Origin of the sequence: Chlorobium sp. N1 (assembly GCF_004332115.1) — a bacterium.
Classification (GTDB): domain Bacteria; phylum Bacteroidota; class Chlorobiia; order Chlorobiales; family Chlorobiaceae; genus Chlorobium.
The window spans coordinates 1-55,445 of sequence record NZ_SJPA01000008.1; the positions used below are offsets into that span (position 1 = coordinate 1).

The window sequence follows — 55,445 nt, forward strand, 5'->3', positions numbered from 1 at the left end:
GAAGCTGCTGGTAATGAGAGATCAGGGATTCCATCACGAGACTGCGGGTTGGATTGGTGAGGCTTGAGACTACGTCAAGCTATCCATTTCCTCCCGCATTCCCACTAAATTTGACGAAGAGCCAAAAATACAATGAGTGCCCCTACCCATGGACTTCCATACATATCGCATCGAATGGTGAGGTGATTTCTTGCGATAGGGATCTTCGGCACAAAAATGTGCTGGGGAACCTTTTTGCAGAAAGTTTTTCCGATGTATGGAATGGTGAAAAATACCGGCGTTTCAGGAAGGCTATCCTTGCCGCTGATCTGGCGAAAATGGGCGCCTGTCCTTTTTGTGATCTTCCTTATGATAGCAACAAGTTCTCACTTCGCCATCTGGCGCAGGTCGCTGTCGTCAGATTGGGTGTATTTAGCCCGGTGGAATAGTGTGTTAGATCGTTTTTTTGAGCCGGATTCAGCTGGTTGGTCGGTTGATTTCACGCAATGAAGGGTCATGAACGGCATCGGCGGTTTTTTCGAGCTTGAGCTGCCCCATGGCGGGACGCTTCCTCATGATCGTGCTTTGGGGTTGAGTACTGGCCGGGGTTGTTTGACCTTGATGCCTCAGGAGTTGAAACCGGTTATGGTCTTGATCAAGACCTCAACATCTAAAGTATGTCCAATATCCATATCATTTAGCGACTCCATTCCATGAGCCTGAAATATCGCCCTGATATAGATGGCCTTCGTGCCATTGCCGTTCTCGCAGTTCTCTTCTTCCACACTGGCGCTCCTAGATTCTCCGGCGGCTTTGTTGGAGTTGATATCTTCTTAGTCATCTCCGGATTCCTCATCACCACCATCATCCTCAAAGACATACAGGAAGAAACGTTTTCCATTGCACGATTCTACGAACGCCGAATCAGGAGAATCTTTCCTGCCCTTTTTCCTGTCATCGCATTCACCCTTCTCGTTGGCGCATACCTCTTTGACTCCATCGCGTTCAAGGATCTCGGCCAAAGCATCACCGCCACAACCCTTTTCTCATCGAACATATTTTTCTGGCGTGAAGCGGGATATTTTGCTGCGCCTTCATTGCAAAAGCCACTGCTCCATACCGGGTCACTGGCAGTCGAAGAGCAGTTCTACATCTTCTTTCGGCCCTTCGTTGAATTTAGTGGGTCGCTCTTCGGCAAACTACTGCATCGTCAGATTGCCATGTCGAGCTTTCCGCAGTAAAACAGGATTCGGGTTCGGTAGCTTTCGAAGCTGTGGAACCCACGGGCTGAGGCCTTGATCAACTGGATCTTGCTGTTCAGCCCTTCCGAAACCGCATTGGTTATGCGGTGCCGGGTGAAGTTCAGGATGCCGTCAAGATGACGGGCCATCATGTCCTTGACTTTGATTATCGGCTTCAGTTCGGAGCGGTCGACGGCATCGCTCCAGTACTGGAAGAAGTACTCGGCGGCGTCTCTGCTGGTCAATACCCAGAACGCCCTGAACATGTTCTTCAGCGACCATGCGGTGCCGGTTTGCAGCTCGCAGGTCATCAGCTGGTCGAAGTCGGCGCGCTGTTTGTCGCTCATGTTTTCCGGGTTGCGGAGCCAGGCGTACTTCGAGCCGATGAGTGTTTTGTCGCCGGCCGACTTGAGCGCTCTGGACTCTTGACGCCGAACAGCATCGACGGCATCATTGAGATACTTGCTGATGTGGTAACGGTCGTGCACGAGATCTGCCTGGGGAACCTTTTTCCGGACGGCATGGGCAAACGGATTCCACATGTCGACCGAGACTGAAAGCACCTGCTTCCGCTGCTTTGCAGCAAGGCTGGTCAAGAGCTTTACAGTGGCTTTGGTTGTTCTGGTTTCGACCACATCAAGGACTCTGCCGCCGTCCAGGTCGTTCATGATCGTCACGTACTGGTGACCGGCCCTGAAGCTCTTTTCATCAATGCCGAGATGCCGGATGGCTTCAGTGTCCCTGCGCTTCATGCCTCGCGCTACCGCGCGCCGCATGATCTGGTCGACAGAGTGCCAGCTGAGCCTGAGCATGGATGCAACGGCCTGAGTGCTGGCACAGTGCTGCAGGAGCTGGACGACGAAGCCCTCGAACATCAGGGTGTGTCCTGACTGACATACTTGAGCTTGATCACTAAATTCGACGAAGAGCCATGAAATTTGGACTTAATGATTACTTTAGAATGTGGAAAAAAAGAGGAATTCGCCTTCCTCTTTCATATTTTTTTGAAACACATCTTTTTGATATAATTCATCATACCGATACACACATATGGCTCCCAAAAGAAAAATATATTGATACGCCAAAAAATTTTGAAAATGGTACCTTTTATATGAGTAGTTGGAATGGCACTATTAAATTAGCAACAAGCATAGCGATTGATTTATTTTCCTTAAATCCAAAAGATGTTGCATTGGTTGATGTTGGTTGCGGAAAAGGTAAGGTGCTGTGTGTATGGAATAAAATGTTTCCGTACGCAAAAAATATTATCGGCTTAGATTACAGCCCGCATTTAGTTGAGATATGTAAAAGAAATTTGAAGCGAATTTCTGCGTTAAATGTTGAGATTATATGTGGTGATGCTGCCGACATTGAATTGGATTATGACTGTGAGGCTTTTATTTTCTACTTATACAATCCATTTGATTCCAAAATTTTAGATAAATTTCTAAATAAAATTTCAAATAAAAGAGTGGTTATTATCTATAATAACCCAATACACAAAGGTGCTTTAATCGATAAGGGGTTTAACGAGTTTTTTGATAAAGAAAGTTGGCATCCAAATGCAAACTTCGCAATCTTTTCTAATCTTACCCCTCCTTAAACGGCTCCTCGCTGTTTCAAATGGGGGCCCTTCGTCGAATTTAGTGGGTCGCTTTTCGGCAAACTACTGCATCGTCAGATTGCCTTCTTTTATACCCGTGAACCAGGAGTGATGTGCCTCATATAAAGCTTCCGATAAAAAGCGTAGCAGTCGTGCAGGCTGGAAGGTATTCTGCCATTGGAGTCTGGATTGCGGTGACTCTTATAGCCCTGTTTCCTGGAGGCCATGCGACCATGGCCACGTTTCAGTGGGGGGACAAAATTGAGCATTTTTTGGCATTCGGCGTCCTGGCGTTCCTTTTCAGCGTATTCTGGGCTGTCTCCCGTGGCCGGCTGGCCTTATTGCTTCTGGTATACGGCTGTGGCATTGAACTGTTCCAGATGTACATTCCGGGTCATTTGGCCAGTTTTTTTGATATCCTTGCAGATCTCGTTGGGATTGGTTCGGGGTTGCTCGCCCTCGCTATCCTGGAGCGGATGACGATGGCTGCAGGGATAAAGCAGACCGATTGAGCCCTCTGTGGCAAACGGCTATCGAAAGGCGGAACTTCAGTGGCAGGGGTTCCGCCTTTTTTATTTCTGCATCTGGCGGATGCGGCTGAAGAGGCTGGTATGCGGATGCTTGACCAGGTCGTCCTGGTGTTCGGGGAGGGTGACGTGCTTTGCGACGATTTCAAGCATTTTGTCGTCGAGGTGCTCTGCGATCTCGAGCATGCGCGTGAGGTGGCGGCGGAGTTCCGAGATAATGAACTTCTCTGCGTGGTGCTTTTTCATTTTCGTGAGGATCTCTGCCATCATGGGTGCATCGATGTGGCGCGAGACCTCGGTGAAGTACTCCGCAGGCAGGTCGTTGGCGTAGCCGGTCGCCTGCTCGACACCCATCTTGAGACAGACCCCGGCGGCGATTCTGGGCTTGATGTGCTCGACCATGAGCGGGATGACGACGAAGTGCGGGATGTACTTGACAATCATGCTGATGGCCTCGTACAGCTCGTCGAACCCGTCGGTACTGGAGGCGACGACCTCCTTCGCCCAGGAAAGCACGGCTTCCTGCTGATGGCTTTCCATAAGACGGATGGTTTCGGGTACGGGGATACCGGCCCACAGGGGGGCGTCTTCGATGGCTGCCATGTCGGGGATGTCGTTCGGTGAGAGATCGAGCTTCGGGGGCCACGGGCCCCTTTTTTCATTGTAAGCAAAAATCCCGGGACCCGAAACCCTCCGCAGCCCCCTTTCCCGGATATCTTCCCGCAAAGGGGGCAAAACCCGCCGCTTTGGCTATATTGCCCCCGCTCCGTCCCGAAGGGGGGCGGCGCGGCAATTTTCTCAAGGGAAGGAACCACATGGTATTACTCACGGTCGAGGGTCTCGAGAAGCACTACGGGCTGAAACACCTCTTCTCCGACGTCTCGTTCGGCATCGACGACGGCGACAAGGTCGGCATCATCGGCGCCAACGGCAGCGGCAAGAGCACGCTCCTCAAGATACTGGCCGGCGCCGAACAGCCCGACAAGGGGCGGGTGATGGTGGCCAACAAAAAGAAGATCTCCTACCTGCCGCAGGACTCGCCCTTCGACCCCGAGGATACGGTGCTCGAGGCGGTGCTGCGTTCGAGCGACCGGCTGATGGACCTCATTCTGCAGTACGAGCTGGTCTGCGAGAAGCTCGAGCACCTGCACGACGAGGACCCTTCGCTGATCGAGAAGATGAGCGAGCTTGCGCACGAGCTCGACACGAGCGGCGCCTGGGAGCTCGAGTCGAACGCCAAAGCGGTGCTCGGCCGCCTCGGCCTCTATGACCTTGGCGCCAAAATGGGGACCCTTTCCGGCGGCCAGCGCAAGCGCGTGGCCCTCGCCCATGCGCTCGTCGTGCCGAGCGACGCGCTCATCCTCGACGAGCCGACCAACCACCTCGACGCCGACAGCGTCGAATGGCTCGAGCAGTACATCAAGCGCTACCAGGGGGCGGTGATCCTCATCACCCACGACCGGTATTTCCTCGACCGGGTGGCGATGCGCATGATCGAGGTGGACAGCAAAAAGGTCTCTACCTATACGGGCGGCTACTCGAGCTACCTGCAGCAGAAGCAGTCGGAGGAGGAGCAGGCGGTGCGCGACGAGCGCAAGCGCCAGGCGCTCGTCAAGCAGGAGCTCGAGTGGATGCGCACCGGCTGCAAAGCCCGCACCACCAAGCAGAAAGCCCGAATGCAGCGGGCCGAAGGGCTGGTCTACGCCCCCCCGAAGGAGAAGGAGCAGGCGCTCTCGATCGATTTCGGCGCGGACCGGCTCGGAGACAAGATCATCGAGTTCCATGACGTTTCGAAAGCCTACGGTGAGAAGATTCTCCTCAGTGATTTCGAGTACAAGATCCGCAAAGGGGACCGCATCGGCATCATCGGCCCGAACGGCTCGGGCAAGACCACCCTCTTCGAGATGATCGCCGGCCGCTCGGAGCCCGACAGCGGCCACATCGACATCGGCAAGACGGTGCGTCTCGGCTACTACGACCAGGAGAGCCGTCACCTCGACGAGTCGAAACGGGTGATCGACTTCATCCGCGAGGACGCCGAGCAGATAAAGACCAAGGACGGCACGGTGGTATCGGCCGCCAAGATGCTCGAGCGCTTCCTCTTCTCCGGCTCGCAGCAGTACAACCCCATCGGCACGCTCTCGGGCGGCGAGCGCCGCCGCCTCTACCTGCTCCATCTTTTGATGTCGGCCCCGAACGTGCTGCTGCTCGACGAGCCGACCAACGACCTCGACATCCCGACCCTCAGGGTGCTCGAGGACTACCTCGACACCTACGAAGGGTGCCTCATCGTCGTGAGCCACGACCGCTACTTCCTCGACCGTACGGTGGAGGACATCTTCGCCTGGGAGGAGGGCGGCACCATCCGCCGCTACCCCGGCAACTACAGTGTCTATCTCGAGCTGAAGGCCATGGAGAAGGCCGAGCGGGAAAAAGCTCCCCCGAAAAAGGAGCCGGTGCGCCAGAACGCCGCCCCCGTGCAGGAGCCGAAAGGGAGGAAGCTCAACAGCCGGGAGAAGAAGGAGCTCGAGCGGCTCGAAGCGTCCATCGCCTCGGCCGAGGAGCGCCAGGCGGAGATCGCCGGCGAGCTTGCCTCAGCCGGAAACGATTTCGGGGCGGTCCAGAAGCTCAGCGCGGAGCTGGAGGCGCTGCAGCGGCAGGTCGAGCTCGACATGTCGCGCTGGACGGAACTGGCCGAGCTTCTCTGAACGCGGGACGAGGGGCGGCCTACCGCTCCGGCCGGAAATCCGGGTCGCCGCACTGCCATAACCCGAAGCTGAGTACGTCGGCCAGCGTTTCGAACGCTTTGGATTTGGTGTTGCCCATGCCGTGGCCGGCCTCGCCGTCGGCGAAAAAGAGTACCGGCTTTCCGGAGACTGTCGCCTGCTGGAGCCGCGCGGCGAACTTCGCCGGCTGCCACGCGCTGACCCTCGGGTCGTTCATTCCTGCGGTAACGAGCGCGGCCGGATACCGTTCCCCGTCGCGGATGTTGAGATAGGGGTCCATGGCGATGAGGGCGCGGCGCTCCCGGGGATCCTTCGCTGTGCCGAATTCCGGCACGTTGACCGGTCCGTTCGGCGTCTCTTCACCCCGCAGCGGGTTCATGGCCCCGACCTGGGGGATGACCGCCCCGAAGAGGTCCGGCCGCTCGACCATCGCCATGCCTACCATGATCCCTCCGGCGCTCGCTCCGTTGAGCACGATCCTTTCAGGTTTCGTGTAGCCCTTTTCCACGAGATATTCCGCGCAGGCGATGGCGTCTTTCCAGGTGTTCGGCTTGTGCTCCTTCATGCCGTCCGTGTGCCAGCGGTCGCCGAGCTCACCGCCCCCGCGCACGTGCGCCACGGCAATGACTCCGCCCCTCGTGGTCCAGAGCAGCATGGAGGGGCTGAAGAAGGGGGAGAGCGTCTTGCCGTAGGCACCGTAGCCGTAGAGCAGCACCGGGTTGCCGGAGTCCCGCTTCAGCCCTCTCTGGTAGACGAGCGAGAGCGGCACCAAGGTGCCGTCGTATGAGGGCGCCATCACCTCTTCGACCACCAGGTTCCGGTACTCGGGGTAGCTGGCGGGTGAGGAGATGGTCTCTCTTTGGAAGCGGCCGCTCTCCGGCAGGTAGCGGAAGCGGCTGTAGTCCCGGCTCCAGCCGGCGATGGTGACCCAGATGTCGCCGAATCGGGGCCCCTTGCTCGAGATGTAGGCCGATCCGGCAGGGAAGGGGAGCTGGAGGCGGCGCTCTTCTCCGGTGGAGAGGTCCCTGCGGTACATCCGGGCTTCCACTCCGTGCAGGGAACGCGTGAAGTAGAGGCTGCCGCTCGTGAGGGCGAAGGAGGTGAGCAGCGCTTCAGGATCTTCCCGGACGACGGTTTCGGCGCGGCTGAAGTCGGGCCTCTCGAGCGAAGTCTTCATCACCCTGAAGCGCGGTGCGCCCTTCGGGGTGAAGTAGTAGAGCTCGGTCGCCGTGGTGGCGAAGTCGTGGATGTCGTCGGAGGGGCGGATGAGCGGTTTCCAGTCGATGCGGCCTTCGAGCAGTGCTTTGGCCGGGGCGGTGTAGACCCTGAGGCGGCGGTCGACGTTGGAGACGAAGGCGAAGAGCCGCCCGCTCTCCCGGTCGTAGGAGACGTCGGGAATGTCGGCGCCGTCGATGTTGAGTTCGGGATACTTCGCCCCGGAAAAGATCTCGATGTCCGTCTCCGGGTCGGTTCCCACGCGGTGCAGGAAGACCTGGCTGTCGTACTGGGGGTTCTGTCCGGGTCTCGTGACGGGCCGCAGCCGGTTGTAGATGAAATGTTCGCCGTCTTCGGTCCATGAGGGGGAGGCGAAGCGGCACCGGTCGATCGTTTCCGCATAGAGCCTCTTCTGCTCGACATCCATCACGAGGATGCGGTCGTCTTCGGTTCCGTTGGCCGATACGGAGATCGTCACCTTCCAGCCGTCGAGTGAGGGGGAGATGCGGCTGACGACGTGGCGGCGGCCGTCATCCCCGTCGAGCGAGGCGGGGTCGAAGAGAAGATGCTCCTTTCCGCGGAACCCCTGCCGTACGTAGAGTTTGCCGGTCTCGTCGCCGGGCGTCTCCTTGAGGTAGAAGTAGCGGTCGGTATCGGTGACGGAGAGGCTGTAGGCCTTCTCCTTCCGCCGCCGGTCGAACGCTTCCATTTTTTTTATCAGCTTCCTGCGCCCGGGAAGGGCGCCAAGCGCCGTTCGGGCACGCCGAGACTCTCCTTCGACCCACTGCAGCACTGCGGGATCGCTGAAATCCTCGAGCGGACGGAACGGGTCGGAGAGGAGGACGCCCGAGAGCGTTTCGGTATGCGGGCGGGACGGCGCTGCGGGCTCTTCGGCCCCGAGGGATCCGAAGGAGAGCGAACTGGCCAGAAACGGTACGAGGAGGAGTGCCGGGGATCGGGTCATTGAGGTGATGCGGTCTTGTGTGGCTGCCGGGTAATGAAAGCGGCCTGGCAGCGATGGGCTGCCGGCCGCCTGTATGGTTTTCCTGCAACGGATGGTATCGTCCTGCTGAAAGCAATATAACAATCCCTGGAGGCCTTTCCGTTCACCTATCTCCAGCGGGGACGGTCGTCGTCCCTCCGGCGGTCCCGGTCGGACCGGTTCCTCTCGTCCGGCCTGTCGCGGCGTTCCCAGCTCTGCGCCCGGCGGTACTCCTGGTCGCGGTGGTGGCGGATGTCCTCGTGGCGGTATCGGGTGATGCGTCCGGGGACCCTGCCCTGGCGGACGATGACCCATGGGCCGCCGTAGTTGGATGAACGGTACCACTCGCCGTCGTCATGGATGTAGTAGCGGTCCCGGTAGTAGATGATGTCGTAGGGGGCGCCGACCGAGACGTAGAAGCCGAGGGAGGGCGTGTAGAGGAAGCGCGGGCGGGAGTCGACGACGAAACGCCGCGGGCCGTGACGCTCGACCACGACGGGCGCCGGGGAACTGACGATGACGGGGGCGCCGAGGTTGATGTTGACGTTCACTTTTGCCTGTGCGTCCTGGTAGAGGGCCGCCGTCGAGAGAACGGCTGCCGCCGCGGCGATTTTCAGTCCTGTGTTCATAGGGCCTTTCCTTTTCTTCATGGGTTTCTTCATCCTGTCGTCATGGCTGCCGCCCGGAGAAGGCATGGAGGGCTGATGCTTCGGGGGAACGCGGTTCCGCTTCAGCGTGCGCTCTCTCCTCCGGCGCTCCTGTATATGACGCGGATTTTTTCCAGAGCTTGCACCATGTCGGAGGGAAGCGGTGCTGAAAAGGAAAGGGGGGCGCCCGTCGTGGGCTGGAGGAAGGAAAGGGTTTCGGCGTGGAGGGCCTGGCGGGGGAGCAGTTCGAGCAGGTTGCGCACGAAGCTTTCGCTCCGGGGGATGTCGAGCGTGCGTACGCCGGCACCGCCGTATGTGGCGTCGCCGAGGATCTGGTGGCCGAGGTGCTGCATGTGGGCGCGGATCTGGTGGGTGCGGCCGGTGTGCAGGGTGAGCGATACCCGGCTGAACCAGTGCAGGTCCTCGGTGACCCGGTAGTCGGTGATGGCGGTTTTGCCCTCTTCTCCCTCGTAGGGGAAGTTCGCCATGACCTTGCGGTCGCGGCGCGAGCGGCCGATGTTGGTTCGGACGGTGCCTTCCGGAGGGTCGGGCACGCCCCAGACGATGGCGGTGTAGAGCTTGGATACCTTCCGTTCGGCGAACTGCCGTGCCAGGCGGTGCAGCGAGAGCTGGTTCTTGGCGATGATGATGAGTCCCGAGGTGTCCTTGTCGAGGCGGTGGACGATGCCGGGGCGCAGCTCTTCCCGCTCGAGTCCCTCGGCGTCGCTGCCGAGGTGGTGAAGGATGGCGTTGGCGAGCGTGCCGGTCCAGTTGCCGAAGGCGGGGTGGACCACCATGCCGGGCTCCTTGTCGATCACCATGAGATCCTCATCCTCGTAGACGATCCGGATCGGGATGTCCTCCGGAGCGAGCTCCGGCGCCGGGGGACGGAGGAAGGTCATTTCTATCGAGTCGAGGGACTTGACCCGGTAGTTGGATTTCACTGTTTTGCCGTTGACGAGTACGCGGCCCTCCTCGATCGCCTCCTGCACCTTGTTGCGCGTGGCGTTCTCGACCTGGCGCGTGAGGTACTGGTCGATGCGCATGGGGCACTGCACCTTGCTGACCTGCAGGGTGATCCTCTTCGGCTCGAGGGCCGCATCCTCCCCGTCTGGGGATTGGTTTTTTACCGGGTGATTTTGCATTTTGGTGGACATAATACTAAAACCCCGACAATACTCCATCGTCTTCCCGCCATGAACACTACCACTGCAGAGACTTTCGATCTTGCCGTCATCGGTTCCGGGCCGGGCGGTTACGAGGCGGCGCTCCTCGGTGCCAAAGCGGGCATGAAGGTCGCCCTCGTCGAAAAGGGCGCGCTCGGCGGCGTCTGCGTCAACTGGGGATGCATCCCGACGAAAGCCCTGCTGCGCAGCGCAGAGGCCTACGACCTGGCCAGGAAAGGTCCCTCGTTCGGCGTCCTCTCTGAGCCCTCCTTCGATCTTGCCGCTGCCGTCAGGCGTAGTCGCACCGTGGTGTTGAAGATGTCGAAGGGGATCGAATACCTCCTCCGGAAGGCCGGCGTCGAGGTGGTGCAGGGCGAGGGGCGTTTCAAGGGGCCCGACGAGCTCGAAATCCGCCGTGAGGGGGGGGACGCGAGGGTGCTCCGGCCCCGCAGCGTCATCATCGCCACCGGCGGGAAAATGCGCACCATTGCCGGTCTCGAGCCGGACGGACGCCTGCTCATCACGAGCCGCGAGGCGCTTGCCCTGAAGGAACTGCCGGAGTCCCTCATCGTGCTCGGCGGCGGAGCGATCGGCGTCGAGCTCGCATGGTTCTATGCCACGCTGGGGACGAAGGTCACCATCGTCGAGATGATGGAGCGGCTCATGCCGCTGGAGGACGAGGAGATCTCGGAAGCACTCAAGCGCTCCTTCCAGAAGGCCGGCATCAGGGTCGCCACCGGCTCGAAACTCGAGGATGTCAGGCGGGAGGGGGAGAAGGTGACGGCCCGGCTCCTGGTGCCGGGCGAGGTGCCCGAAACGCTCGAGGCGGACCATCTGCTGCTGGCCGTCGGCGTCGGAGGCAATACCGACGGGCTGGGGCTCGAGGCGGCCGGCGTCAGGGTCGAGCGCGGGTTCGTGGTGACGGACGGCCGGTGCCGTACCAATGTGGAGCACATCTACGCCGTCGGCGACGTGCGTGGCGGCATGCTGCTCGCCCACAAGGCCTCGGCCGAGGCGGCCGTGGCGGTCGAGGCCATCCGCGGCGGCTCCCCCGGCCCGGTCGAGGACGCCATGATCCCCCGCTGCGTCTACGCCGAGCCCTCCATCGCGAGCATCGGCCTGAGCGAGCGCCAGGCCCTGGAGGCCGGCAGGTTGGTTTCGGTCGGCCGCGCCATGTTCGCCGCCTCCGGCAAGGCCAACGCCTACGGCGCCCTCGAAGGCCTTGTCAAGCTGGTCTTCGAGGCCGATGGCGGGCCGCTGCTCGGCGCGCACCTCATCGGCCACGGCTCGGTCGAGCTCATCGGCGAGCTTTCGCTGGCAACATCCCTCGGCGTGACGGCGCGGCAGCTTTCTGCGGTCATCCATGCCCATCCGACCCTCTCCGAGTCGATACGCGAGGCGGCGCAGGCGGCGATGGGGGAGTAGGGCGGAAAGAGAGGCGGGCTGAAGAGCAAAAGGATTTTCGATTGTCGGGCTAAAAGCATAAATTCAAGGTTTATTATCGCAACTCTTTAACCAACAGTAAGCCTTTTCCGGTGAATGAGTTCTCGAGTTCACGGGGCGGGGTCACAACCAAACGATCAATTATGACTCAGACTGAAACAGCTGCCAAGAAAACCGCTGCCAGGAAACCGGTCGCCAGGAAAGCCGCCGCAAAGCCGGCCGCCACGAAATCCGCTGCCGCAAAAGCCGCCGCGGCTCCGGCCAAGAAGAAGTCCGGTCTCGCTTTTCCCTTCACCGCCATCGTCGGCCAGGAGGAGATGAAGCTCAGTCTGATCCTCAACATCATCGATCCCCGCATCGGCGGCGTCCTCGTCATGGGCCACCGGGGTACCGGCAAGAGCACCACGGTCCGTGCGCTTGCCGAGGTGCTTCCGCTCATCGACCGCGTCAAGGACGATATCTACAACCGTACCCCCGAGCAGTATGCCGAGTACGAGGCTGCCGGCAAGAAGGGCGTCAAAATAGATCCGAAGACGCTGAAGACCGAGAAGATCGGCGTGCCGGTCGTCGACCTTCCGCTCGGCGCCACCGAAGACCGCGTCTGCGGTACCATCGATATCGAACAGGCTCTCACCAGCGGCGTCAAGGCTTTCGAGCCCGGCCTGCTCGCCCAGTCCAACCGCGGTTTCCTCTACATCGATGAGGTCAACCTCCTCGACGACCACCTCGTCGATGTCCTGCTCGACGTTGCCGCCAGCGGCCGCAATGTCGTCGAGCGCGAGGGCATCAGCATCCGCCACCCCGCTCGCTTCGTGCTTGTCGGCTCCGGCAACCCCGAGGAAGGCGAGCTCCGCCCGCAGCTCCTCGACCGTTTCGGTCTCCACGCCCGCATCATCACCATCTTCGACGTCGCCAAGCGCGTCGACATCGTCAAGCGCCGCCGCGAGTTCGACGAGGATCCTGAGGCGTTCATGGCGAAGTGGGACCGGGATCAGCAGAAGCTCCAGAAGAAGATCGTTACCGCCCAGAAGCTCCTTCCCCAGGTCAGCATGGATGACGATGTCCTTACCGACATCGCACGCCTCTGCATGAACCTCGGCATCGACGGCCACCGCGGCGAGCTTACCATCACCCGTACGGCCCATGCCTTCGCCGCACTCCAGGGCGCCAAGAAGGTCACCATGGATCATGTGCGTGAAATCGCCGGCCTCTGCCTCCGCCACCGTCTCCGCAAGGATCCGCTCGAGACCCTCGACGCCGGAGAGAAGATCGAGCGCGAGCTCGCCAAAGTCCTTGGAGAAGCAGAAGCCTAAGCCATATAAATGATAGCTTTTACCGATATTGTAGGAATGGATCTGGCCAAGAAGGCGCTCATGCTCTTGGCCGTCGATCCCGCCCTAGGGGGAGTCGTCATCCCCTCAGCCGTTGGTTCCGGCAAGTCCACCCTTGCCCGTGCCTTCGCCGGCATCCTTCCTGAAGGAACCCCGTTCGTCGAGCTTCCGCTCAACGTCACCGAGGACCGCCTCATCGGCGGCGTCGATCTCGAGGCCACCCTCTCCAGCGGCCAGCGCGTCGTCCAGCACGGCGTGCTTACCAAGGCCAACGGCGGCGTGCTCTACGTCGACTCGCTCAGCCTGCTCGACAGCTCGGCGGTTTCGCACATCATGGACGCCATGTCGCGCGGCAAGGTACTCGTCGAGCGCGAAGGCCTCAGCGAGGTCCATCCGGCCGATTTCATGCTGGTCGGCACCTACGACCCCTCGGACGGAGACGTCCGCATGGGTCTCGTCGACCGGATCGGCATGATCGTTCCCTTCACGGCCCAGAACGATTTCCGGGCCCGTAAGAAGATCGTCGACATCGTCACCGGAAAGCGCGACGCCGAAGATACCCGGGACGAGCTCCGCATGCTCACCGGCTTCATCGAGGCGGCACGCACGCAGCTGCCGCAGGTCTCCATGACCACCGAGCAGATGCAGGCGATCATCCAGACCGCCCTCAGCCTCGGCGTCGAGGGCAACCGCGCCGACATCTTCGCCGTTCGCGCGGCGATGGCCAGCGCGGCGCTCGAACAGCGCAGCGACGTGGACGAGGAGGACATGAAGCTTGCCATCAAGCTCGTGCTCATCCCCCGCGCCACCCGCATGCCGGAGCGCGAGGAGCCGGCCGAGGAGATGGGTCCGGAGGAGGAGCCTCCGCCGCAGGAAGAGGATGTTCCGGAGGACGAGGAGCAGCAGCCCGACAGCTCCAGCGACGCGGAGAACGAAGAGGAGCCTGAAGAGACCCCCGACATGATCGAGGAGCTCATGATGGAGGCCATCGAGACCGAGCTGCCGGACAACATCATGAACATCTCGCTCGCTTCGAAAAAGAAGAGCACCTCCGGCAGCCGCGGAGAGGCCCTCAACAGCAAGCGCGGACGGTTCGTGCGTTCCCAGCCCGGAGAGATCCGCGACGGCAAGGTGGCGCTCATCCCGACGCTCATCTCCGCCGCGCCCTGGCAGGAGGCCCGCCGCCAGGAGCGCCTTCGCAAGGTGCCCGGCAGCGTGCCGAAGGGGCTCATCATCAGCAAGGACGACGTGAAGGTCAAGCGGTTCCGCGACAAGAGCGGCACGCTCTTCATCTTCATGGTCGACGCTTCGGGCTCGATGGCGCTCAACCGCATGCGCCAGGCCAAGGGCGCGGTGGCCAGCCTGCTCCAGAACGCTTACGTGCACCGAGACCAGGTGGCCCTCATCTCGTTCCGCGGCAAGCAGGCCCAGGTGCTGCTTCCCCCTTCGCAGAGCGTGGACCGCGCAAAGCGCGAACTCGACGTGCTGCCGACCGGCGGCGGAACCCCGCTTGCATCGGCGCTGTTCATGGGTCTTGAGACCGCCAAGCAGGCGCGCTCGAAGGGCATCTCGCAGATCATGTTCGTGCTCATCACCGACGGCAGGGGCAACATCGGCCTGCAGGCCGCGTTCAACCCCGACGCCCTGAAACCCTCCAAGGAGGATCTCGAGAAAGAGGTCGAGGCGCTCTCTGCATCCGTCAGCGCCGACGGCATCGCTTCCGTCGTCATCGACACCCAGATGAACTACCTCTCCCGCGGCGAGGCTCCCAAGCTCGCCCAGAAGCTTGGAGGCCGCTATCTCTACCTTCCCAACGCGAAGGCCGAGCAGATCGTCGACGCCGCACTCAGTTTCTGATTCCCGCCCTGTTTTCCCCCATTCCGTCCCGGCATGTTCCGGGGCGGGATATTTCTTGATTATCCCCTTCTTTTCTACATTATAAGATGCGGCCCGCCTCGGCGGTCGACCTCCATTATCTGTAAAAAGCTAGGGATATCATGGCACAACTCCGTAAAATCGTGGCCGTTGTCGGCCTTGAGCAGTACAACGCGGGCCTCTGGAAGAAAATCAAGCATCTTCTCGAGGGCGAGGTGGAGCTGACCCAGCTCAGCGACGTCGATCTTGAAAAGCAGACCCCGGAGGCCGCAACGGCCATACGCGAGGCGGACTGCGCGTTCATGAGCATGATCCAGTTCAAGGAGCAGGTCGACTGGTTCCGCCAAGAGCTTGAGGCCGGCACTCCCGGCAAGACCGTCTTCGTCTTCGAGTCGATGCCCGAGGCCATGTCGCTGACGAAGGTCGGCAGCTACGAGGTGGGGGAGGGCAAGGCCGGCATGCCGGACGTCGTCAAGAAGGTGGCCAAGATGCTCGTAAAGGGACGCGACGAGGACGCCCTCTACGGCTACATGAAGCTGATGAAGCTGATGCGCACCATCCTGCCGCTCGTGCCGAGCAAGGCGAAGGACTTCAAGAACTGGCTCCTGGTCTATTCATACTGGATGCAGCCGACCCCCGAGAACATCGCCAACATGTTCCGGCTCATCCTCAAGGAGTATTTCGACGCGCCGGTGACGGTCGGCGCCATCGTCGACGTTCCGAACATGGGCCTCTACCATCCCGATGCCCCGGCCTTCTTCAAGGACGTGAAGAGCTACAAGAGCTGGATGAAGAAGCGCGGCGTCAATCTCGACCGTGGCCAGTCGGTAGGGCTGCTCTTCTTCCGCAAGCATCTTCTCCAGGAGAAGACCTACATCGACAACACCATCCGCGTGCTCGAAAAGCGCGGGCTGCATCTCTATCCCGCATTCGTGATGGGCGTCGAGGGGCACGTGCTCGTGCGCGACTGGCTCCTGAAGGAGAAGATCGACCTGCTCATCAACATGATGGGATTCGGGCTCGTCGGCGGACCGGCCGGCTCCACCAAGCCGGGAACGGCGGCCGATGCGCGCCACGAGATCATGTCGAAACTCGATACCCCCTATATCGTGGCCCAGCCGCTCCTGACCCAGGACTTCGAGTCCTGGAAGGACTACGGCGTCTCTCCCATGCAGACCACCTTCACCTACTCCATTCCGGAGATGGACGGCGCCATCTGCCCGGTCGTCCTCGGCGCCCTCCGGGACGGCAAGGTCGAGACCGTACCGGACCGGCTCGAAAGGCTCGCGACGCTGGCCACCCAGTGGCTGCGGCTGCGCGCCACGGCCAATAGGGACAAGAAGCTCGCCTTCATCGTCTACGACTATCCTCCCGGCCTCGGCAAGAAGGCGAGCGCCGCACTGCTCGACGTTCCAAAAAGCCTGCTCGGCATCCTCCAGCGCCTGAAGAAGGAGGGGTACGATGTCGGACAGCTGCCCGCAACCCCGGAAGAGCTGTTCCGGGCGATCGACCACGCCACCGACTACCAGCTGATGACGTCGGATGCCTCCGCCCTCACCATCGGCCGCGAGCAGTTCAGCACGCTTACCACCTCGCGCGAGCGCGAGCGCATCGAGGAGCGCTGGCAGGGCTTCCCGGGAGAGATCGTGCCGATGGGCACCGAGAGCCTCTTCATGGGCGGCATCCGATTCGGCAACATCTTCATCGGCGTACAGCCCCGCATCGGCGTGCAGGGCGATCCCATGCGCCTCCTCTTCGACAAGGACAATACCCCGCACCACCAGTACATCGCCTTCTACCGCTGGATCAGCCGCGAGTTCCAGGCCCACGCCATGGTGCATGTCGGCATGCACGGTTCGGTGGAGTGGATGCCGGGGCTCCAGACCGGCCTGACCGGAGAGTGCTGGCCCGATGCCCTCTGCGGAGAGGTGCCCCATGTCTACATTTACCCGCTCAACAACCCGAGCGAATCGAGCATCGCCAAGCGCCGGGGCCTGGCCACCATGGTCTCCCACGTCGTGCCGCCGCTTTCGCGCGCCGGCCTCTACAAGGAGCTGCCGGCCCTCAAGGACCTGCTCAGCGACTACCGTGAGCGCAACCCTGCCGGCAAGCTCGAAGGCGAGGACCGGGCCGGCATCGAGGAGGCCATCATCCAGAAGGCCGAGCTGCTCAACCTCACCGACGACTGTCCGCGCCGCGACGGCGAGGCGTTCCCCGACTTCGTCAGCCGCCTCTACATCTATATCAGCGAACTCGAGAACCGGCTGATTTCGAGCTCCCTGCATGTCTTCGGCGAGGCAAGCCCGCTCGAATCGCAGGTCACCACTGTCACCGAAACCCTCAAGAACCGCAACGAGAACGGCCGTTCGCTTCCCTCGATCATGCTCGGGCGCAGCGGCTCGAAGAACGGCTTCTCGACCTACGAGGAGGTCGCCGTCCGCTCCCGCAAGGGCGAGGATTCCGCCATCCGCGTTCGCGAGGAGGTCGAGGAGCGGTGCCGTGAGCTGGTCCGGAAGGTCGTCTTCGACGGAGGGCGCGCCGCCACCGTCTTCAGCGAGCTTACCGGCGGCTCGAAGCTCGAGGGGGAGGAGCTCCCCTTCGTGCAGAAGCTCGCCGAGGAGGGCGTCCTGCTCCTTGGCGCCCTGCGCGACAACACCGGCGAAATGGAGTCCCTCGTGAAGGTTCTCGGCGGCCGCTACATCGAGTCCGGGCCCGGCGGGGACCTCGTGCGCGACGGCATCAACGTCCTGCCGTCCGGACGCAACATCCACGCCATCGATCCCTGGCGCATCCCCTCGGAGCTCGCCTTCAAGCGCGGCACCCTGATTGCCGACAGCATCGTCCAGAAGCATCTCGAGGAGAACGACGGCCAGTATCCCGAAACCATCGCCCAGGTGCTCTGGGGCCTCGACACGATCAAGACCAAGGGCGAGGCCGTTGCGGTCTGCATCCGGCTCATGGGCGGCGAGCCCTCCTACGACGGCACCGGCAAGATCAGCCACTACAGCCTCGTGCCGCTCGAGAAACTGGGCCGGCCCCGCATCGACGTGCTGATGCAGCTCAGCCCGATCTTCCGCGACGCCTTCGGGCTGCTCATGGACCAGCTCGACCGGCTCGTCAAGGAGGCCGCCAGGGCGGAAGAACCCCTGGAGATGAACTTCATCAGGAAGCACGTGGACGAGGCCCTGGCCGGCGGTGCGGAGTTCGACAGCGCCACCTCGCGCCAGTTCACCCAGTCCCCGGGCTCCTACGGCACCTACGTCGACGACATGATCGAGGATTCCGCCTGGGAATCGGAGGATGATCTCGACGACCTCTTCATCCGCCGCAACAGCAGCGCTTACGGCGGCGGGCGCAAGGGCGAGAAGGAAACGGAGATCCTCAAGAACCTGCTCGGTTCGGTCGACCGGGTCGTCCACCAGGTCGACTCCACCGAGTTCGGCATCTCCGACATCGACCACTACTTCTCATCGTCGGGTTCGCTGCAGCTGGCCGCCAAGCGCCGCAACACGCGCACCGGCCAGAACATCAAGCTCAACTACGTCGAGTCCTTCACCTCCGACATCAAGGTCGACGATGCCGACAAGTCGCTGCGGGTGGAGTACCGCTCGAAGCTGCTCAACCCGAAATGGTTCGAGGGAATGCTCAAGCACGGCCACAGCGGCGCCACCGAGATCAGCAACCGCGTCACCTACATGCTCGGCTGGGACGCCGTCACCAAGAGCGTCGACGACTGGGTCTACAAGAAGACCGCCGAGACCTACGCTCTCGATCCCGAGATGCGCGAGCGGCTCGCCAAGGTCAACCCGCAGGCCATCAAGAACATCGTCGGCCGCATGCTCGAGGCCCACGGCCGCGGCATGTGGTCCGCCGACCAGTCGACCATCGACGAGCTGCAGGAGATCTACGCCGATCTCGAGGACCGGCTCGAGGGGATGGCCGACGACTGAGTGCGTCGCCCTGTCGATAGAACAGGAAAAGGGCCCCGGCGGGGCCCTTTTCTGCGTCTGGAGTGAACGACTGTTGGTTCTCGGATCAGGTGGCCGTCGAGTAGTTCGGGGCCTCCTTGGTGATCTTGACGTCGTGCGGATGGCTCTCGCGCAGGCCGGCCGAGGTGATGCGCACGAACTGCGTCTTCGTCTTCAGGTCCTCGATGCTCCCGACCCCGCAGTATCCCATGGCGGATTTCAGGCCGCCGATCAGCTGGTAGACCACCTCGTCGAGTCTCCCCTTCGAGGGGATGCGGCCTTCGATGCCTTCCGGGACGTATTTCTTCGATTCGCTCGAGGCGTCCTGGAAGTAGCGGTCGCTGCTGCCTTCGGGTTCCGACATGGCGCCGAGCGAGCCCATGCCGCGGTAGGTCTTGAAACGGCGTCCTTCGTAGAGGATGGTTTCGCCGGGGCTCTCGTCGGTGCCGGCGAAGATGCTGCCCATCATGACGGCATCGGCGCCTGCGGCAAGCGCCTTGGCGATGTCGCCGCTGTACTTGATGCCGCCGTCGGCGATGATTGGCGTGCCGGTCTTGGCCGCTTCCTCGGCGCAGTTGATGATGGCCGTCAGCTGCGGCATGCCGACGCCGGCGACGATCCGGGTCGTGCAGATGCTTCCCGGCCCGATGCCGACCTTCACGGCGTCGGCGCCCGCCGCGACGAGGTCGCGCACGGCGGCTGCGGTGGCCACGTTGCCGGCGATCACCTGGAGCTCGGGATAGGCCTTCTTGATCATGGTTACCGTATCGAGCACCGCCTGGCTGTGGCCGTGGGCCGTATCGACGGCGACGACGTCCACGCCGGCTTCGACAAGGGCGTTGACCCGGTCGATCGTGTTGGCGCGGATGCCGACGGCAGCGCCGACGCGCAGGTGCCCCTGCAGGTCCTTGCAGGCGTCGGGGAACTGCTTGCGGGTCTGGATGTCCTTGAAGGTGATGAGTCCCTTGAGGTTGCCCTCCTCGTCGGTGATGAGGAGCTTTTCGATCTTGTTGGTGAGCAGCGTCTTTTCGGCGTCCTCGAGGCTCACGTCCTCACGGGCGGTGATGAGGTTGGTGCTCGTCATGATGCTGGCGATCTTTGCGTCCGCAGCCGGTTGCATGCGCAGGTCGCGGTTGGTGACGATGCCTTTCAGTTTCATTTCCGTGGAGTGTCCCGCTATCGGCCGTTCGACGACCGGGATGCCGGAGATGCTGTGGCGGAGCATGAGGTCGATGGCGTCCTGCATGGTCGCGTCTTCATAGAGCGTGAAGGGGTTGCGGATGATGCCGCTCTCGAAGCGTTTGACCTTTGCGACCTCGCGGGCCTGCTGTTCGATCGAGAGGTTCTTGTGGACGATGCCGATGCCGCCGGAGCGGGCCAGCGCGATGGCCAGGCCGGCTTCGGTGACCGTATCCATGGCGGCGCTCACCATCGGGATCTTCAGCGAGATGGTCTTGGTGAGCCGCGAGGAGACAACGGTCTCTTTCGGCAGGACGTTGGAGTAGGCGGGTATGAGCAGTACGTCGTCGAAGGTCAGTGCTTCCTGCAGGATCTTTGGCATGGGGTACGGGTTGGTTGGATTCGGCGGAAATTGATCCGGCAATTTACGAAAAGTGCCGTTAGAATGGCAATCCGGGTGAAAAAAACACCTGCCGGGGCGGGTTTGGCGGCGGAAGCGGAAGGAAGCCTTTTGAAAAAATAAAATAGAGTGTAAATTAGAGGCCTTTCGCAAGGAACGGAGAGGTCGCATAGTGGTCTAGTGCGCTCGCCTGGAAAGCGGGTAGGGTGTAACAGCCCTCGAGGGTTCGAATCCCTCCCTCTCCGCCAGCCGAACCCCCGGAGAAATCCGCTGGCTTTTTTTCGGGGAATGGCTATCTTCAGTACCTGTTCTTACATATACCAAGTTGGAGGATTAGCCTAATTGGTAAGGCAGCAGTCTTGAAAACTGCCGGGTTCACGCCCATGGGGGTTCGAGTCCCTCATCCTCCGCCGAAAAAAATATTGGAGAGGTGGCCGAGTGGCTGAAGGCACCGGTTTGCTAAACCGACGTAGTCCGTAAAGGGCTACCGAGGGTTCGAATCCCTCCCTCTCCGCAGAAAGGAAAGCTCCCGGAACATCCACGGGGGCTTTTTCTGTTTCCGGGCGTCTCACGCCCAAGAACCCTGAAGATCTTTGTGCCATGCAGAACCCCTGGCTGGAAATACCCCTTTCGGACTACGAGGCGCATATGGACCTGCCGGCGGTCGACCAGGCCTCCATGACGGCCTCCGAACTCTCCTGCGCGCTCTCCCTTTTCACGCCCGCTTCGCTCGCGGTCATAGGCTGCGCCGGCGGCAACGGCTTCGACGCCATTCCCCCCTCGGTCCGCCGCGTGGTCGGCGTGGACATCAACCCCCGCTATGCGGCTTCGGCCGGGGAGCGTTACGCAGGACAGGTAGCGGGCCTCGAGTTCCATGTGGCGGACATCCAGCGCGACCCACTTCAGTTCGAGCCGGTCGACCTTCTTTTCGCCTCGCTGGTGTTCGAGTACGTCGCAATCGGCGATGCGCTCGTGAACCTCGCACGGGTATGCCGCCCGGGCGGCCGCATGGTCACCCTGCTCCAGCAGCCTTCCCCCACGCTCTCTTCGCTTACCCCGTCACCCTACGACTCCATCAGGCTTCTCAGCCCGCTGATGCGCCTCGTTCCGCCCGCCGAACTTGCCGGAGAGGCGGCTTCGGCAGGGTTCGGGCTGGTGTTTGAGAAGAGCCTGACGATACGGTCGGGAAAGTCGTTCGTCGTCCAGCACTACTGCCGGGACGAGGATGCTCGTTCAGCAGCTATGTGCCGATGAAATCCCTGTGGCGCAGGTGCCTGTACCCGTATTCGAGGAGGAGGGCTGCGCCGAATGTCGCCAGCGTTGCATAGAACGAGGCGCGATCCGAACTGTACTGGTAGGCCAGAAGAGCTGCGAAGACGGCCAGGAGGCAGGCCGTGAAGAGTGCGATGAGCGTCTTGCTGCCGCCGACCTCGCCTGCCAGCCGGTAGTGGGAGAGGAGCACGAAGAGGTAGATGAGGGTGTAGACCGAACTGGTGATGGAGGCGATGGCGCCCATATCGAAGAGAAGGGCAAAAAGAAGGGCGATGCCTGCGGTGAAGTAGAGCCCCTCGTTCGAGCCGAACCAGGCCTTGCGTTCGAACACCTCCGGAAGTTCCCCCTCCTTGGCCAGCGAGTAGGCGATGTTGGCACCTCCGTAGAGCGTGGCGTTGAGTGCGGAGGCGATGGAGAAGAGTGCTCCCACCGAGAGCAGCACGAATCCGTATTTGCCGAGAAAGGGTTCTGCGGCGATGGCCAGGGCGTTCTCGCTGGCCGCGATGATCGCCTTCACCGGCAGGTTTCCGATGGCGACCGCCGAGACGAGGACGTAGATGGCGATAACGAGCAGGATGCTGCCGTAGATCGCCCGGGGCACGTTCTTTTCAGGCCGCTCGATGTTCTCCGAGGCGTTGGTGACGAGCCCGAAGCCCATGTAGGAGAGGAAAAAGACAACGGCTCCCGAGAGCATCGCCTTTGTCCCGGCCGCTCCAGTGGCGGGGGCGATGAGCTCCGGCTTTACCGACCCGAGCCCGGTGGCGACGAAGATGAGGAGAATGGTGAGCTTGACCAGCACGATCGAGAACTCGAGACGCCCCACCGCCTTGCTGCCGAAGCTGTCGAGCGCGGTGAAGGCGAGCATGAGAACGATTTCGGTGAGGGCGAGCGGCATGCCGCCCGGGGACAGGTGCATGAGGGGGAGAAAGTAGCCGGCGAAGCCCTTGACGAAAAGGGCGATGGAGACGACGTAGCTGAGCCACATCAGGACAGCCAGCGCGCCCGTTACGGTCGTGTCTCCGAAGGCTTTCAGGATGAAGGAGATCGGCCCGGCGTTCGAGATGATCCGGCTGCCGAGCCTCGCATACGAGTAGGCGACCATCAGCGCCAGCAGCCCCGAGAGCAGGAAGGCTTCAGGCAGGTTTCTTCCGGCGATTTCGGCCCCGAGGCCGAAGATGGTGAAAATACTTGCGCCGATCATGGTGCCGACGGCCATGGCGACGGTTTCGGCGAGTGAAAGCTTTTTGTTTCCGGTCTGCATACGGGTAAGTTACGAAAACAGCGGGACAGCCTTCGCCATGCATCTCTTTTTCCGAAATCTCCCTATCGGCACCGTCGGCCTTCTCGAAGAGGACGGGCTGCTCCGCCGTCTCTTTTTCGAAGGGCAGCCGCGCTTTCCCGACGCCGTGCTTTCCATGACTCCGCTCCTTCGCCTCGCTTTCGAAGAGCTCGAGGCCTGCTTCCAGGGCGAGCTTGCGGCCTTCAGCGTTCCCCTCGCGCCGCCCGCCACTGCCTTCGACGGCGCGGTGCGCAGCGCACTGCTTGCGATTCCCCGTGGAGAAACCGCCACCTACGGCGTGCTTGCCCGGGCCATCGGGAAGCCGGGAGCAGCCCGGGCCGTCGGTTCGGCCTGCCGGCGCAACCCGCTGCCGCTTTTCATTCCATGCCACCGGGTCGTCCCCGCCTCGGGTATGCCGGGTGAATACAGCGGAGGGCGCGACCTTAAGGCGCGCCTGCTCCGGCTCGAGCGCTATGCGGGATGCTGATGCTGCTTGAAACGGAGCGCCCGTTGACTACGCCAGTATTCGCGGTGGGGTTCAAAATGTGCAAATCTTGCCGCAGATTGTCTAAGACTTTTGAGGCGCCGGGGTTGTATGTTTACCCCATGCCGTTGCATGCAATCCGCAAATCCCCAGATGCCTGTTGAAACCAGATCATGACATCCCGGTCAGCCGGCTGGAGAACAGCTTTTTCGAGATCGTCCGCCTCGACGACCTCGACCCTTCGATGAAGCGCCCGAACCACCGTCACGACTTTTTCGAGATCCTCTGGTTCACTTCGAGCGGGGAGTCGCCGCATTTCATCGATTTCGAGCCCTATCCGGCCGAAGCCGGCCTGCTCTACCTGCTCGCTCCCGGCCAGGTGCATGCGTATGAGGGGCTTGCCGGCAGCGGCTATGCCATCGTGTTCACCTTTGAGCTCTTCAGCAGCATACAGAACCCTCGGCTCCGGCTTATGTTCAACCCGTTCATGAATCGTGGCATTCCTTCCGGAGCCCTTGAGGCGGCCGTCCTCCGCCAGCTTGCCGAACTGATGGTGCAGGAGTCCGGAGGGAGAAAAGACTTTTTCATTATTCTATCGTATCTTGAAGCGTTTCTGCGACATATCGCACGCATGCCGAGCGAGGCATCGTTCGTTCTGACGAAAGCGGGTGAGCGCATGGGCAAGCTGTTCGAACTCATCGAGGGCGGTTTCCGTACCGAGCGGCGTTCCGGTTTCTACGCATCGGCGCTCGGCATCACCCCGAAACGGCTCAATGAGATCCTTAACGAGCGATTCGGCCTCACCCTCACCAGGATTCTCCACCGCCGGCTGATCCTCGAGGCGAAACGGGAGGTGGCTTACGGGCGCAAGAGTTTCAAGCAGATCGCCTTCGAGCTCGGCTTCAGCGACCAGGCCTATTTCAGTCGCTTCTTCAAGATGCGCACCGGCATGATGCCGGCTGATTTCAGGCGCAGGATGACCCGTTTTCCCGGAAGTGCCGTCGGGCTTGAGCAGTGAGGCCGTGAGGGCTGAAGCGCAATGTAAATCAAATACTGGCTGAACACCACCATGAGATTCCTTTCCAAGAGCCCCCTGGCTCCCGTGATCCTTTCAGTCGCGCTGCTTTGTTCCGGCTGCACCGAGAACCCCTCCGGCCCCGCCGTCCCGGAACTGCCGGTCCTTACCCTCAAGCGCTCCGACGCCACGGTGGAGCGTTCCTACGCTACCGTGCTCGAAGGTCGGGTGAACGTCGAGATCCGACCGAGGGTCGACGGGACCCTCGAGAAGATTTTCGTCGACGAGGGGGCCTTCGTCAAGGCGGGCCAGCCGCTCTTCGCCCTCGACGACCGAAGCTACCGGCAGGTCTTCAACGCGGCTGCAGCAGCGCGCGACGCCGCCAGGATCGACGTGGACCGGCTGGTTCCGCTGGTCGAGAACAAGGTTGTCTCCGAGGTCCAGCTCGCAGCCGCACGCGCCCGGTTGAGGGCCGCAGAGGCTTCTGCGGAGGCGGCCCGCGTCGATCTCGGCTATACCGTCCTCAAAGCTCCGGTCAGCGGCTACGTCGGGACCATCCCCTACCGGATCGGCAGCCTGGTCTCGAAGAACCAGGCAGAGCGGCTCACCACACTGAGCGACGTCAGCCGCATCCATGCCTATTTCAGCATGAGCGAGTCGGACTTCCTTCGCTTCCGTAACACCTATCCCGGCAAGAGTATCGAGGAGAAGCTCCGCTCGGTTCCTCCGGTAGAGCTGCGGCTTTCCGACGGCAGCGGATTTTCCGAAACGGGGCGGCTCGAGACCGTCAGCGGCATGTTCGATTCCGAAACCGGTGCCATCAGGCTCAGGGCCTCGTTCCCGAACCCCCGGGGCATGCTCCGCTCTGGCAACACGGGCAGGGTGGTGCTGCCTTCCCGGTACCATGACGTGATCCTCGTGCCGCAGGCAGCCACCGTCGAGCTGCAGGACAAGATCCTTCTGGCGTTCATCGACGGTGAAGGCAGGCTCAAGCGCCGTCCGATCGAGGTGGCCGCCAGAAGCGGGACCGACTACGTGGTGACCTCCGGGCTGCAGGAGGGGGAGCGGATCGTGACGGCCGGTTTCGGGCGCCTGCCGGACGGAACGCCCGTCAAGCCAGTGGGCCCGGCTCCCGCGGACGGCAAGGAGAATCAGTAACGATGGCCGCAAAGGGATCCTCTCATGTTTGAACGTTTCATTACGCGCCCGGTTCTGGCGACCGTCATCTCGGTGATCCTTGTGATCCTCGGTCTTGTCGGCATGCTCCAGCTCTCTGTGACGCGCTTTCCCGACATCGCCCCTCCGAGCGTGACCGTCACGGCCAGCTACCCCGGCGCAAGCGCAGAAACCATCGGCCGTTCGGTCGCCCCTCCCCTCGAAGAGGCAATCAACGGCGTCGAGAACATGACCTACATGACCTCGACCTCGGCCAACGACGGTTCGCTCTCGATCAACGTCTTCTTCAAGCAGGGGACCGACGCCGACCAGGCCGCCGTGAACGTGCAGAACCGGGTGGCGCAGGCGACCAGCCGCCTTCCGGCGGAGGTCAACGAGATCGGCGTCTCGACCCTCAAGCGCCAGAACAGCCAGATCATGCTGGTCAACCTCTCCAGCGCCAGTCCCGAGTACGACCAGACCTTCCTGCAGAACTATGCGAAGATCAACATCGTCGACGACCTGGCTCGCGTACCCGGCGTCGGACAGGTGTCGGTGTACGGCAACATGGACTACTCGATGCGGCTCTGGCTGCGTCCCGAGAAGATGGCCGCCTACCGTGTCAGTCCCCAGGAGGTGCTCGCGGCCATCAGGAACCAGAACCTCGAGGCAGCTCCCGGCTCGTTCGGTGAGCAGGGCGGACTGGCGATGCAGTACACCATGAAATACCCGGGCAAGTTCGCCTATCCGGACCAGTACGGGAGCATCGTCATCAGGGCCAATCCCGACGGAACATTTCTCAGGCTCCGGGACATCGCCCGCATCGAGTTCGGCGCATACAGCTACAAGGTGCGGGTCAAGGCCAACGGGGAGGCCGGCATCGTGCTTGCCGTCTACCAGGCGCCGGGTTCCAACGCAAACGAGGTCGAAACCCGGCTGCGGGAGGTGCTGAAAAAGGCCGAGCCTTCGCTTCCCGCCGGCCTTTCGATCTCCATTCCCTTCAGCTCCAAGAAGGTGGTCGACGAGTCGATCCGGCAGGTGCAGCATACCCTCGTCGAGGCCTTCCTCCTGGTCTTCCTCGTGGTCTTCCTCTTCCTCCAGGACTTCCGCTCGACCCTCATTCCCGCCATCGCCGTGCCGGTCGCCATCCTCGGCACGTTCTTCTTCATGAACCTTTTCGGCTTCTCCATCAACGTGCTGACCCTGTTCGGCCTGGTACTCGCCATCGGCATCGTCGTCGACGACGCCATCGTGGTGGTCGAGGCGGTGCATGCCAAGATGGAAGAGACGCGCTGGCCCTCGACGGCGGCTACGGTATCGGCCATGCGCGAGATCACCACGGCCATCGTCACCATCACGCTCGTCATGGCTTCGGTCTTCCTCCCGGTCGGATTCCTTGAGGGTTCGACCGGTGTGTTCTACCGCCAGTTCGCTTTCACGCTCGCCATCGCCATCCTGATCTCGGCGCTCAACGCGCTGACCCTCAGCCCGGCACTCTGCGCCCTCTTCCTCGGCGACCTGCACCGTGAGGGCTCCGGAAGCGGTGCACACCGGCACGGCGACTTCGGCCGGCGGTTCTTCACCGGTTTCAACAGCGGGTTCAACGCCCTTCGCCGGCGCTACCTCGGCGTGCTCCTCTTCCTGCTCCGCCGCAAAGTCCTCGCCATCTCCGGTCTCGTCCTCGTCACCCTGGTCTCGCTCTGGATGTTCAGGACCACTCCGACCGGCTTCATTCCCGATGAGGACAACGGGTTCGTGATCGTTTCCCTCACCATGCCGCCCGGTGCTTCGCTTGAGCGCACCGAGGAGGTCATGGACCGGGCGGCAGGGATGCTCCGGCCCATGGCGGCCGTCGAGCGGGTCATTTCGGTGGCCGGCATCAATATCCTCTCCCGAAGCTCGTCGCCCTCTTCGGGCCTCATCTTCATGCAGCTCCGGGATCTCCACGACCGCGGTCCGAAGGGCGACATCAAGAGCGTGGTGGGCAGCATTTCCGGCACCCTCTCCACCATCAGGGAGGGTTCGTTCTTCGCCCTTTCCATGCCGACCGTTCCGGGATTCAGCACGGTCGGCGGCCTGGAGTTCGTTCTCCAGGACCGGAGCGGCGGGAGCCTGCAGACGTTCAGCGGCGTTTCCGAGCAGTTCATCGGCGCTCTGATGGAGCGCCCTGAGATCGCCTTCGCCTTCACCACCTTCAACGCATCCTACCCGCAGTACTCGGTCGAGGTCGATGCCGAGCGGGCCAAGCGGGCGGGTGTCGAGGTCCGTGACCTTCTTGCCGTCATGCAGGCCTACTACGGCAGCATGCAGGCTTCCGATTTCAACCGCTTCGGCAAGTACTTCCGGGTCGTGATGCAGGCCGAGCCCGAAGCCCGGCAGGATCCCGGGTCCCTCAACGGCATCTTCGTCAAGAGCGGTTCCGGCAGCATGATTCCTATCAGCTCACTCATCAGGCTGAAGCGCGTCTACGGCCCTGAATCGGTCGATCATTTCAATCTCTTCAACGCGATTCCCGTCAATGCGGTCGTGGCGCCTGGCTTCAGCACCGGTCAGGCCATCAGGGCCGTCGAAGAGGTCTCCGGGACGATGCTTCCGACCGGGTTCACCTACGACTGGAAGGGGCAGAGCCGCGAGGAGCTCGAGTCGAGCGGCGGGCAGATGGCTATTTTCCTTCTCTCGGTCATCTTCGTCTACTTCCTGCTTTCCGCCCTCTATGAGAGCTACCTTCTGCCGCTGGCCGTCATGCTCTCCATCCCTACCGGCCTCTTCGGCGTCTTCATCGGCATCAGGGCGGCCGGCATCGAAAACAACATCTACGTGCAGGTGGCCATCATCATGCTCATCGGCCTGCTTGCCAAGAACGCCATCCTGATCGTTGAGTTCGCCATGCAGCGCAGGATCTCGGGCATGTCGCTCGGTAAGGCGGCCATCCAGGGCGCAAGGGCCCGTCTCCGTCCGATCCTGATGACCTCGCTGGCGTTCGTTGCCGGCCTGCTTCCGCTGCTGTTCGTCACCGGCCCCTCCGCGGCCGGCAACCACTCCATCGGAGCGGCTGCGATCGGAGGCATGTTCATCGGCATGGTGCTCGGCATCCTGGTCGTCCCCGTCCTCTTCGTGCTCTTCCAGCATCTGCAGGAACGCCTGACGGGGCCTGCAGCCGTCATCGTGGAGGCCGGCGACCAGCTTGCGGCGGTTCAGGCGGAAACACAGAATAAGGAGGACGCAGCGTGAAACGAACCGTACAGCTGTTCACGGCCCGCCGCCCGGGGGTCTTCGTGCTGCTTGCTCTCATGCTTCTGGGCGGATGCAGCGCCAGCGGCTCCTTCCACCGCCCGGAGGTCGCAATGCCCGGCGCTTTCCGGGGTTCCGTCGGCTCCGTCTCGCCGTCGGATTCCTCCATCGCACGGCTGCCCTACACCCGATTCTTCAGGGATTCGACGCTTGTGGCCCTCATCGACAGCGCCGTCGGCGGCAACCTTGACCTGCAGACGGCGCTTGCCAATATCGACTATGCGCGCCAGAGCCTGCATGTGGCGCGGCTCGGACTGCTGCCCGAAGCGAGCCTCGGTGCTTCGGCCTCTTCCTCGAGGCCGTCCGATAACGGGCTTTCGGCCGTGACGGCGGGCGACAAGACCCAGGAATCCTTCAGGGCGTCCGCTACGGCATCCTGGGAGCTCGACGTGTGGGGGAAGATCCGCAGCCGCAGGAAATCGGCCCTGGCGGCCTACCTGAAAACCGCGGAAGCCGCCCGAGCCGTGCGGACGCGCCTCGTCGCCGACGTTGCCGACAACTACTACGCGCTGCTGCTTGCCGACCGGCAGCTCGAAACGGCCCGCAGGAACCTCGCCCTCGCCGACACCACGCTCTCGATGATGCGGCTGCAGTATGCCGCCGGGCAGCTCACTTCGCTGGCTGTCCAACAGCAGGATGCCGCACGCCAGGCCGTGAGGCTGAGCGTGCCCCGGTTCGAACGGGAGGTTTCGGTTCGCGAAAACGCCCTATCCGTTCTCTGCGGCCGGATGCCCGGCCCCATCCCCCGCGGTCGGCCGCTCTTCGGGACTCCGATCACCGACGACCTGCCCTCCGGCGTTCCGGCCTCTCTTCTCGAGAACAGGCCTGATGTGAAACAGGCTGAAATGGCGCTTCGCGAGGCCTATCTGGACGTCGGTACGGCGCGCAGCTCGCTCTACCCATCCTTCACCCTTACCGCCGAAGGGGGAGTGGATGCCCTCAGGGCCTCCGACTGGTTCACGACGCCCGGTTCCCTTTTCGGCGTCGTCGGCGCCGGCGTGGTGCAGCCGCTTTTCCAGCAGGGCAGGCTGCAGGCTGCCCTGCGCAAGGCCAAGATCCGCAACCGCCAGGCGGAGTTCATGTTCCGCCAGTCGGTGATCAAGGCTGTCGGCGAGGTCTCCGACGCGCAGGTCGCCCTTCGGAAGCTTCAGGAGCAGGAAGCGCTCGCTTCCCGTCGCGCCAGCACTTTGCGCTCGGCCGTCCGCAACTCCTCCATGCTGTTCCGGAGTGGTCTTGCGACCTATCTCGAGGTGATGCAGGCCGAGAGAAGCTCCCTCGAGGCCGAGCTCGAGCTTGCCTCCATTCGCCGGGAGCACCTCTCGGCCATGGCGGAACTCTATCGCGCGCTCGGCGGCGGATGGCGCTGAGGGTTTTGGGAGCTGAACCATTATTGTGGTTTCTGCGTTCTCCGTTCTAAAGGCCGCTTCGGTGCGGCAGACAACCATAAGGGGGTGAGGATGCATCACTTGGAATACAATGCCACCGTCAGGGGAACGGTACTGGTGAGCGCAGACAGCATGGTGCTTTCCATCGAAGCCGACCAGCCCAGGCGCGGGTTCGATTCGGGGCAGTACGTCCTGCTCGGCCTCTACGGCTCTGAGCCCCGTTCCCTGAACTCCCTGCCGGACAGCCGCCCGCTCGGAACCCGGACGCTCATCCAGCGCCCGTATGCCATCGCGTCCCATTCCGCTGAAACATCCCGGTTCGAGTTCTTCATCACGCAGGTCCGCTCCGGAGAGCTCACGCCGCGGCTCTTCGCCCTCGAGCCCGGCGCCCGTCTTCATCTCGGCGAGGAGATCCGCGGATCCTTCCTCCTCAACGAGACCCCGGACGGCAGCGACATCATCATGATCGCGACCGGAACAGGCATAGCTCCCTACATCAGCTTTCTTCGCACCCATATCGCCGACAGGCCGGAAAGCAAGATGGTCGTCATCCAGGGAGCGTCCCATGAGGAGGACCTCGGCTACTCTTCGGAACTGCGTTTCCTCGAGAAGCGCTATCCCAACTTCTTTTACGTCCCCACCCTCACCGATCCGGATGAACAATGGCAGGGCCGGCGGGTTCGGGTTGAGGACCTCCTGCAGGGAGAGTTGCTCCAGAACGAATTCAACATCACTCCGGATCCCGAGTGGACGCATTTCTTCATCTCCGGCAACCCCGTTATGGTGCGCACCGTCTCGGGGTGGCTGGAGGCGTTCGGATACAGCCGCCACCATCCGGACCGCCAGGGGGAGTACTACATCGAAGAGTACTAGCCCTCCCTGGCTTTCACGTGTTGCCGGACGCTTCATTCTTCGCGATCCGTCTTGTTTCTCTTCGTCGCGTTCTTTTTTCCTACAGCGGTGCAGTATCAGCCGGTTTTCAGAAACGTCAACCAACCGAGATACCCTATCATGTTGAAAGAAGTCGCAGGAGCAGCCGGAGGAGCTCTCCTTTTTTCGCCGCTCGGGATGCCCTTCGTCCTGCACGGGGTCGCAGGCCTCCTGGTCGGCGGTGCCGGACTCTATGTCGCCGATTCCATGCTCAAGCAGATCATGGACGCCTCGCAGAAGCCGTCCGCTCCGGCGGATGCCGCAGGTGCGGTCCGTGAGCAGCTGCGGACGCCGGAGGCGGAAGGCGAGTAGGCGTGCTCCCCGGCCTTCGGCTTGCCGGGGTTGAAAAAGCCCGTGCGTATGCGGTAATTATTACTGAATAGGTTATATTCCTGTTTGGACCCATTACCGCACAACCCTGACGAATTTTCCAGTGAAAGCATCTTCCCTGTTCCTCGCGGCCTCTGCCTCCCTCGCCGTCGCCGCCTGCAGCCCGGCCGAGAAGTCCCCGCAGCCTCAGGCACTGCGCAATGAGCCGGTCACGCCGGTTCCGCCGGCACAGGCCGGGGATCCGAAACTTGTCGAGCTTGGCAAGAAGCTCTATTTCGATCCGCGGCTTTCGAAGTCCGGGTTCATCTCCTGCAACTCATGCCACAATCTCAGCATGGGCGGCAGCGACAATCTGAAGAGCTCCATCGGGCACAACTGGACGAAAGGGCCGATCAATTCACCGACCGTGCTCAATTCCAGCATGAACCTGGCGCAGTTCTGGGACGGACGGGCCAGGGATCTCCAGGAACAGGCCGGCGGGCCGATCGCCAACCCCGGAGAGATGGCCTTCACCCACAAACTGGCCGTCGAGCTGCTCAGCTCCATTCCGGACTACGTCGAGGAGTTCAGGGTGGTGTTCGGCAGCTCCGAGATCGATATCGACCGCATCACCAAAGCCATCGCAGCGTTCGAGGAGACCCTCGTCACCCCCGGGTCCCGTTTCGACCTCTGGCTCAAGGGCGACGAGCGTGCGCTGAGTCCCGAAGAGCTCGAAGGCTACGAGATCTTCAAGTCCAGCGGCTGCACGGCCTGCCACAACGGACCGCTGCTCGGCGGCAACTCCTATCAGAAGATGGGCATCGTCGAGCCCTATTCGGCAAAAAGTCCGGTGGAGGGACGCTCGGCCGTTACGGGAAAGGATGCCGACCGCTTCAGTTTCAAGGTGCCGACCTTGCGCAACGTCGAGCTGACCTATCCCTACTTCCACGACGGCGAGGCCGAAACCCTCTCTGAGGCGGTAGAGGTCATGGGGCGCATCCAGCTCGGCAAGACCTACAGCGAAAGCGACAACCGAAAGATCGTCGCCTTCCTGAAGACCCTGACCGGCAAGCAGCCGGAGATCGTCCTTCCGCTCCTTCCCCCTTCCTCCGACAGCACGCCCCGGCCGACGCCGTTCGAATAACTGCTCATGGCCCGGGAGCGGTCCGGAACGCCTCCTGTTCCGGATCCCTCCGGGCCTGTTTCCTTCCTCTCGATACCGCCCCGCCTCGCGGCTTCCCGCCGGCAATCTTTCGCGCTGCACCGTGTCGACGCAGCTGCTGCGTTATGGAACCCCTGTGTGTCAGAATGGTGCTGGAGTTGCGGGATGGTGTCGCATTCTCTCCGGCGCAGCCCGCCGGGTCGTTTCTGGTACGGGAATTGCAGAATGGGTTATGCGGGCCCCGAACGCACTGCGGGAGCCCGGTGCCGTTGCCCTGATGCCCTGGATGCCGCGGGTGGGGGAGCGGTTTCCTTTCCATCTCTAAACGGACACGCCGGTGCTGAACAATTTCTTTTCACCCAACCGCAGACCTCCGGAAAACGCGCCGCCCGGGTCGGGAGGAGATGGCTGTTCGGGGATGGACGACGATCTCGACTTTGACATTCCCTCCGTCGAGGATCTCCAGAAGGAGGAGTATGCCTCGGATATTCACCGCAACGACAATGACGCATCAATGAACATTCTGGCACAGGGTGCCGTCCTGAAAGGAAACATCAACGTGGACGGCGAACTGAAAATCTACGGCAAGGTGATCGGGGACATCATTTCCTCGTCGGGCGTCTTCATCGGGGAGACCGGGGTGGTCGAGGGCAATGTCAAGTCGGCGGGCATGGAGGTTTCCGGCACGTTCAGGGGCAATGCCGAGGTCTCGGGGGAGTTTCTCGTCTCGTCGACCGGCAGGATATTCGGCGACCTGGTCATCGGTACCCTGAACGTCAACGCCGGAGCCATGATGCGGGGGAAGATACTGATGAACATCCCGGAGCCGGTCGTGCCGGAGATGGTGCCGGTCGACTTCGAGCCGGCCGAAGACGCCATCCCCGAGCATAACGGGCATGCGGCCCGTTCATGAGCCGCATGCGTGTAGGTCCGATGTGAGGGCGCGAGAGCTGCCGTCAGCTCTTTTTCGCCTTTACGGGGACGGCGATGAGCTTTTCGCCAGTCTCGGCGGCCGGTGCGGGGAAGGGGAGGCTCAGCGGAAGGCTGCCTGCGAGCCTGCCGATCTGCTCTCCGAGACCGAACGGGATGCTTTCGGGGAGCTGCCTGGCGGCCAGGCCCAGTGCGCCCTTCAGGCTCTTCAGGAGTTCGCCCATCGGATCCTCGCTTTTCAGCTCTCCGTTCATGATCCTCCCGGCAAGGTTCACGACGCCCGGCACGATTCTCTCCGCGGTGTCCATGCCCATCTCGGCCCCGTAGGCGAAGAGCCCGGCGGGGTTGGAAAAGAGCATGGTGCGCACGGTTTCGGGCCGTGAACGCATGACGACCGTTCCCTCCTTCTCCAGTGTCGCCTGGCAGGCCATCCTGCCGCCTTCTGCGATCTGGCGCTCGGAAAGGAACGCCTTTTCGACGTCGCTGAGCGGCGAGAGGCACTCTGCCCCTTTCTCTACGGTCACGTAGCAGGTCTGGCAGACCCCGTTGCCGGCGCAGACGTAGCCGACGTGGCTGTGGTTCTCCTGTGCGACGTGGATGAGCTTGTCTCCGACGGCGGCCGTGGCGGATTTTTCGTTGATGGTGATGGTCATGGCGGTCTGGGTGTTTGGCTGATGTTCGTTGTAGGGTTCGGGTTCCTGATCCGTTTACGACAGAGGGATTCCGGTGCAAGTTCTTCGGGGCAAATATAGGGCTTTTCCCCTTACACTCTGCATTCGGGGCTTCGTGGGTTCCTGTTGTGTTGAATTGCAGTCTACAGCATCCCTACGGGAACGGCGTCGATTTCCGGGGAGATAGGCGTGTTCAGGGGGGCAAGCGAGATGAGGCATCCGTGCCCGATCGGTTGCTTAATTGCTTTGAGTGCACGGAAGTGGCGTACGGCCTCTTTCCCCGGATTTGCCGATTTTTTGATCTCAATGGGGTGCAGTGTGCCGTCCTGATGGACCAGGAGATCCACCTCGTTGCCGTCCTTGTCTCGGTAGTAGTAGAGCGGGGCATGCTTGCCGTTGTGCCACCAGCTTTTGAGGACTTCGGAGACGACCCAGGTTTCCATGAAGGCTCCCGACATGGCTCCTGATTCGAGCGTGGCGGGGGACGACCATGCCGTCAGCCAGGCTGCAAGCCCGGTATCGAGAAAGTAAAGCTTCGGGGTTTTTATCACCCGCTTGTTGAAATTCGAATGCCATGATTCCAGAGTGTATACGATTCCGGAGTTTTCGAGGATCGACAGCCACCGCTTTCCCGTCGTATGGTTGATGTCGCTGCTTCGGCAAAGATCCTGAATATTGAGCATCTGGCCTGTTCGAGCGGCGCAGGCTCGGAGAAACCTCAGGAATGCGCTTTCGTCCCCGACATTCGCCAGATCCCGCACATCACGCTGCAGATAGGTCTGCACATACGAACTGTAGAACAGGTCATGGTCAACGGGGGTCGCCTGATGGAGTGCCGGGAAGGAGCCGGTCCAGATTTTCCTGTAGAGCTCGTTTAGGAGCAGCGGCCGAACGCCGGTGCGTTGCTTGATGCGTTCCGGCGTGGGAATGAACGGATCTGCAGTCGGATCGCCTTGTAGTTCCCGCTCGGAAAATCCGAGCAGTTTGACTACTCCGACGCGGCCGGCAAGAGACTCCGTAACTCCTTTCATTAGGTGGAACTGCTGCGATCCCGTCAGCCAGAAGCTGCCGGGCCTCTTTTCGCTGTCGACGGCGATCTTGATGAAGGGGAGAAGCTCCGGGGCATACTGGATTTCATCAATGAGGACCGGGGGCTGAAAGCGCTGCAGGAATAGTGCCGGATCCTCTCTTGCAAGGGCTCTGAGCGTCGGATCGTCCAGCGTGGCATAAGCTCGATCTTCTTCGGCAATGTGGCGGAGGAATGTGGTTTTTCCGGTTTGACGAGGTCCGGTCAAGAGCATCACCGGAAACTGGCGGCTTGCCTGCTGGAAAAATCGCTCGAGTGTTCTTTTTTGATAGATCATTCTCGACTTATTTTATGGTTGACTATAAAATAAGTCGAAAACCTTGTTCTCCGCAAAAAACATTGCTCTTTGCTGAACCAAAGAGGCTCCTCGCTATGAGGAGGCACAAACTTTATCATATGGGTCACGAAGCATCCGCTCTATGAGGAGTTTCATCCGGAGTGGGAGTACTACCGCCAGAGCAACCAGGGCGGCAAGGCGTATCGGGAGGCGGAGCTGCTCTACATGTACGGGTTCGAGCGGGAGCCGGACGGGGCCGACATGTACGGAGACCGGCTGGACCAGACGCCGCTCGACAACCACTGCGAGAGCGCCCTGCACACCTATTCGTCCTTCCTCTGGAAAAAGCGCCCGCAGCGAGACCTCGGCCCCATGGCCGACGATCCGGAAACCCTCGCCATGCTCCGCGATGCGGACATGGAAGGGAGGCCGCTCGACGAGTTCATGCGGCGGGTGCAGATCGAAGCGGGCATCTACGGGCACAGCTGGATCGTCATCGACAAGGCACCGGGAGCATACCGGACGCTTGCCGAAGAGCGGGCCGCCGGGGTGCGGCCGTACCTGGTGCATTACGCGCCGCCGAGCGTCCTCGATTGGGAGATCAGGCGCAACGCGTCGGGGGCCCTGGAGACGACCTACCTCAAGGTGCTCGAGGAAGAACAGCTGGGGGAGGGTGAGGTGGTGAGCACCGTCCGGATCTGGACGAAGGAGCGCATGCAGGTGTACCGCTCGGCGAACGGATCCTCGGAAGCGGAAACGGTGATCGATAAAAAGAACCCGCTCGGCATCGTGCCGGCCGTGTGCCATTACGGACGCGGACAGGTGCACCGCGGCGTCGGGGCGAGTGAGATCCGGGACGTGGCCCGGCTGCAGCAGAGCATCTACAACGACCTCTCGGAGCTGGCCCAAACCATCCGCAACACCAACCACGCCACGCTCGTCAAGAACGAGGGGGACGACGCCACCGGGGGCGCCGGCGGGGTGGTGATCATGGCCCGAGAGACGGAGTCGGGCAAGAAGCCCTATCTCCTGCAGCCGCAGATCTTCCAGCTGGACGGCCTCATCAAGAGCGTCGAGAAGAAGGAGGAGATGATCAACCGCATGACGCACCTGGCGCCGGTGCGCAGCGTCAAGGTCCAGGCGCAGAGCGGCGAGGCGATCAAGACGGAGTTCCAGCTGCTCAACGCGCTGCTTGCCGAGATGGCCTCGGGGCTGCAGATGACGGAGTACCGGCTGCTGAAGATCTTCTGCCTGTGGCTCGGGAAGGCGGCCGAGGGGGAGAAGATCATCATTAAGTACCCGGAGAAGTTCGAGCTGCGGGACCGGCAGCAGGACCTGAACCTCCTGAAGGAGGCGGGTGGGCTCACGGTCAACAGCCCGACGTTCCAGCGCGAATTGCAGAAGCTGATTGCAAGCATCACGCTGGAGGATGACGCGCAGCTGGAGGAAATTAATGGGGAGATCGAACAGCAGGATCCGTAGGCCGGAGCCCTTGGTGCGCAGTGATCGGGATAACGACGCAAGGGGGGGCCGGTGTTTTATCAATCAAACTCAAGCGATACGAATTGCCACCCATACTCTGATACTTGGCGCATCCTCCCGGTATAACTATTGCGTATCATCGCCCCGAATGAGTTTTGTGAATCGACGTATGAGTGAACAGTGTACTCCTGCCCTTCCCGAATAACGATTACATCAGTCCCGCCCATCCACGGAAATTTTGCTGTTGATGGAGCTTTCAATCTTCCGCGCACATGATCCTGAAGCATCACGTACGCCGTTGACGAATTATCCTTGCTTTGCCACCTGTTCCGACGGGCCTCATCGGCGGCGGCTCTGTCAATCTCTCGTTGCTTGGCCTCAATCCGGCTTTGCTCATCACGCAGCACTTGACCTTCATAGCCACCATTCGCGAAATACCATATCGTATATGAACCTAAAAACATGGCAATACTCACGCTAAAAATAATCACCTTGCCTTTAAGTGAATTCACCCAGGCTTCCATGTTCTTGAGTTTTTCTTCGACACTTTTCATTTGCTTCTCTCTCTCAGTTATCTTTTTTTTGTTAAGCTCGAAACAATCAAACCCCTTTTTGCTTCAGAATATTAATTACTGGCTTTTAAGTCGGGGACATCAACACCATGGCTCCTCAATTCAAGCGAAACGGATGATATTTCGCGCTTAAGCGCTTCATCACCAATAGCCTCAAGCTCTTCAGCACGAATCTTGCCAGTAGAAAAACATGTCGATGAATCTGGCAATACTCGCGCCAAAGCTATTGCTACAATCGCCAATTTTTTTACAGATTCCGACTTAATATTTTTGCCGCTTAAATACGCAATGACTTGAGACTTGGTTTCAGCGACTTTTTTTGCGGCATAATCATCCGCGAAAGAACATTCTTCGAACATTGGGGTGCCAACAATTGCGCCTCCTGCGACACAAACAAAACTGGCCCTTTCACCCTTCTCAAGAGAAGCTATTCTGGATATGTTATTCTTCTTCTCAAAATGAATCTGTGGCCCTAAGAGTTGATTACTCGCCCGTAGTACGACATAGGGCTTATTCCCCAGCCCACTATTAACACTTAAAACACGTCCTGTCACCAAGAGAGATTTCTTAAAATATTTCTGATCTGCGGAAACTTCATTCTTATCATATTCTGCAGACACTTCACTTGCTAATACGGGAAGTATGCCATCAAAAAGCATTGTATCCCCATCCTCCAAAAAAGCATCTGATTCATTTTTTAATACAGCATCTATTACAGCCTGCTCTCGTGATTGGAGAGGGTAGCCATTTTTGGATGGAATATTACTTTTACCGCCCCCACATGCAACGACACAAAAAACAACAAAAAGTAATACAGCCGTCATTCTGACCACTCTTGTATCTTTATTCATTTTCGCCTCTGGTTATTGATTAATAAAATCTTGGCTCTGCGTGTGGATATGTCTGGCAGGTGTTCTCTACCTCCGAACTCCTTGATGACAAACCCTCACGTAAGAGCGTACTGATGGCTGACTACTTCCCTAATGACGCTCCTTTTCCTAACTCAATCATTGGCGCGCTCTCTGCCATCACTGCATAGCTTGAGGAGGGGGGCATAGCGCACTGAAAATCTGGACTAGGCGTTCCGGGTGGTTTTGAATGGGTGCTGACTGAGCTATAAAGTAATTTATCGTTTTCCCATTAAATTTACACTATTAAATAGAGAGATTAAGGCAGGGTATAGGACAATGGCGGTCTTACGCCACCGCCCGCGGTGCAGCATTTTTTATCGGGGTCGCAATAGATTTCCAGTCCGAACAGTGTTGTGGTAAAAGGCTATTCTACTCCCGTCTTCACGCTGGCAGACGCCGCGCAGCTGGAGGAGATCAACGGGGAGATCGAGAGGGGGGGGGGGCGCTTCTTTGCGTTACGGGGGAAAGTGCGTTGGCAACTCAATTGATTTGAAGGAACAGATGCACCAAGGCCTTGCTGACGGCATTATTTCCGAGAGAAAAAAAACATTGGGCGTGCGGTAGGAAATTTGTAAAATATTCTGGTCAACAACTGAAACAACCGGAAGCGGGCTGTAGTGTATTGAAAACCTGTTTCGCGACATCATCCAAAAATCGCGCAACTAGAACATTGTTAGGTGGCGCAACCAGAACTGGAGGGACGCATGGGATTCTTCAAGCCAACCCCGGAAGAGCAGGCTGAGAAGGCTAGGAAAAAACAAGAGGATGAGAAGCGTCGCGCAGAGGCTGCGTTTGCGGCCTCCCCGGCGGGCCAGGCCCGAGAAGCTATGGCTGCTGGTATGAAAGTTTTTCAGATTGATGTCCCTCTCAGTAAAACCAAGGGCCAAACCGTAGCAATGATCGGCGCGTATGCCCACTCCTCACAGACGTTGAACTACGCCACCGTTATCCAGTCGATTGAGGATGAGGGGTGGCGTCTGGAGCATGCTGGTTACGTGTATCGGGTCACCGGTAGCGAAAGCCGAGACAAGTTCATGGCGAGCGGACAACAAGAGGCTGTAAGCGGTGAGATCGTTGGTATCTACATCTTTCGCGCAAGTGACACCTAACCCATCATTCCACCGGACCGCCTCCGGCTGCCGGTGAATTCAATCGTTAGCTCAACGGCATGTCAGACACCTTCCATGTATTGGCATTGATGGGAGCGAGGAATGAGTAGATGGAGATAATGGATGCGTAGCTTCCTCTCGAAACTGTTCGGAAAGGCAAAGATGACAGCGCCCCAGGAATCCGCTGGACTGGAGATCCTCGCCTCCGATTCCAAGAGAACATCCGGCAGACGGGAGCCGCCTACCGAGCTCGACTGGTCGCAGGCAGAGTACATCCCCCTGCCGCCGTCCCCGCCGACTTGGGAGGTCGATGGGCGTGACGAATTCCACCGCGAGTACAATGACCCTGCGATTGGCCCGGTAATTCAGGCCGGATTTAAGAATCAACACACCAAGGTCGTCAAGCTCGCCGCTGACCTTTCCCCAGAGCAGCGGCAGGGACGAGTCGGAGATGTCATCGCCAAGGCCTACACCAAGCGCATTATTCAGCGGATGAAGTCTGGGCAGCTATCGGCTGCGGCGAAGCAAAGCGTCGAGATGTTCGAAATGGTACCCGATCATGTCCAGGACGTCGATCACCGGCGCTTCAACCGAATCCTTGCCCAGATGAACAAGGAGGGGAAAAAGCACGACTATACCCCCATCGATGCTGCCAGCCCGTCGTCACTGCCACTGTTCACAGTGTCGGATGCTGCTCCTTGGACGCTCGCTGGTGAGCGAAAGCTTCAGGGCGATGAGCGGCTCGAGCCCGCCTTCGACATTGCCGGCATCGATGTGGCGGGCACATGGCTACTCGACCGCTCTGGTTCCAGCGTGGGCCGGCTGGAGGTGAAGAGCGTGATTCGCCGAATCGACCGGTGTGGTCACCTCCTCGGCGAGAAGGCCTTGCGCCATGACGCCTATCGCACGGGGGCTGGAGCCGCTGGTTCCAGCATTGCAATCATGGACTCCAGCGGGGTTCTCCACGTCTACGACGCTGGGCTGAACGTCGTAGCCGAGACCTATCTGCGCGAGGACCCTCGCGTTGTAGACCATTTCCGGACCATCGACACGAACTACTGGGGGGAGTTCAAGTCCCAGGTGCGAGCCGTAGATGTTGCTCCCGAGGGAGACCAGTACCTCTTCACGCTTGCTGATGAGGCATGGTGTTGCACGATCTCTGGTCGTGCGGTGTGGGGTGTCGTGATGCCCCTTAAAGAAGGTTGGAAGCGTGTCGTAGGCCGTAGCGAGCGCTTCGGAGTAGGTCAAGAGGTTGAGGAGGCGCTTCGGCTTTTCGATCTGTCTCTGCCCGTCAATCCCGCAGAAATCAAGAGGAAGTACCGCGCATTGGCGTTTGCCAACCATCCTGACCGCAATCCCGGCAATGCGGCTGCTGCCGAAAAGATGAAGGCGCTGAACAAAGCTTTCGAGGTTTTGACCGGCGTCGATCCGAACACGCTCGGGTTCGAGGAATCCGATGTTACATATTTTGCCCGGTCGGCTCCTGACCACGTTATCGAGGCGGGGGGCCTCCGGCTGGAGGTTATGATAACCGGGGGGACGCCTCAAGATTGGGTCTACGCGGCCAGCTTCGCTGCCGCTAACCGTAGGGCCTACTTGGCAACCTACTCCGGTAAGGTAATCCTAGTCTCACGGGAGGGGCAGCCCGAGGTGGTGTACGACATCGGTACATGCCCGAGCGAGATCGTCGAGGTCGGCCGATATACATACTTCCTCACGCCCACCCGACTTTATGTCGTCGAAGACAAGGTGAAGCTGGCCGCCTTCCTTGACGTCTTTCAGCAGGGACGGCTGCTTGTCTCACAGACTGGGTTTGGGTTGCTCACGAGCAAACGATTCCAGTGGTTCACAGACGCCGGTGTGAAGGTCGGGGAGCTAACAGCGAGGGACCCGATTCGGGCGATTTACGCGGCTGATGGTTGTGCCGTCGTGCAGACCCGACAGCATCGAGTCGAAGTGCGGGGGCTCGCGATGTGAAGCGTCATCAGATCAAAGGCAGTGTGATTTGAGCTAACAAATAAATGCAGGCGAGCGCAAACAGCTGCGCCGCCTGATTTAAGCGTTCGGCGGCAAGAAGGCCAATGGTGGCGAGTTCGGTACCGGCCGGTAATGAAATTTGTATGATGATCCCTCATAACTAAAACAACGGCGAAACAATGGACCTAATCGACAAGATCAACGACCTTGCTTTACGCATTACGCGGCAAAAAGACATGGTCATGACTGAGGAGGCCGCGAAGACAGCCTTCGTCCTTCCGTTCCTTCAGACGTTGGGCTACGACGTCTTTAATCCTGATGAAGTTGTTCCTGAATTCACCGCCGATCATGGTGTAAAGAAGGGCGAGAAAGTCGATTACGCCATCAAGCGAGATGGCCAGATTATGATTCTGATTGAATGCAAGGCCGTCGGAGCCGACCTCGCTGCAAAACACGCCGGACAACTGTTTAGGTATTTCGCGGTTACGGACGCTCGGTTTGGTGTTCTGACTGATGGCGTCAAGTATTTGTTCTTTTCGGACCTGGAGAGTGCCAACAAGATGGACGACAGGCCGTTTTTTGAATTCAATCTTTTGGCCTACACCGAAACGCAGGTTGAAGAACTTAAGAAATTTACACGGAGTGGCTTTGATCTTGAAACCATCATCGGAACGGCTAATAAGCTCAAATTTCATCGCGCTTTGATGTCCGAAATTCGGAAGGAATTTGAAAGCCCGAGCGAGGATCTCGTCAGACACTTCGCCGCAAAGGTCTACCCTGGTCGCTTTACCCAACAAGTTCGGGAGGATTTCACAGGTTTGGTTCATGCTGCCCTTCGGGAGTATGTCCGGGAGCGTGTGAATGATCGGCTCAAATCCGCACTGGACACAGATAAAGGTGAGGCGCCTTCGCCAGCCTCTGGGGAACTCATAGCCGCCGCGCAGGTCGATGATAGCGGCATTGAAACAACTGAAGATGAGCTGTCAGGTCATCGCATCATTCGGGCTATCGCGGCTGAAATTACAGACCCCGAGCGCGTTGCCATCCGGGATGCAAAGAGCTACTGTGCCATCCTCTTCGATGATAACAATCGTCGGCCTATCTGTCGGTTCTACTTTGGCCAGAACCGTATGGCGGTGTCGGTGTTCGCGCCCGCCGGTGAGCAAAAGTTCGACATTTCAAGCGTTAATAAGCTCTACAAGCACAAAGCTGTGATTTTAGACGCTGTCCAGCAGTACCTCTAGGCGTGGTGCGGTTGGCGAGCGAGAACAATACGTTATAGGTGACGTTTGACCCGATGAGTATGAGCGCAAAGAGACTCACAGTAGCGGATCAATTGGCGCAAGGGGGGCTCCAGGTCTCGACGCCGCGCAGCTTGCGGCCTGATCTCCGGCGTGCCGACGGAGTTCTGTTTTGTCTCCTATCTGTCACCTGTCGGTTTTATGGTGTCTGTAAGCCATTATGCGATATTGTTATAGCCGGCAGGGTTTGTTTATTGAACAATTGGTTGGCGCATTAAACAATGCGGGGGGATTCATGCCGTACCTGTTGATGCGTAGGGCCTTGATTTCGTATATTTTTCTTGAATGCTTTTTCCCTGCTCCCGACTTAGGCAAGTCCTCCGGGGGGGGAAATCAATGCGATGCAGATGAGAGGATCAAGAAAAAATCGTGCTACTGCAGGTGCCCTTGGATGCCTCAAGGGAGGGTCGGATTTTGGCTCAAAATTTTCCCTTATATTTCCCTCGGGCTGTTTTTGGGGGGGGGCTGGGCTTTTGGATTCCCGATGAGCCTTTACTGGTGCGGGTGTGGGCAATAGAGGATTCGAACCTCTGACCTCTTGCGTGTGAAGCAAGCGCTCTAACCAACTGAGCTAATTGCCCCGCTTGAAATGCGGTTCGTTAAAGTAATGATTGGAAGTGATTTGTCAAAACGATGGATTCAACTAAATCATAGCAGACAATGGAAATCAACCTGCCTGAACCGAACCTCAAGAATGTCGCCGGAGCCGCAGGCACGGCACTTCTCCTCCCGCTGGGCATGCCGATCGTGCACGGCGTAGCCGGGCTTGCCGTCGCGGGGCTCGGCATCTTCGCTGCCGGTACGGCCGTCACCAAGGTTGCCGGTGCCGTCATGGGCCAGATAGAGCCGCCGTCCCGTCCGATGGAGGAGGGTGAAGGCAGTCTCGAAGACCGGCTGAAATCCCCCGTCTGAGCTTCCTCCTGCGGGAACGCTCGGCGCTCTTCCTCGGTTGAATGCTGTTGAAGTCGTATACCCATATCCGTCAACAGCATTCGGCCGATGCAACCGCTTTCCGTACTGCTCATACCCGTTTTCGCTCTTGTCGTTCTTTTCTCTGCGGGAGGATGCCCTCAGAGCACGCAGTGGCAGGTGGAGCAATCGGCCGATAGAGAAGAGGAGTGCCCCATGCCATACCATCCCCTTACCCCCGACGAAGAGCGCGTCATCGTGCACAAGGGCACTGAAATGCCCTTCAGCGGCAAGTACTACAAAAACAGCGAATCCGGCGTGTACCACTGCCGTCGATGCGACGCTCCGCTCTTCCGTTCCCAGGACAAGTTCGATTCGGGAACCGGGTGGCCGAGCTTCGACGACGCCATTGAGGGCGCCGTTGGCGAGGTTCCCGATGCCGACGGCCGCAGGACCGAAATCGTCTGTTCGAACTGCGGGGCGCATCTCGGCCACGTCTTTACGGGTGAGTCGATGACGCCGAAGAACGTCCGCCACTGCGTCAACTCCCTCTCGCTCGATTTCCAGCCGGCCGCCGTGCCACAGCCTGAGACGGCAAAGGCCGTCTTCGCCGGCGGCTGTTTCTGGGGTGTCGAGCACCAGCTCGCAAAGCTCGACGGCGTGATCTCTGTCGTGTCCGGCTACAGCGGCGGCACGAAGGAGAACCCCACCTACCGTGAGGTGTGCAGCGGAACGACCGGACATGCCGAGGCCGTAGAGGTCAGCTACGATCCGTCGGTGGTGGATTATGAGACCATCGCCAGGCTTTTCTTCGAAATCCACGACCCCACCCAGCTGAACCGGCAGGGGCCCGACGTCGGGAACCAGTACCGCTCGGCGGTCTTCTACAGGGACGAGGAGCAGAAGCGGGTAGCCGAAAAGCTGGTCGCGGAACTCAAGGCCAAAGGCTACGACGTCGTGACCTCGATCGAGAAGGCCGGGCGGTTCTGGGAGGCGGAACCGTACCATCAGGACTATTACGAAAAGAGCGGCCACGAACCCTATTGCCACATCTACCAAAAGCGGTTCTGAGGTCGCTTCCGGTTTTCAGGGTACCGGAACAAAAAAGATGCAGCCGCCTGCTTGACAGGCGGCTTTTTTTGTGGTATGTTATTAGCATATGCCAAAAACCATTGGCGTTTTTCCGTACCTGTAGAGAGCAGTGTTTATGCCACGACCCACAAAATGCCGCAAGATCGGATGCGATCCGGAGTTTCTCGCCTTCAAGCCTGCGGGTATTCCGCTCGAAGAGCTTGAGGAGATCGAAATGTCGCTGGACGAGTTCGAGGCCCTGCGGCTGGCCGATTTCGAGGGGCTCTACCAGGAGTCGGCGGCCAGGCAGATGCACGTCTCCCGCCAGACCTTCGGCAACATCCTTGCCTCGGCCCGACGGAAGGTGGGGGAGATGCTGGTTACGGGAAAAGGGTTAACTATAACAGGAGGAACGATCATGATGACTGAAAAAAGGATCTTCAGGTGCGCTTCGTGCGGCCATGAGTGGAGCATCGAGCACGGCGTGCAGCGCCCTGTCGTCTGCCCTTCATGCAACAGCGAGAACATCCATCGCTCGACGCCCGGAGGCGGGTTCGGCGGAGGCCGGGGCGGCGGCGGGCGATGCCGCGGACTGCGTACCGGCCTGAACCGCTCGGGCGAGGGCCTCGGACAGGGTCTCGGACAGGGCCAGGGGCTCGGTCGCGGAGCCGGTGCGGCCCATGACCACGATCACGACCATCTGCACGGTGCCGGACATCAGGGCTCGGAAGGAGGTGCCGAATGAAAGTTGTCCTTCCACTCGAGGAGAAGAACGGCATGGCTTCCGCGATGTGCGAGCATTTCGGCAGCGCTCCGTTTTTTGCGGTTGCCGATAGCGATACCGATGCGGTCGTCATCATTGCGAACCCGAACAGCGATCACGTCCACGGCCAGTGTACTCCGGCCGACGCTTTCGCAGGGATGGGGGCGGATGCGGTGATCTGCAACGGGATCGGGGCCAGGGCCGCCACGAAAATGCAGATGGTGGGCATCGGCGTCTATCTGGCGGACGGTTCGCCGACGCTTGCCGACGCTCTCGGCCGCTTCAAGGCCGGGGAGCTGGTGAAGGTCACTGCTGAGCAGGCCTGCCAGGGACACGACTGCCACTGAATGGAGGCGTGGGAGCCGGGCCTCTTCTGCCGGCCCGTCGTTTTCAGGCGAGCAGCAAGAGGCTCAGCGCCATCACGGCCATGCCGAGGATGAGGCCGGTGATGGCGACATGGTGCTCGCCGTACTCCTCGGCGGAGGGCAGCAGCTCGTCGAGCGAAATGTAGACCATGATGCCGGCGACCGAGGCCAGTACGATGCCGAAGACGAAGGGCGTGAGGAAGGGCTTGAGTACGGTGTATCCGATCAGCGCTCCGAGCGGCTCGGCCAGGCCGGAAAGGAAGGAGAGGCTGAACGCCCGTTTCCTGCTCTTTGTGGCGAAATAGATCGGCACGGCAACCGCCATCCCCTCGGGGATGTTGTGCAGGGCTATGGTGGCGGCGATGACGGCGCCGAGCTGCTCGTTGGAGAGTGCGCTGAAGAAGACGGCCATCCCTTCGGGAAAGTTGTGCACGGCGATTGCCACCGCCGTGACGATTCCCATTCGGTGCAGTCGCGCGTCGCTCTCACCGGCGCCTTTCATCGGCCCGATCAGCGACATTTCGTGCGGGTTCTCGAATTTCGGAACCAGCTGGTCGACCGCCCAGGTCAAAAGCATGCCGCCGAAAAACGAGATCGTCGCAATCCATGAGCCTGCCTTTCCCGCCATGTCAGCTGCCAGTGCCGCTTCCGACTGCGGCATGATTTCCATGAACGAGACATAGAGCATGATGCCCGCCGAAAATCCCAGCGAGAGGGCCAGGAAGCGCTTGTTCGTATGGCGGACGACGAGCGCCATGGCGCTGCCGATTCCGGTCGAGAGCCCGGCAAGGAGCGTCAGGAGCATGGCTGTCTGGAATCCGTTCATCGTCTCTCTCCCGCGAGCGATTCTCGTTCCATGAGGAGGCATTCGACCTCAGCGGGGGTGCTGCAGACCGTGAAGTAGTCCTCGTAATCGGCTCCGACCATTCCCTCCTGTGCGATTCTCCGGAAGAACCCCAGCAGGGGGTCCCAGAAGCCGTTCATGTTGAGGAGGATGATGGGTTTGCGGTGGTGGCCGAGGTGGCGCCATGTGATGACTTCGACAAGCTCGTCGAGGGTGCCGAAGCCGCCGGGCAGGATCAGGTATGCGTCGCCCCACTCGGCGAGTTTCATCTTCCGTTCGTGCATGCTCTCCACCACCAGGAGTTCGCTCAGTCCGTAGTGCGCCACTTCGCGCTCTTCAAGGAAGCGCGGGATGACGCCACGGACCGTTCCGCCTCCCGCCATCACCGCATCGGCGATGCATCCCATGAGACCCACCTTTCCACCTCCGAACACCAGTCCGATCCCCTCCCTGGCGAACGTTCTTCCAAGAGAGGCGGCAGCATCGAAATACGCTTTCGGTGCGCGGCCGCTCGAGCTGCAGTAGACGGTAACGGATGAGATCATGGCTTCTGGTATCGGAGGGTTATGCTGTCCGGGGACTGGCGGTAGAGATAGGTTTCGGGGGTTTCGATCTTCATGCTCTTCCATTTCGCGGCAGCCCGTTCCCAGAGATCGGTGTCCTCGGCATAGTCGAGCGCGCGGAATCCGCCGACGTCGAGGAACACCTCGCGCCTGGCGAACATCGTTCCTCCCACGATGCAGCCTCTTACGTCGACGAGCTTCCCTGGGTCGCTGCGGTCCCGCACCATGGTTCCTTCCGGGCAGCTGAACCCTCCGCTGAGCATGTCCGGGGCGTCGGGGCCCTCCATCAGCCGGACGCGGCTTTCGAGGTGAAGGGGGAGGTATCGGTCGTCGGAGTCGAGGAAGGTGACGTAACGGCCGAACGAGGCCTGGATCCCGGCGTTGCGCGAGAGCGCGGCTTTGCGGTTGCTGTGTTTCATGTAGCGGATGGCCGGGTGGCGCTCAATCCACGCAGAGAGTGCATCGAAGGTGTCGTCGGTGCTGCCGTCGTCGACGATGATGAGCTCCCAGCCGGTGATGCTCTGCCGGACGACGCTTTCGACGGCTTCTGCAACGAGGCCGGCACGGTTGTAGGTCGCCATCACGACCGAAACCAGGGGCTCGGGCCGGAACCTCATGGCCTCGCAGCCCGTATTGCCAGGGCGGATACCAGCATGCCGGCGACGAGGAAGTTCTGCGCAATTGCGTTGTAGCGAACGTCCATCTCCCGCGGAGTTCTGACAAGGGGGAACTGCAGCAGCAGCTGCGGCAGGATGAGCACGGCCGTCAGTGCCGCAAGGACGGGCTGGCCGAGCCGGAGCACGTAGAGTGCGGCCAGTACCTGGCCGAAGTCGATGAGGACGGCGGCGATAAGCGCGGCGCCGCGTTCGCCGAAGACGACCGGCAGCGTGCGGATGCCGGCCAGCGTGTCGCCGTCGATCGACTTGAAGTCGTTGATGGTCATCGTTCCGGTGCTCGAGAGCGTGAAGAGTCCGGCGACGATGAGGGACGGGGCGAGCGCCGGGAGGGTGAGGGTGCCGCTGTAGGCGATCTCTCCGGCCATCCATGGAATGATGAGGTAGGAGACGGCGACGATGACATTGCCGGCCCAGAGCCTTTTTTTCAGCTTGATGGGATTGGCGCTGTACAGGTGGGCGTTGACGATGCCCACGATGACGTAGAGGCCGATGAGCGGGTGGATCAGCCAACCCGCAGCGACGGAAAGAAGCGACCAGACGGCGATGAGTGCCGTGGCTCCTCCGAGCGAGATCAGCCCTCCCGGGATCGGGCGGTCCGGCTCGTTGATCCCGTCGAGGTCGCGGTCGAAATAGTCGTTGAGCATCTGGCATGTGCCGCTGGCCAGCGGGCCGGTGAGCAGCATGCCGAGGATGAATTTCCTGCCCAGAAGGTCTTCGAAGCCGAACGCTCCGCTTGCAACCGCGCCGCAAAGAAAGCTCCACATGACCGGTATCCAGGTGACCGGCTTGAGGAAGCGGATGACGAGAGCGGCTTTGGCCAGGGGCTGGGATCGGAACATGCTCTCCCGGTGGGGATGGTGAATTAATGGATACTCGGGCGCATTAAAATACTACGAAAATCGGAAACATGGGAACAGGACGGGGGAAAAGTGCGGTTGATATTCCGTACATTTTCATTGGCAACGTCGGTTTCTTCACGCCGACCGCCCTCCCTCAACCCCCAGATACAGGAGCATTGCCCATGGCACGACAGAGCCTTTTCCAGGAGATGAAAAAGACCTTCATGCTGCACGCCATCGCAGCCCATTTCAGCAACGGCCTGATTCCCGTCGCGGTACTCTATCTCCTGCTCACCCTCCAGAGCGGCAGCGTCTTTTTCGAGCGGACGGTCGAACACCTCATCCTCATAACCCTCCTGGCCATCCCCGTCTCGTTCTTCTCCGGCGTGCGCGACTGGAAGACGAAGTACAAGGGAGCGAAGGCTCCGGTTTTCATGAAGAAGCTCCGCCTCTCAGCCGTCCTGTTCGCCCTGGCGGTCGCGGCCGTATCGATACGGCTTTCGCATCCCTCCGTCATGGCTGGCACCGGTCTTTTGCACTGGGCCTATGTCCTGCTGCTGCTTGCCATGCTCCCCGTCGTGACGCTGCTCGGCCATTACGGCGGCAAGCTTTCCGGCCAGTCGCGCAGGAGCGCATGAACGTCCGGCTCGAGCCTCTCGGTGAGGGCGACGGCGGGGAGGTGCTCGACATCTTCAACCACTATACCGACAGCGGCTTCAGCGCCTATACCGACAGCCCGCTTCCGTACAGCTCGGCCGCATCGTTTCTTGCCCCGTCGGCAGGCTATCCCGCCTGCATGGCCAGAACCCCGGATGATGGGTATGCCGTCGGTTTCGGCATGCTCCGCCCCTACAGCCCCCTTCCGGCATTCAGCCGTACCGCAGAGCTTACCTGCTTCATCCGGGACGGATGGACCGGGTGCGGCATCGGCGGAATCCTGCTCGAACGCCTGCTGGCGGAAGCCCGGGCCATGGAAATCTCGACGATCGTCTCCTCCATCTCCTCGCTCAATCCCGGAAGCATCCGCTTCCACTTGAAGCACGGGTTCGTCGAGTGCGGCCGGCTGCAAGGGGTGGGGGAGAAGTTCGCTCGATCGTTCGACGTCGTCTACTGTCAGAAAACGCTCCGCGAGTGAGCCTGCATCCTGATTTCTTTCTGCTCCGATGATCGACATTCAGCAACTTTGGGTGTTTTGCTCGGCTTCCGTCCTGCTTTCGCTCTCCCCGGGCCCCGACAACCTCTTCGTCATGGCCGAGTCGGCTCGGCACGGCTGGCGTTCCGGCGTACTTGTCACCTTCGGTCTCTGCACGGGGCTCCTGTTCCATACGCTCGGCGTCGCCCTGGGCCTTGCCGCCCTCGTCCGCGGTTCCCTCCTCCTCTTCACCCTGCTGAAATGGGCGGGTGTGCTCTATCTTCTCTTTCTCGCCTACAGCGCCCTCAGGGCCACGGGGGAGGATGGGTCCGCTCATGATGCCGCCGCCGCGGCCCCGCCGTTCAGGCTGTATCGGCGCGGGATCGTCATGAATCTTTCCAACCCGAAGGTCTCCCTCTTCTTCCTCGCCTTCCTTCCGCAGTTCGCCGATCCGAATAAGGGGCCGCTTGTCCCGCAGCTGCTTCTGCTCGGCTTTCTTTTTATGGCGGCCGCACTCCTCGTCTTCATCCTCATCAGCCTCATTGCCGGCCATGCCGGCAGCGGCCTTCGCCGTTCAGGGCCTGCCAGGCGCATCCTCCCTCGTCTCTCGGCCTTGGTTTTCCTCGGCCTTGCCGTCCGTCTCTTTTTTGCGGAGCGCTGAGGCTCCATGGCGCTCGTGATGGCCCATACGGTGGCCGGTCACGTTTTTTTTTGTTTTATGTACAGAATATTGTACAATTGGATGTATGGAATAGTGTTTTGAATACAGTACGGGACCGCAGGGTATGGAGAGGATCAATCTTGAAGAGGACATCAGGCCGCTTTCCGAGTTCAGGGCGCATGCGGCTTCGTTCGTCGATCATGTGAAGGAGACGCGCCGGCCGCTCGTGCTCACCCAGCACGGCAAAAGCGCCGTGGTGCTGCTCGACGTCAGGGAGTACCAGTCGCTGCTGGCGCTTGCTTCCGGCAGAGCCGGTTCTGGCGGTGCGGGGGAGTCCTGTTCGGCGTAGCTGAGGGGAACGGTTTTTTTTGCCGGAATGTTTTGATTCGCCGTCCGTTTTTGCGATACTTTCAAATTCTTATTCAATAAGGGAGAGTGCATGATGAAGCGGTTCGGATTGACGGGTGCCCTCGTGGTGCTTATGGCGATGTTCTCGCTGCTTTCCTTCTGTCCTCCCGCCGAGGCGGCACGCCCTGTCGTCATCGATTCCTACATCGTCAAGGATCTCGGCTGTTCCCGGGTCTTCATGGCGAAGGATACCTCCCGGATCATCAGGCCGGCAAGCCTCACCAAGATCCTCACCTGCGTCATCGCCCTCGAGAGCGGCAAGCTCGAACAGGAGGTGCGCATTCCCGCCGAAGCCACCTGGGTCGAACGCACGAAAGCCGGGTTCCGTCCGGGTGACCGGATACGGCTGATCGACCTCGTCAAGGCCTCCATGGTCAGCTCCAGCAACGATGCGGCTTTTGCCATCGCCATCCATCTGAGCGGCAGCGTCCCTGCCTTCGTCAAGGCCATGAACTACCGGGCCCGCATGATCGGCATGAAGAGCTCGACCTTCACGAACCCTGCGGGGTTCGATACCGGCCGGTATCGCGGCAACTACTCGACGGCCGAGGATCTGCTCGCGCTGACGGAGTATGCCATCAGGAATCCGATGTTCAACGAGATCGCCGGTCTGGAGTCGATCGTGGTGCGCGACCATCATTCCGGAAAGTATTTCCTCCTGAGAACCCACAACAAGCTTCTCGGCCGCTATCCTTACGCCGTCGGCATCAAGACAGGGTTCACCAGGAGTGCCGGCAAGTGCCTGATCGCGCGTGCCCGGAAGGACGACCGCGACATGCTGCTGGTGATGCTCAATGCCCGTGGAGACCGCTGGTCGATGGCGGAGGATATGTTCGAAAAGGCGTTCGCCGCTCCGGGCCCGTCGCTGAAACGCTACGCGGAGGCTGCCGGAACGGAGAGCGATAGAGGCAGGTGGACCGATGCCGGGAGGGTCGAGTGATGGTGCGTCACGTCGTCATGTGGCGTCTGAAGGAAGACGCCTGCGGGATGGGCCGAAGGGCCTGTGCGGAAAAACTGGTCCGTGAGCTGGAGGGCCTTCGTGATCTCGTGCCCGGCATCCTGTCGCTAGAGGCCGGTGTGGACCGGAACTGTCCGGGGGATGCCCACGATGTGGTCCTGGTCTCCGATTTCCCCGACTGGGCGGCGCTCGACGCCTACCAGCGCCATCCCGAGCATGAACGGGTGCGGCGGCTCATCGCCGGGGCTGCGGCTTCACGCGCGGTGGTCGATTACGAAATCGGCTGAACGGGGGGGCGAAATACAGGGGCGAGGGTGCTCGTAGAGAGAAGAGGCTTTCGAATGGAAAGAGAAAAGCGGCCCCGAGAGGCCGCTTCCTTCATTACTGGTCCCGGGGAGAACTTATCCCTGGACGATGCACTCTGCAGGGCAGACGGCAACGCAGGCCGGAGCATCGGCGTAGCCGGCGCACTCGGTGCAGGTTGCTGCGTCGATGACGTAGATGTCGTCGCCGGCGGAGATCGCGGTGACCGGGCATTCGGGCTCACAGGCGCCGCAGTAGGTGCATTCTTCGGTAATGTAGAGTGCCATATTGACTTCCTCGCTTAAGAGTTGGTGAAACAGATAAAAAAGAACGATTCATGACAAGTCAGTCAATATAAAATAATTTCCCGCCCCGAAAAAAAACTCGGCTTCTTTTCCTGCTTTCTATTCTCTGTGTAGCGCTTTCTCATACCTTGAAGATGCAGTCGACCGGGCAGACGGCGACGCAGGCCGCTTCGTCGTGGTAGCCGACGCAGTCGACGCAGACATCCTCGTCGATGACATAGATCTCTTCTCCGGGCGTAATTGCGCTTACGGGACATTCTGGTTCGCATGCACCGCAGTAGGTGCACTCTTCTGTGATCCGGTGTGCCATGGTTCCCTCTCCTGTTTGAATTGTTGTCGTTGTCGTTCCGCATTCATCGGCGGAGCTGGCCGCCTTTTCCTCAAACGACCTTCGTTCATCGAGAGTTCCGCACCTGCATGGTCATGAGGCGCCTACCCCTGCCGGAAGAGCATGCGGAAGGTCGCGCCTTCTCCTTCGTGGTGTTCAGCACGAACCGTGATGCCCTGGAGGTCCCCAAGCTTTCTGACGATGGCCAGGCCCAGGCCGGAACCCCCCGATTCGCTGCTTCTTGACTGGTCGATCCGGTAGAAACGCTCGAATACCGCTTCCAGCCGGCTCTCTTCGATGCCTTCTCCCTCGTCCCTCACCGTGCAGAACGGCCTGCCGTCCCGGGTGCCGCTTCTGAGGGTGACGGTGGAGCCCCGGGGAGAGTATTTCAGGGCGTTGGTGAGGAGGTTTTCGAGCATGATTGCGAGCATGTCCGGGTCGGCAAGGCCGATGCAGCCGCCTTCCCGGGCAACGTCGATGGTGATCTCCCTTTCCATGGCGTGCCGGCCCAGGCGCTGCAGCACCCTGGCGATGACGGCGTCGATATCGATGGGTCGGAGTGCTGCTGCCTCACGGGTGGAGTCGTGCCGTGCAAGAAGAAGCAGCTGTTCGATGAGCTGCGTCATGCGCTCCAGCTCATCGAGGCAGGTGCGGATGCGCTCCTCGTAGTGTTCACGCTCCCTCGGCCGCCGTATCAGGACCTCAAGGGTGCCGCGCACGGCCGCCAGCGGGGTCTTGAGTTCGTGCGATGCGTCGGCGGTGAACTGCTTCTCGCGGTCGAAGGCCTCCTGCAGCCGGTCGAGCAGGGCGTTGATGGTGGCCGAGAGCCGGTAGAGCTCGTCGCGGTTCGAGGGCAGGGGGATGCGCCGGTCGAGATGCTCTCTTGTTATGCTTTCCGCGGTGCTGATCGCCTCTTCGACCGGGCGGATGCTGCGGGCGGCAATGGCGCGGGTGAGGGCGAAGAGGGTGATGAGGATGGCCGGAAACGAGAGCAGGAGCACCCGGCGGAGGTCGGCGAGTACCGCGATGGCGTCGCCGAGCGGGCGCGCGACCGTGATCCAGCCGCCCGGTTGGCCCGGGGAGGCATGAAGCGGACGCTGCAGCAGGCGTAGCTCAAGCCCGCCCGCCGTCGTATTGAAGAAGATCGGGCGGGATGCGGTGGTGTCGACCGGCAGGGCGATGAGGCCGAGGTTCGCCGTGCGTCTCAGCGGCGTGCCCTCAGTTGTACTGAGCTGGATGAATTCCGGACGCAGCGGTTCCCGGCGGCGCTCCCGGCGCGTATCATCCTTGTCGTGGCGATCGTCATCGGACGGCTTATCCCTGTGGTGCTCGCCCGGGCGGCCGTAGGCGAGCCGGAGGGCCCTCTGCGAGACGCTCGCAAGCTCATGGTCGTAATGGCTGTAGACGACCCGGTCGATCATGACGTAGAGCGTGGTGAAGACCAGGGCGACGAGCACTGCCGTTGCGGCGGTGTAGTAGATCGCGATGCGGTTCCGCAGGCTCATGGCCGTGTTTCCTCCTTCTTTCCGCCTTCGGGTGTACGGATGACGTAGCCGACGCCGCGCACGGTCTGGATCAGTCCGCTGCACCCCGCGGCTTCGAGCTTGCGGCGGAGGAAGTTGACATAGACGTCGATGACCGAGGTGTCTGCGTCGAAATGGATGTCCCAGACATGTTCGATGATGCGGCTCCTCGTCGAGACCCGGTCGAGGTTCCGGAGGAGGTATTCGAGCAGTGCGAACTCTTTCGGCGTAAGGCTGAGCTCCCGATCGCTGCAGTGCGCGCGGTGCGTTTCCGCATTGAGCCTAAGCGGCCCCGCACTGAGCGCTCGGGCGGACTCCGGGCCGCCGCGCAGCCGGGTCCTGATTCTTGCCAGCAGCTCCTCGAAGGCGAAGGGTTTCTTGACGTAGTCGTCGGCCCCTGCCTCCAGTCCGAAGACGACGTCGCCGGGGGCGTCGCGGGCGGTGAGGAAGATGACCGGCACCGTGACGGACGCCTTGCGAAGCTGTCGGCATACCTCGATGCCGCTCAGTTTGGGCAGCATCCAGTCGATGACGCAGAGGTCGTACTCGTTCGTCATGGCCATGGCCAGCCCCTCTTCCCCGTCGGAGGCGGTGTCGACGGCGAAGTTCTCCTCTTCGAGGCCGTCCTTGAGAAAACGGGCTATGCCGGGTTCGTCTTCAATGATCAGGAGTCGCATGGATCTCAGCTCAGTCCTTGTCGTGGTGTTCGCTTTTTTCGTGCCCGGAGGAGAACATTCCCGCAAGGAGGGTTTCAGGTTCGACACCGTTGCCGGCGGCGATTTCGCCGATGCTCATCGTCGTGGTGAAGTCTTTCATGCCTTTCAGGGCAAGCTCCGCTTCAAGCTCGTCCGGGGTTTTCTTCATGACGAGGGCGAGGGTTTCGAGTGAGGAGGACTCAAGCGCCCTCATGGATGC

53 protein-coding genes and 4 tRNA genes (1 of these 57 running past the window's edge) are annotated in these 55,445 nt (G+C 60.7%); 36 read left to right on the plus strand and 21 right to left on the minus strand.

Annotated features, from left to right (window positions below; genetic code table 11):
• Positions 1-110: 110 nt before the first annotated feature.
• On the plus strand, positions 111-428 hold the full coding sequence (locus tag E0L29_RS09295) for an SPASM domain-containing protein (protein ID WP_242664353.1): 318 nt from the start codon (positions 111-113) through the stop codon (positions 426-428).
• A 264-nt stretch (positions 429-692) separates the two neighbouring features.
• Positions 693-1,220 (plus strand): acyltransferase, encoded by a 528-nt coding sequence (locus E0L29_RS09300; RefSeq protein WP_131358109.1) that lies wholly within the window; start codon positions 693-695, stop codon positions 1,218-1,220.
• Here E0L29_RS09300 and E0L29_RS09305 read toward each other — a convergent pair.
• Positions 1,190-2,158: an ISL3 family transposase gene (locus E0L29_RS09305; RefSeq protein ID WP_347564601.1), complete on the minus strand. Its 969-nt coding sequence runs from the start codon at positions 2,156-2,158 to the stop codon at positions 1,190-1,192. The two genes, E0L29_RS09300 and E0L29_RS09305, sit on opposite strands and share 31 nt — an antisense overlap.
• On the opposite strand from E0L29_RS09305, the gene E0L29_RS09310 reads away from it, so the two are divergent.
• Both E0L29_RS09310 and E0L29_RS09315 read left to right on the plus strand, forming a co-directional pair.
• Positions 2,152-2,823, plus strand: a complete 672-nt coding sequence (locus tag E0L29_RS09310; RefSeq protein WP_131358110.1) for a class I SAM-dependent methyltransferase — start codon at positions 2,152-2,154, stop codon at positions 2,821-2,823. The two genes, E0L29_RS09305 and E0L29_RS09310, sit on opposite strands and share 7 nt — an antisense overlap.
• Positions 2,824-2,936: 113 nt before the next feature.
• Positions 2,937-3,335, plus strand: a complete 399-nt coding sequence (locus tag E0L29_RS09315; RefSeq protein WP_165498876.1) for a VanZ family protein — start codon at positions 2,937-2,939, stop codon at positions 3,333-3,335.
• 60 nt (positions 3,336-3,395) lie between these two features.
• Here the strand turns inward: E0L29_RS09315 and E0L29_RS09320 are convergent, their stop codons facing one another.
• Positions 3,396-3,953, minus strand: a complete 558-nt coding sequence (locus tag E0L29_RS09320; protein WP_131358112.1) for a hypothetical protein — start codon at positions 3,951-3,953, stop codon at positions 3,396-3,398.
• Between the two features lie 212 nt (positions 3,954-4,165).
• Between E0L29_RS09320 and E0L29_RS09325 the strand changes: the two genes are divergently transcribed.
• Positions 4,166-6,058, plus strand: coding sequence for an ABC-F family ATP-binding cassette domain-containing protein (locus E0L29_RS09325; RefSeq protein ID WP_131358114.1), 1,893 nt, complete (start codon positions 4,166-4,168; stop codon positions 6,056-6,058).
• Between the two features lie 19 nt (positions 6,059-6,077).
• Here the strand turns inward: E0L29_RS09325 and E0L29_RS09330 are convergent, their stop codons facing one another.
• From E0L29_RS09330 to E0L29_RS09340, 3 genes are all read right to left on the minus strand, one after another.
• Positions 6,078-8,255: a prolyl oligopeptidase family serine peptidase gene (locus tag E0L29_RS09330; protein WP_131358116.1), complete on the minus strand. Its 2,178-nt coding sequence runs from the start codon at positions 8,253-8,255 to the stop codon at positions 6,078-6,080.
• A gap of 146 nt (positions 8,256-8,401) precedes the next feature.
• Positions 8,402-8,902 (minus strand): hypothetical protein, encoded by a 501-nt coding sequence (locus tag E0L29_RS09335; protein WP_131358118.1) that lies wholly within the window; start codon positions 8,900-8,902, stop codon positions 8,402-8,404.
• A 101-nt stretch (positions 8,903-9,003) separates the two neighbouring features.
• Positions 9,004-10,065 (minus strand): RluA family pseudouridine synthase, encoded by a 1,062-nt coding sequence (locus E0L29_RS09340; protein WP_165498877.1) that lies wholly within the window; start codon positions 10,063-10,065, stop codon positions 9,004-9,006.
• A 51-nt stretch (positions 10,066-10,116) separates the two neighbouring features.
• On the opposite strand from E0L29_RS09340, the gene lpdA reads away from it, so the two are divergent.
• From lpdA to bchH, 4 genes are all read left to right on the plus strand, one after another.
• On the plus strand, positions 10,117-11,511 hold the full coding sequence (gene lpdA / locus E0L29_RS09345) for a dihydrolipoyl dehydrogenase (protein WP_131358120.1): 1,395 nt from the start codon (positions 10,117-10,119) through the stop codon (positions 11,509-11,511).
• A 161-nt stretch (positions 11,512-11,672) separates the two neighbouring features.
• Positions 11,673-12,842: a magnesium chelatase ATPase subunit I gene (gene bchI / locus E0L29_RS09350; protein ID WP_131358122.1), complete on the plus strand. Its 1,170-nt coding sequence runs from the start codon at positions 11,673-11,675 to the stop codon at positions 12,840-12,842.
• Between the two features lie 9 nt (positions 12,843-12,851).
• Positions 12,852-14,717, plus strand: coding sequence for a magnesium chelatase ATPase subunit D (gene bchD, locus E0L29_RS09355; RefSeq protein WP_131358125.1), 1,866 nt, complete (start codon positions 12,852-12,854; stop codon positions 14,715-14,717).
• 140 nt (positions 14,718-14,857) lie between these two features.
• Positions 14,858-18,685, plus strand: a complete 3,828-nt coding sequence (gene bchH, locus E0L29_RS09360; protein WP_131358129.1) for a magnesium chelatase subunit H — start codon at positions 14,858-14,860, stop codon at positions 18,683-18,685.
• A gap of 85 nt (positions 18,686-18,770) precedes the next feature.
• Here the strand turns inward: bchH and guaB are convergent, their stop codons facing one another.
• The gene (gene guaB / locus E0L29_RS09365; protein ID WP_131358131.1) at positions 18,771-20,264 is read right to left on the minus strand and encodes an IMP dehydrogenase; all 1,494 of its coding nucleotides are present in this window, start codon (positions 20,262-20,264) and stop codon (positions 18,771-18,773) included.
• 176 nt (positions 20,265-20,440) lie between these two features.
• Between guaB and E0L29_RS09370 the strand changes: the two genes are divergently transcribed.
• From E0L29_RS09370 to E0L29_RS09385, 4 genes are all read left to right on the plus strand, one after another.
• Positions 20,441-20,530, plus strand: a tRNA-Ser gene (locus E0L29_RS09370).
• Between the two features lie 79 nt (positions 20,531-20,609).
• Positions 20,610-20,692: transfer RNA gene (locus E0L29_RS09375), tRNA-Ser, on the plus strand.
• A gap of 14 nt (positions 20,693-20,706) precedes the next feature.
• Positions 20,707-20,796, plus strand: a tRNA-Ser gene (locus E0L29_RS09380).
• 86 nt (positions 20,797-20,882) lie between these two features.
• Positions 20,883-21,536: a class I SAM-dependent methyltransferase gene (locus E0L29_RS09385; RefSeq protein ID WP_131358134.1), complete on the plus strand. Its 654-nt coding sequence runs from the start codon at positions 20,883-20,885 to the stop codon at positions 21,534-21,536.
• On the opposite strand, the gene E0L29_RS09390 is transcribed toward E0L29_RS09385, so the two are convergent.
• A complete protein-coding gene (locus E0L29_RS09390; protein WP_131358137.1) occupies positions 21,523-22,815 on the minus strand; it encodes an APC family permease in 1,293 nt (430 codons plus the stop codon). The genes E0L29_RS09385 and E0L29_RS09390 overlap by 14 nt on opposite strands.
• 37 nt (positions 22,816-22,852) lie before the next feature.
• On the opposite strand from E0L29_RS09390, the gene E0L29_RS09395 reads away from it, so the two are divergent.
• From E0L29_RS09395 to E0L29_RS09435, 9 genes are all read left to right on the plus strand, one after another.
• The gene (locus E0L29_RS09395; RefSeq protein ID WP_131358140.1) at positions 22,853-23,320 is read left to right on the plus strand and encodes a methylated-DNA--[protein]-cysteine S-methyltransferase; all 468 of its coding nucleotides are present in this window, start codon (positions 22,853-22,855) and stop codon (positions 23,318-23,320) included.
• Between the two features lie 157 nt (positions 23,321-23,477).
• Entirely contained in the window at positions 23,478-24,335 is an 858-nt protein-coding gene (locus tag E0L29_RS09400; protein WP_242664355.1) for a helix-turn-helix domain-containing protein, read from the plus strand.
• Between the two features lie 51 nt (positions 24,336-24,386).
• The gene (locus E0L29_RS09405) at positions 24,387-25,490 is read left to right on the plus strand and encodes an efflux RND transporter periplasmic adaptor subunit (RefSeq protein WP_165498878.1); all 1,104 of its coding nucleotides are present in this window, start codon (positions 24,387-24,389) and stop codon (positions 25,488-25,490) included.
• A 24-nt stretch (positions 25,491-25,514) separates the two neighbouring features.
• On the plus strand, positions 25,515-28,718 hold the full coding sequence (locus tag E0L29_RS09410; protein ID WP_131358149.1) for an efflux RND transporter permease subunit: 3,204 nt from the start codon (positions 25,515-25,517) through the stop codon (positions 28,716-28,718).
• Positions 28,715-30,145 carry an efflux transporter outer membrane subunit gene (locus E0L29_RS09415; protein ID WP_242664356.1) on the plus strand — a complete coding sequence of 477 codons (1,431 nt, stop codon included), beginning with the start codon at positions 28,715-28,717 and terminating at the stop codon, positions 30,143-30,145. Before E0L29_RS09410 ends, E0L29_RS09415 begins: the two co-directional genes overlap by 4 nt.
• 90 nt (positions 30,146-30,235) lie before the next feature.
• Positions 30,236-31,036: a ferredoxin--NADP reductase gene (locus E0L29_RS09420; protein WP_131358152.1), complete on the plus strand. Its 801-nt coding sequence runs from the start codon at positions 30,236-30,238 to the stop codon at positions 31,034-31,036.
• Between the two features lie 138 nt (positions 31,037-31,174).
• The gene (locus tag E0L29_RS09425; protein WP_131358155.1) at positions 31,175-31,405 is read left to right on the plus strand and encodes a hypothetical protein; all 231 of its coding nucleotides are present in this window, start codon (positions 31,175-31,177) and stop codon (positions 31,403-31,405) included.
• 121 nt (positions 31,406-31,526) lie between these two features.
• Positions 31,527-32,546 (plus strand): cytochrome-c peroxidase, encoded by a 1,020-nt coding sequence (locus tag E0L29_RS09430; protein ID WP_131358159.1) that lies wholly within the window; start codon positions 31,527-31,529, stop codon positions 32,544-32,546.
• A 436-nt stretch (positions 32,547-32,982) separates the two neighbouring features.
• Positions 32,983-33,477, plus strand: a complete 495-nt coding sequence (locus E0L29_RS09435; protein WP_131358162.1) for a polymer-forming cytoskeletal protein — start codon at positions 32,983-32,985, stop codon at positions 33,475-33,477.
• Positions 33,478-33,520: 43 nt separating this feature from the next.
• Here E0L29_RS09435 and E0L29_RS09440 read toward each other — a convergent pair whose 3' ends face one another.
• Both E0L29_RS09440 and E0L29_RS09445 read right to left on the minus strand, forming a co-directional pair.
• Positions 33,521-34,147, minus strand: a complete 627-nt coding sequence (locus tag E0L29_RS09440) for a 2Fe-2S iron-sulfur cluster-binding protein (protein ID WP_131358165.1) — start codon at positions 34,145-34,147, stop codon at positions 33,521-33,523.
• Positions 34,148-34,308: 161 nt separating this feature from the next.
• Entirely contained in the window at positions 34,309-35,529 is a 1,221-nt protein-coding gene (locus tag E0L29_RS09445; RefSeq protein WP_131358167.1) for an ATP-binding protein, read from the minus strand.
• Positions 35,530-35,754: 225 nt separating this feature from the next.
• Between E0L29_RS09445 and E0L29_RS09450 the strand changes: the two genes are divergently transcribed.
• Positions 35,755-37,011: a hypothetical protein gene (locus E0L29_RS09450; RefSeq protein WP_131358170.1), complete on the plus strand. Its 1,257-nt coding sequence runs from the start codon at positions 35,755-35,757 to the stop codon at positions 37,009-37,011.
• A gap of 59 nt (positions 37,012-37,070) precedes the next feature.
• On the opposite strand, the gene E0L29_RS09455 is transcribed toward E0L29_RS09450, so the two are convergent.
• Both E0L29_RS09455 and E0L29_RS09460 read right to left on the minus strand, forming a co-directional pair.
• The gene (locus E0L29_RS09455; protein WP_131358173.1) at positions 37,071-37,565 is read right to left on the minus strand and encodes a hypothetical protein; all 495 of its coding nucleotides are present in this window, start codon (positions 37,563-37,565) and stop codon (positions 37,071-37,073) included.
• 71 nt (positions 37,566-37,636) lie between these two features.
• Entirely contained in the window at positions 37,637-38,434 is a 798-nt protein-coding gene (locus E0L29_RS09460) for a hypothetical protein (RefSeq protein WP_131358176.1), read from the minus strand.
• A gap of 764 nt (positions 38,435-39,198) precedes the next feature.
• Here E0L29_RS09460 and E0L29_RS09465 point away from each other — a divergent pair.
• From E0L29_RS09465 to E0L29_RS09475, 3 genes are all read left to right on the plus strand, one after another.
• Entirely contained in the window at positions 39,199-39,603 is a 405-nt protein-coding gene (locus E0L29_RS09465; protein ID WP_131358178.1) for a hypothetical protein, read from the plus strand.
• A gap of 123 nt (positions 39,604-39,726) precedes the next feature.
• Positions 39,727-41,580, plus strand: a complete 1,854-nt coding sequence (locus E0L29_RS11590) for a J domain-containing protein (protein WP_207387782.1) — start codon at positions 39,727-39,729, stop codon at positions 41,578-41,580.
• 179 nt (positions 41,581-41,759) lie between these two features.
• Entirely contained in the window at positions 41,760-42,824 is a 1,065-nt protein-coding gene (locus E0L29_RS09475; RefSeq protein ID WP_131358181.1) for a type I restriction endonuclease, read from the plus strand.
• Positions 42,825-43,388: 564 nt separating this feature from the next.
• On the opposite strand, the gene E0L29_RS09480 is transcribed toward E0L29_RS09475, so the two are convergent.
• A tRNA-Val gene (locus E0L29_RS09480) sits at positions 43,389-43,462 on the minus strand.
• Positions 43,463-43,541: 79 nt separating this feature from the next.
• Here E0L29_RS09480 and E0L29_RS09485 point away from each other — a divergent pair.
• From E0L29_RS09485 to E0L29_RS09500, 4 genes are all read left to right on the plus strand, one after another.
• Entirely contained in the window at positions 43,542-43,793 is a 252-nt protein-coding gene (locus tag E0L29_RS09485; protein ID WP_131358184.1) for a hypothetical protein, read from the plus strand.
• A 213-nt stretch (positions 43,794-44,006) separates the two neighbouring features.
• The gene (locus E0L29_RS09490) at positions 44,007-44,861 is read left to right on the plus strand and encodes a bifunctional methionine sulfoxide reductase B/A protein (RefSeq protein WP_131358186.1); all 855 of its coding nucleotides are present in this window, start codon (positions 44,007-44,009) and stop codon (positions 44,859-44,861) included.
• 136 nt (positions 44,862-44,997) lie between these two features.
• The gene (locus E0L29_RS09495; protein ID WP_131358188.1) at positions 44,998-45,606 is read left to right on the plus strand and encodes a DUF134 domain-containing protein; all 609 of its coding nucleotides are present in this window, start codon (positions 44,998-45,000) and stop codon (positions 45,604-45,606) included.
• Complete coding sequence (locus tag E0L29_RS09500) at positions 45,603-45,971, plus strand: NifB/NifX family molybdenum-iron cluster-binding protein (RefSeq protein ID WP_131358190.1); 369 nt, start codon at positions 45,603-45,605, stop codon at positions 45,969-45,971. The genes E0L29_RS09495 and E0L29_RS09500 overlap by 4 nt, the downstream gene beginning before the upstream one ends.
• A gap of 43 nt (positions 45,972-46,014) precedes the next feature.
• On the opposite strand, the gene zupT is transcribed toward E0L29_RS09500, so the two are convergent.
• Genes zupT through chlG form a run of 4 tightly spaced genes read right to left on the minus strand, consistent with a single transcriptional unit; the run spans position 46,015 to position 48,912 of the window.
• The gene (gene zupT / locus E0L29_RS09505; RefSeq protein ID WP_131358192.1) at positions 46,015-46,815 is read right to left on the minus strand and encodes a zinc transporter ZupT; all 801 of its coding nucleotides are present in this window, start codon (positions 46,813-46,815) and stop codon (positions 46,015-46,017) included.
• Positions 46,812-47,378 (minus strand): TIGR00730 family Rossman fold protein, encoded by a 567-nt coding sequence (locus tag E0L29_RS09510; RefSeq protein ID WP_131358194.1) that lies wholly within the window; start codon positions 47,376-47,378, stop codon positions 46,812-46,814. Before E0L29_RS09510 ends, zupT begins: the two co-directional genes overlap by 4 nt.
• On the minus strand, positions 47,375-48,013 hold the full coding sequence (locus E0L29_RS09515) for a glycosyltransferase family A protein (RefSeq protein ID WP_131358196.1): 639 nt from the start codon (positions 48,011-48,013) through the stop codon (positions 47,375-47,377). Before E0L29_RS09515 ends, E0L29_RS09510 begins: the two co-directional genes overlap by 4 nt.
• Entirely contained in the window at positions 48,010-48,912 is a 903-nt protein-coding gene (gene chlG / locus E0L29_RS09520) for a chlorophyll synthase ChlG (protein ID WP_131358198.1), read from the minus strand. The genes E0L29_RS09515 and chlG overlap by 4 nt, the downstream gene beginning before the upstream one ends.
• A gap of 182 nt (positions 48,913-49,094) precedes the next feature.
• Between chlG and E0L29_RS09525 the strand changes: the two genes are divergently transcribed.
• The 6 genes from E0L29_RS09525 to E0L29_RS09550 all read left to right on the plus strand — a co-directional run bounded on the left by E0L29_RS09525 (position 49,095) and on the right by E0L29_RS09550 (position 52,358).
• On the plus strand, positions 49,095-49,550 hold the full coding sequence (locus tag E0L29_RS09525; protein WP_131358200.1) for a hypothetical protein: 456 nt from the start codon (positions 49,095-49,097) through the stop codon (positions 49,548-49,550).
• On the plus strand, positions 49,547-50,047 hold the full coding sequence (locus E0L29_RS09530; RefSeq protein ID WP_131358202.1) for a GNAT family N-acetyltransferase: 501 nt from the start codon (positions 49,547-49,549) through the stop codon (positions 50,045-50,047). The genes E0L29_RS09525 and E0L29_RS09530 overlap by 4 nt, the downstream gene beginning before the upstream one ends.
• 28 nt (positions 50,048-50,075) lie before the next feature.
• Complete coding sequence (locus E0L29_RS09535; RefSeq protein ID WP_131358204.1) at positions 50,076-50,705, plus strand: LysE family translocator; 630 nt, start codon at positions 50,076-50,078, stop codon at positions 50,703-50,705.
• Positions 50,706-50,829: 124 nt separating this feature from the next.
• Positions 50,830-51,054, plus strand: coding sequence for a type II toxin-antitoxin system Phd/YefM family antitoxin (locus E0L29_RS09540; RefSeq protein ID WP_131358206.1), 225 nt, complete (start codon positions 50,830-50,832; stop codon positions 51,052-51,054).
• Positions 51,055-51,144: 90 nt separating this feature from the next.
• Positions 51,145-52,053: a D-alanyl-D-alanine carboxypeptidase gene (locus E0L29_RS09545; protein ID WP_242664357.1), complete on the plus strand. Its 909-nt coding sequence runs from the start codon at positions 51,145-51,147 to the stop codon at positions 52,051-52,053.
• Positions 52,053-52,358, plus strand: a complete 306-nt coding sequence (locus E0L29_RS09550) for a Dabb family protein (protein WP_131358208.1) — start codon at positions 52,053-52,055, stop codon at positions 52,356-52,358. The genes E0L29_RS09545 and E0L29_RS09550 overlap by 1 nt, the downstream gene beginning before the upstream one ends.
• Before the next feature lie 114 nt (positions 52,359-52,472).
• Here the strand turns inward: E0L29_RS09550 and E0L29_RS09555 are convergent, their stop codons facing one another.
• From E0L29_RS09555 to E0L29_RS09575, 5 genes are all read right to left on the minus strand, one after another.
• The gene (locus E0L29_RS09555; RefSeq protein ID WP_011889989.1) at positions 52,473-52,661 is read right to left on the minus strand and encodes a 4Fe-4S binding protein; all 189 of its coding nucleotides are present in this window, start codon (positions 52,659-52,661) and stop codon (positions 52,473-52,475) included.
• Positions 52,662-52,800: 139 nt separating this feature from the next.
• Positions 52,801-52,989, minus strand: a complete 189-nt coding sequence (locus E0L29_RS09560; protein WP_131358210.1) for a 4Fe-4S binding protein — start codon at positions 52,987-52,989, stop codon at positions 52,801-52,803.
• Positions 52,990-53,111: 122 nt separating this feature from the next.
• Entirely contained in the window at positions 53,112-54,512 is a 1,401-nt protein-coding gene (locus E0L29_RS09565; protein WP_131358212.1) for an ATP-binding protein, read from the minus strand.
• Positions 54,509-55,207 carry a response regulator transcription factor gene (locus E0L29_RS09570; RefSeq protein WP_131358214.1) on the minus strand — a complete coding sequence of 233 codons (699 nt, stop codon included), beginning with the start codon at positions 55,205-55,207 and terminating at the stop codon, positions 54,509-54,511. Before E0L29_RS09570 ends, E0L29_RS09565 begins: the two co-directional genes overlap by 4 nt.
• A gap of 10 nt (positions 55,208-55,217) precedes the next feature.
• Positions 55,218-55,445, minus strand: partial view of a DUF4405 domain-containing protein gene (locus tag E0L29_RS09575; protein ID WP_131358216.1) — the end only. Its footprint extends 312 nt past the window's final position; only the last 228 of its 540 coding nucleotides appear in the window; the start codon falls outside the window, past its right edge — the gene reads right to left on this strand; its stop codon occupies positions 55,218-55,220.

Excerpts from the sequence above, each read along its gene's own strand:
- E0L29_RS11590 (WP_207387782.1), top strand. The coding sequence starts at position 39,727 with ATGCGTAGCTTCCTCTCGAAACTGTTCGGAAAGGCAAAGATGACAGCG.
- lpdA (WP_131358120.1), top strand. The coding sequence starts at position 10,117 with ATGAACACTACCACTGCAGAGACTTTCGATCTTGCCGTCATCGGTTCC.
- guaB (WP_131358131.1), bottom strand. The coding sequence starts at position 20,264 with ATGCCAAAGATCCTGCAGGAAGCACTGACCTTCGACGACGTACTGCTC.
- E0L29_RS09485 (WP_131358184.1), top strand. The coding sequence starts at position 43,542 with ATGGAAATCAACCTGCCTGAACCGAACCTCAAGAATGTCGCCGGAGCC.
- E0L29_RS09405 (WP_165498878.1), top strand. The coding sequence starts at position 24,387 with ATGAGATTCCTTTCCAAGAGCCCCCTGGCTCCCGTGATCCTTTCAGTC.
- E0L29_RS09475 (WP_131358181.1), top strand. The coding sequence starts at position 41,760 with ATGGACCTAATCGACAAGATCAACGACCTTGCTTTACGCATTACGCGG.
- E0L29_RS09560 (WP_131358210.1), bottom strand. The coding sequence starts at position 52,989 with ATGGCACACCGGATCACAGAAGAGTGCACCTACTGCGGTGCATGCGAA.
- E0L29_RS09340 (WP_165498877.1), bottom strand. The coding sequence starts at position 10,065 with ATGCAAAATCACCCGGTAAAAAACCAATCCCCAGACGGGGAGGATGCG.
- E0L29_RS09510 (WP_131358194.1), bottom strand. The coding sequence starts at position 47,378 with ATGATCTCATCCGTTACCGTCTACTGCAGCTCGAGCGGCCGCGCACCG.
- E0L29_RS09390 (WP_131358137.1), bottom strand. The coding sequence starts at position 22,815 with ATGCAGACCGGAAACAAAAAGCTTTCACTCGCCGAAACCGTCGCCATG.
- E0L29_RS09410 (WP_131358149.1), top strand. The coding sequence starts at position 25,515 with ATGTTTGAACGTTTCATTACGCGCCCGGTTCTGGCGACCGTCATCTCG.
- E0L29_RS09535 (WP_131358204.1), top strand. The coding sequence starts at position 50,076 with ATGATCGACATTCAGCAACTTTGGGTGTTTTGCTCGGCTTCCGTCCTG.
- chlG (WP_131358198.1), bottom strand. The coding sequence starts at position 48,912 with ATGTTCCGATCCCAGCCCCTGGCCAAAGCCGCTCTCGTCATCCGCTTC.
- E0L29_RS09550 (WP_131358208.1), top strand. The coding sequence starts at position 52,053 with ATGGTGCGTCACGTCGTCATGTGGCGTCTGAAGGAAGACGCCTGCGGG.
- E0L29_RS09570 (WP_131358214.1), bottom strand. The coding sequence starts at position 55,207 with ATGCGACTCCTGATCATTGAAGACGAACCCGGCATAGCCCGTTTTCTC.
- E0L29_RS09300 (WP_131358109.1), top strand. The coding sequence starts at position 693 with ATGAGCCTGAAATATCGCCCTGATATAGATGGCCTTCGTGCCATTGCC.
- E0L29_RS09440 (WP_131358165.1), bottom strand. The coding sequence starts at position 34,147 with ATGACCATCACCATCAACGAAAAATCCGCCACGGCCGCCGTCGGAGAC.
- bchI (WP_131358122.1), top strand. The coding sequence starts at position 11,673 with ATGACTCAGACTGAAACAGCTGCCAAGAAAACCGCTGCCAGGAAACCG.
- E0L29_RS09385 (WP_131358134.1), top strand. The coding sequence starts at position 20,883 with ATGCAGAACCCCTGGCTGGAAATACCCCTTTCGGACTACGAGGCGCAT.
- E0L29_RS09310 (WP_131358110.1), top strand. The coding sequence starts at position 2,152 with ATGAAATTTGGACTTAATGATTACTTTAGAATGTGGAAAAAAAGAGGA.
- E0L29_RS09455 (WP_131358173.1), bottom strand. The coding sequence starts at position 37,565 with ATGAAAAGTGTCGAAGAAAAACTCAAGAACATGGAAGCCTGGGTGAAT.
- E0L29_RS09565 (WP_131358212.1), bottom strand. The coding sequence starts at position 54,512 with ATGAGCCTGCGGAACCGCATCGCGATCTACTACACCGCCGCAACGGCA.
- E0L29_RS09540 (WP_131358206.1), top strand. The coding sequence starts at position 50,830 with ATGGAGAGGATCAATCTTGAAGAGGACATCAGGCCGCTTTCCGAGTTC.
- E0L29_RS09515 (WP_131358196.1), bottom strand. The coding sequence starts at position 48,013 with ATGAGGTTCCGGCCCGAGCCCCTGGTTTCGGTCGTGATGGCGACCTAC.
- E0L29_RS09460 (WP_131358176.1), bottom strand. The coding sequence starts at position 38,434 with ATGAATAAAGATACAAGAGTGGTCAGAATGACGGCTGTATTACTTTTT.
- E0L29_RS09530 (WP_131358202.1), top strand. The coding sequence starts at position 49,547 with ATGAACGTCCGGCTCGAGCCTCTCGGTGAGGGCGACGGCGGGGAGGTG.
- E0L29_RS09435 (WP_131358162.1), top strand. The coding sequence starts at position 32,983 with ATGGACGACGATCTCGACTTTGACATTCCCTCCGTCGAGGATCTCCAG.
- zupT (WP_131358192.1), bottom strand. The coding sequence starts at position 46,815 with ATGAACGGATTCCAGACAGCCATGCTCCTGACGCTCCTTGCCGGGCTC.
- E0L29_RS09545 (WP_242664357.1), top strand. The coding sequence starts at position 51,145 with ATGATGAAGCGGTTCGGATTGACGGGTGCCCTCGTGGTGCTTATGGCG.
- E0L29_RS09420 (WP_131358152.1), top strand. The coding sequence starts at position 30,236 with ATGCATCACTTGGAATACAATGCCACCGTCAGGGGAACGGTACTGGTG.
- E0L29_RS09320 (WP_131358112.1), bottom strand. The coding sequence starts at position 3,953 with ATGGCAGCCATCGAAGACGCCCCCCTGTGGGCCGGTATCCCCGTACCC.
- bchH (WP_131358129.1), top strand. The coding sequence starts at position 14,858 with ATGGCACAACTCCGTAAAATCGTGGCCGTTGTCGGCCTTGAGCAGTAC.
- E0L29_RS09445 (WP_131358167.1), bottom strand. The coding sequence starts at position 35,529 with ATGATCTATCAAAAAAGAACACTCGAGCGATTTTTCCAGCAGGCAAGC.
- E0L29_RS09555 (WP_011889989.1), bottom strand. The coding sequence starts at position 52,661 with ATGGCACTCTACATTACCGAAGAATGCACCTACTGCGGCGCCTGTGAG.
- E0L29_RS09500 (WP_131358190.1), top strand. The coding sequence starts at position 45,603 with ATGAAAGTTGTCCTTCCACTCGAGGAGAAGAACGGCATGGCTTCCGCG.
- E0L29_RS09330 (WP_131358116.1), bottom strand. The coding sequence starts at position 8,255 with ATGACCCGATCCCCGGCACTCCTCCTCGTACCGTTTCTGGCCAGTTCG.
- bchD (WP_131358125.1), top strand. The coding sequence starts at position 12,852 with ATGATAGCTTTTACCGATATTGTAGGAATGGATCTGGCCAAGAAGGCG.
- E0L29_RS09490 (WP_131358186.1), top strand. The coding sequence starts at position 44,007 with ATGCCATACCATCCCCTTACCCCCGACGAAGAGCGCGTCATCGTGCAC.
- E0L29_RS09450 (WP_131358170.1), top strand. The coding sequence starts at position 35,755 with ATGTACGGGTTCGAGCGGGAGCCGGACGGGGCCGACATGTACGGAGAC.
- E0L29_RS09495 (WP_131358188.1), top strand. The coding sequence starts at position 44,998 with ATGCCACGACCCACAAAATGCCGCAAGATCGGATGCGATCCGGAGTTT.
- E0L29_RS09525 (WP_131358200.1), top strand. The coding sequence starts at position 49,095 with ATGGCACGACAGAGCCTTTTCCAGGAGATGAAAAAGACCTTCATGCTG.
- E0L29_RS09395 (WP_131358140.1), top strand. The coding sequence starts at position 22,853 with ATGCATCTCTTTTTCCGAAATCTCCCTATCGGCACCGTCGGCCTTCTC.
- E0L29_RS09335 (WP_131358118.1), bottom strand. The coding sequence starts at position 8,902 with ATGAACACAGGACTGAAAATCGCCGCGGCGGCAGCCGTTCTCTCGACG.
- E0L29_RS09425 (WP_131358155.1), top strand. The coding sequence starts at position 31,175 with ATGTTGAAAGAAGTCGCAGGAGCAGCCGGAGGAGCTCTCCTTTTTTCG.
- E0L29_RS09465 (WP_131358178.1), top strand. The coding sequence starts at position 39,199 with ATGGGATTCTTCAAGCCAACCCCGGAAGAGCAGGCTGAGAAGGCTAGG.
- E0L29_RS09325 (WP_131358114.1), top strand. The coding sequence starts at position 4,166 with ATGGTATTACTCACGGTCGAGGGTCTCGAGAAGCACTACGGGCTGAAA.